Here is a 56,665-nt window from a genome sequence, read left to right as displayed (position 1 = left end):
CGGCGGGAACGAGATGCCCGGACTGAGCGCCGCGACGATCGTGGCCGTCGCGAGCACTCCGAACCAGTACGCCGGGAACAGCCGCACCACGCGGGACACCGCGAACCCGCTGAGACTGCGGCCCCAGGCGCTCATGCAGATCACGAAGCCGCTGATGATGAAAAACAGCTGTACGCCGAGCCAGCCGTACGCGGTGACGGGAGCGACGTCCGAGAACACAGCCGCGGTGTGCGCACCCCACGGCCCGGGAGCTCGGTAGGTGTAGTGATAGACGACGACCATCAGAGCGGCGATCAGCCGAAGCCCGTCCAGCACAGGCAACCGGCTGATCGGAGGTCGCCCCAGCTCGGGACCGCTGAGCTCGCGAAGCTGCTCCTCGTTGTTCCGGCGGAGCCGATCTGCGCTCGTCATGCCGCCCGCCCCTCCGCCCGGCGGCGCCACCGCCGAAGTCGCGCCCGCGGACCCCAGAAGATGTCCGAGCTCATCTCGGGCTCGAAGATGTCGCGGATGAGGGCGTAGCACTGCTGCCGGCGTCGCTCCGGCAGGCCGGGCATGGTGCTGATGACCGGAAACATCGCCTTGACACCCCACGACGAGGGGGACTGCCGCCAATTCGACCTTCGCGCGGCGAACAGCCGGTGCCGCCGGCTGCGCAACTGATCGCGCAACACCTTGGCGCGATCGAGACTCTCGCGGTACATCCGGGGTGCCGAGTGCTGGCGGTAGTGCAGGTTGACCGCGGGGACGTAGACGCCCTGGGCCCCGGCCTCGGCCAGCTTCATCCAGAGGTCCCAGTCCTCGAACCCGGAGCCCATGTCCCAGCCACCCACGGCCTCCAGTGCGCTGCGCCGCACCATGGTGGTGCCGACGATCTCGCTGATGTACGTGATCCGCCACGGGTCCAGGCTTCGCGCGCCAGGCACCCGGCAGCTGAACGCGCCGAAGCACGCGTAATCGCCCCAGGCCGCGCTGGCCTCGGGGTTCGCGTCCAAGGCGTTCGCGAGGCGCGCCAGGGCCCCCGGCGCGAGCCGGTCGTCGGCGTCGAGCGGGTGTACGTATCTCGCGCTCGTGTGCCGTACGCCGGTCATCCGCGCGGCGGACAGTCCCTGGTTCGGCTGGGTGACGACGCGGACCCCGGCTTCACGCAGACCGGCCAGGACGTCGAGCGTTCGCTCGTCGGTCGAGCCGTCGTCCACGACCACGGTCTCGCACGGTTCCTGTTCCCGTACCGACTCGAGGGTCTCGAGCAGGAAACGGCCGTCGTTGTAGCACGGGATGACGACCGCCACCCGAGGCGCGGTGGCCGCGCTCATGCCTCGACCCCCTGCCGGATGCCGGTCGCGAGGAAGGTGGCCGCCGCGGCGGAGGTCTCTTCCAGGGTTCGCATCTCCGCCAGTTCCCGCCCGCGCCGCACCATTGCGAACCGCCGTTCCTCGTCGGCAACGAGCCCGTCGATCGCCTCGGCCAGCGCCACCGTGTCGCCGGACGGCACCAGGACGCCGGCCCGGCCGTGGTCGAGCACCACGCCGACCCCGCCGACGTCGGTCGCCACGATCGGGACGGCGTTCGCTTGCGCCTCGATGAGAACCTGCGGCAGGCCCTCGGTGATCGACGAGAGAACGAACAGGTCGGCGCGACGGTAGAACCCCATCAGCTCCTCGCCGATCGGGACGAAGCCCGGAAGAGAGACGACATCTTCCAGCCCAAGTTCGGCTACCCGCTCGCGGACAGCCGACCGCAGTTCGCCGTCACCCACCCAGGTGAGCCGGAACCGGCCCGGCCGCCGTGAGTGCAGCATCGCGAGCGCGTCGAGCATCAGCATCGGATTCTTCTCCGGCGCGATCCGCCCGACGGTCAGCAGCTCGACCGGCCCGGTCAGCGCCCGCCGGGGGCCGACCGGCCGCAGATCGCGCTGCCGGATCAGCGAGATGCTCATCGGGTGCAGACCGGCCCTGGGCCCCCCGTACGCCTCCTCGTTGCTCGCGCCGACGACCGCTGTCGGCAATCTCCGCGCCAGCAGCCGCCAGGCCGCGTCCATCAGCCGCACCGCGAGCAGAACCGCGGTACGGCGGACGCCCGGCCGGGTCCGGCTCGCGAAATAGGCGAGAGTCTCCTGCCGGACGCCGAGCGTCACCCGCCGGCGCCGGGCCGCCGCCAGGCCGACGAGCAGAAGTCCGAAGGGGTGCGGCCCGAAAACCCAGACGTGATCGACGTCGTCGAGGTGCCGCCACATCGCGCGGGCGGTCCCGACGGCATTGCCCGCCAGGGCGCCGGGCGACAGCACCGGGTAGTAGGGCAGACCGGCGACGGCGGGACTGCCGGGCAACGGGAAATCGGCCCCGGCGTCCCCCGATTGCCGGGCGAATACCGTCAGGCCGGAAAAACTCGATCCGACCTCGCAGACGAAAGTCAAGAACGCCAGGCTGGCCGCGTTGGTCCGTGCCGTGTGAATCTCGTCCCCGTGATTGCCGTCGACCACCGTGTCGACGTAAACGCCGAGTCGTCCGCGGCCTGTCCCTGCCCGAATGACGGTGTCACTCACGGTCGATTCGCTGTTCACATTGCCCTCACGATTTAAATCATGATCATTGAGTTTTGGCTGAGCCGCTCAGTGCGCGGAACGTTTCAATGTCGGTGACCTGTCGAGGAAGACGACATGGAACTTGTTCGGCCCGCCCGACCGGGGTGCGGGTTGGCCTCGCCTGCGGGCGATCCACGACACCGCCGTCCAACGAGGCTCGGAGGGCGGGGTGACGGAGTTTTCCGCGCTCGTCAGGTCTCGACGGACCCGTCCCGTGAATTCACCGGTGCAGGCTAAGCCGATCGGCCGATGGCGGCCGGGCCGGCTCGTCGCAGACGCGCGACCCGTTCATCTCTCCGGCGCGCCGCAAAAGGATTCGGGTGTGCCTGTCTTTTCGCTCGATCGCGGGAAACGGAGAATGTCGCCGCGCACGTCCCGGACTCGTCCCTCCGGGATCGGCATAGTGAGAAACCGCCGGAAATGCGCATCATCGGCGCGCATTCAAATACGTTTCAGATGAAGGACTCTTTGTGAAGAAATCGCTAAGGCTGGCAGTCCCGGCCGGCGCCATGATCGCCGCCCTCGGCTTTGTCGCAGCACCTGCCGAGGCGTCACCGGCGTCGAATGCCACGGAGCCCAGCAGGGCAGCGGGAGCGCAAAACAGCCCCGACAAACCCGATCGCAACGTCACCAAGAATGTGACGAACAACCGGCACACGAGCCGCGACAAGAACCTGAGCGTCTTCAACGACCGGCACAAGAGTCGCGACACCAACCGGGTCGTGCGGAACGACGTGCGCACGAGTCACGACACCAACCGGAACGTGACGAACGACCATCACACCAGCCAGGACACGAACTTCACGACCACCCACGACAGGAACTACACGACCAACTACACCACGAACTACAACACCACGAACGACTACGGCACGCACGTCCTGCCGGACCTGAGTTCACTGCCGGTGGCAGGCGCCCTACTACGCTGACGCACCCATCGCACCCCAGGGCTGACCCCACGGGTCAGCCCTGCGCGTTGAAACCGAGCCCGCACCATGCGGATGCTGAGACCGCGCACTCGCGGAAAGACGCAACGACCGCCCACGAAGATTTGAGCGAGTGCGCACCCAGCCACGCACCCAGCACGTCCGGGCATAACACGGGTTTGTGCGGTCAGTGCCCGCGCAGCGCGGCAATCAGCGCGTCCGGCCATCACGTGGGGTTTGGTGAGGCGCAACGCTGCAATCAGCGCGTCCGGCCATTACGTGGGGTTTGGTGAGGCGCAACCATGCAATCAGCGCGACCGGCCGTAACGTGGGTTTTCAGGGAGCTCGGCCCCCTGAGCAGACATGACGAGGGGCCGCGGTCCACGCCTTCCGTGGACACACGACCCCGCCGCTCGTGGAGCTGAGGGGACTCGAACCCCTGACCCCCACACTGCCAGTGTGGTGCGCTACCAGCTGCGCCACAGCCCCTTGCCGTCCCCGGTTCACCCGGGCACGGAGGAAATACTACACACCTCCGGACGCGCCCCGAAGGGACCCCCTCAGTTCGGAGCGGCGAGGGCCGCCCGCGAGCGGAAGGGCCACCGGTTGGCTTTCAGTTCAGGGCCGGGTCCGGGGGGAAGTGGGCCACCGCGGCCAGGATGTCGCCTTGGCGGCGCAGGACCATGGCCCACAGGTCGTCGGGGCGGCTCATGAACGGGTCGCCCGGGAGGGCGTCGAGCAGGAACCACGAGCCGGAGGCGATTTCGTCTTCCAGCTGGCCCGCCGACCAGCCCGAGTAGCCCGCGAAGACCCGGATGCCGGCCACGCTTTCGCGCAAGCGTTCGGGGTCGGCGGACAGGTCGACCGTGCCGACCGCGCCCGACACCTGGTGGAAGCCGGACACCCGCTTCTTCACCTCGGGCCGCGTGCGGGCCAGGCAGATGGCCGATTCGGGCTGCACGGGACCGCCCTCGAAGAGCACGGCGGGATCGCCGGCCAGTTCGCCCCAGCCACCCAGCACGTCGGCCACCGGGACCTCGGTCGCGCGGTTCAGCACCACGCCGAGGGCGCCGCCCGTCTCGTGGGCGACGAGCAACACGACCGTACGGTCGAAGTTCGGATCTTTGAGGGTCGGTGTCGCCACCAGGAGCCGACCGGTCATCGACTCCATCGACCGGCCTCCGATCCGCTGACCCTCGCTATACATACGCCGTCCCCAGCAACGCCATGCTTGGCACATTAGCCCGAGATTCCGGCCCCCGATAAGGTCTGCCCATGAACCCAGCGGCCGAGATCGGTGTCATCGGCGGATCGGGGCTCTACGCCCTCCTGGACGGCGCCTCCGAGCACGTGGTGTCCACGCCCTACGGTGCGCCCTCAGATCCGATCACTGTCGCCCGGGTGGGTGACCGCCGGGTGGCGTTCCTGCCGCGGCACGGGCGAGATCATCGCTTCCCGCCGCACAAGATTCCGTACCGGGCCAATCTCTGGGCGCTGCGCTCGCTGGGTGTTCGGCAGATCGTCGCCCCCTGCGCGGTCGGTGGTCTGCGCCCTGAGCTCGGGCCGGGCACGTTCGTGGTGCCCGACCAGCTGATCGACCGGACGAGCGGGCGGCCGCAGACGTTCTACGACTCCGGCGCCGTGCACGTGAATTTCGCCGACCCGTACTGCCCGGACGGCCGGCGTGTCGTGCTGGCCGCGGCCGAGCCGGTGGCCCCGGTCGACGGCGGCACGATGGTGGTGGTCGAGGGTCCGCGTTTCTCGACCCGGGCCGAGTCGCGCTGGTTCACGGCGATCGGCGGCACGATCGTCAACATGACCGGTCATCCCGAGGCGGTGCTGGCCCGCGAGCTGGGCCTTTGTTACACCTCGATCGCCCTGGTCACCGACCTCGACGCGGGGGTGGAGGGCGAGCACGGGGTCACCCACGAGGAGGTCTTCCGGGTGTTCGGCGAGAACACGGACCGGCTGCGCGGCGTGCTGCTGGAGGCGGTGACCCGGCTGCCGCGTGAGCGCACGTGTCCGTGCGGATCGGCCCTGGACGGCCTCAAGCTGCCGATCGAGCTGCCCTGAGCGGGCTCGCCGGGAAAAGCGCTCGAAAGTGTCGGGGGGTCCCGATAGCGTCCGGGCCATGGACGATCCCGACGGTTACTTCGGCGAAGCAGTAGCCCGGACGTATGACGACGCGGCCGGTGCCGAGTTCGACCCGGTGGTGATCGCCCGCACCGCCGACGTCCTGGCTGATCTGGTCGAAGGGGGCAGCGCGCTCGAGTTCGCCGTCGGGACCGGGCGTGTCGCGGTCCCGCTGGCCGAGCGGGGCGTCACCGTGCGGGGCATCGACCTGTCCCGGGCGATGGTGGCCCGCCTGCAGGCGAAGAGTCCCGCCGTCGAGGCCACGATCGGCGACTTCACGACGACGCGGGTCGAGGGCGAGTTCGGCCTGGTCTACCTCGTCTTCAACACGATCATGAACGTGACTACGCAGGACGCGCAGGTCGAGTGTTTCGCCAACGCCGCCGCGCATCTGCGCCCGGGCGGCCGGTTCCTGGTCGAGGTCATGATCCCCGAGCTGCGCAAGCTTCCGGCGGGCCAGACGGTGGTGCCGTTCACCGTCACGCCGGGGCACTGGGGCTTCGACAGTTACGAGGTGGCCACGCAGCGCATGGCCTCCAACTATGTGACGTTGCACGAGGACGGCCGCGGCGATTTCGCGTCGGTGCCGTTCCGCTATCTGTGGCCGGCCGAGATGGATCTGATGGCGCGGATGGCCGGGTTGCGTCCGGAGCACCGCTGGGATTCGTGGGAGCGCACCCCGTTCACGAATGAGAGCGGCAAGATCATCGCTACGTGGGTCAAGCCATGACCTCGTCGAGGTAGTCGCCGAGCCGCCGCTGCATTTCCTCCGCCGTGAGGTGACCGGCCAACACGTGCACAGTCAGCCCGTCGACCACCGCGTGCAGCCGGCGCGCGGTCGCCTCGGCGTCCCCGTCGGGTGTCAGATAGTGGGCCAGCTGCCGGCACAGGTCGTACATCTGGGCGAAGTGCCTTTTCTGCACCGCGGCCAGCGCCGGATCGCCGAGCCCGAGCGCGAGGAACGAAAACGCGATCTCCGCCTCGGCCTTGCGCGCCTCGTCCACGGGGATGGTCTCCAGCAGGACAGCCATGACCGCTTCCCATACGTCGTCGGGCAGTTGTTTCCGCTCGACGCGCTCGGTGACCTGGTCGATGACCTGTTCGCAGGCGAAGGCCAGGAGTTCACCGCGGGTCTTGAAGTAGTGCCGCAGCGCGCCCGAGGACCAGCCCGATTCGGCGGCGACCGAGCGGATCGACACGTCGGCCACCCCGTCGCGCGCGATGACCCGTCCGACCGCGGCGGCCAGCTCCTGGCGACGTGCGGTGTGATCGACGATTTTTGGCACACCTGATTCTCGCACACTCGTGTTACAAAGGTTATGACACGGATGTGTTAAAACGGGGAGGCAGTCATGATCGTCGCGATCGTCGCGTGCGAGATCGGGTTCTGGGTTCTGCTCGTCGGCGGGCTGGCCGCGCGCTACCTGCTCAAGGCGCGCCGGCTGAGCGCGGTCCTGCTGGTGTCGGTGCCGCTGGTCGACCTGGCGCTGCTGGCGTTCGCAGTGATCGACCTGCGGCGCGGCGGCGAGGCCGCGTTGGCCCACGGGCTCGCCGCCGCCTACCTGGGCGTGTCGGTCGCGTTCGGTCATCGCATGCTGAGCTGGGCCGATCGGCGTTTCGCGCACCGGTTCGCGGGCGGGCCGGCCCCGGTCAAGCTCCCGAAGGCGGGCCGTGAGCGGGCCGCTCATGAGCGCCGCATGTGGCTGCGCCACCTTCTCGCGTACGGGACCGCGGGTTTGATCCTGGGTCTTTTCGCTCTGCTCGTCGGCGACCTGAGCCGGACCGCGGGACTGTGGGGCGTCATGTGGGTGTGGACGATCGTGCTGGTCGTCGACGGGTTCGTCGCGTTCAGCTACACGTTCGCGCGCCGGTCCATCTCGTCGGCGAAGGAGCGCTGAGCCTCCTGCATGATCCGCAGCTCCTCGGGATCCTCGAAGGCGCCGAGGTCGGGCTGCGCGAGGTGGGTCTGCACCCACCAGAGATTGCCGAGCGGGTCACGCAGGCGGCCGGCGCGATCCCCGACGATGCGCGAGGTGAAGATCGGGGTCACCACCTCGGCGCCGGCCGCGATCGCCCGCGCGAACGTCGCGTCGGCATCATCCACATAGACGCACAGCAATGCCGGCATGTCCGGCCAGTGCGGTGCCGCATCGAACGCCATCACCACCGAATTGCCGATAGTGATCTCGGAGTGACCGATTGTGCCGTCCGGATTGAAGACTCTCTGCGCGGGCGCGGTCGCGAAGGTCGTCTCCACGAAAGCGAGAAACCGCTCGGCGCCCTTGGCCGCCACGTAAGGAGTGACCGAGTGCTTACCCTCAGGAATATTCATGGGTCGATCATCGCCGCTCCTGCGGTCATTTTCTGACCGCTGTTGCCTTCCCGCTCGTCGTACGCCAGGGTATTGCTCGCGCTCGACGAAAGGGGCACTCGTGAATCGGCTCTGGAGCCGGATGTCGGTACGCGCTGTGTCGGTCGGACTGCTGGTGGCGGGCCTCATCGGCGGCGTCTACCTGGGCCGGGACTGGCAGGCCGAGCCCACCCGGACGGCCTTTGTGGACGCAACCCAGGCCGACCTCGACTTGCGGCTGCTCAAGCAGCACCAGAGCCAGGCCGCAGCCGCGCGCGCGTGGCAGCGTGAGGCCGAGGGCGCCGCCGCCGCCAAGGCCGCGACCGCCGCCAAGGCCGCCGCCGGCCGGGCCCACAAACTCGAGCAGAAGGTGGCGGCCGACAAGAAGGCCGAGGAGGAGCGGAAGAAGGAAGAGGCGAAGGGCCCCGTCCCGTACGACGGCCCGATTCCCTCCTCGTGCAACGAATACTCCGGAAGCCGCGAGATCGGCTGCGCGCTGATGCTGGAGAAGGGCTTCCCCATCGCCGAGTTCCCCTGCCTCGACAAACTGTGGAAACACGAGAGCGGCTGGAACTACAAAGCCGAGAACAAGAGCTCCGGCGCCTACGGCATTCCGCAGGCCCTGCCCGGCCGCAAGATGGCCTCGGCCGGCGCCGACTGGAAGACCAACCCGGCCACCCAGATCAAGTGGGGCCTGGGCTACGTGAAGGGCCGCTACGACACCCCGTGCGGCGCCTGGCAGTACTTCCAGAACAACGGCCACTACTGAGCCGATTCGTCGCGTCGTCGTGACGCGGTGACGTGAAACCCCGCCTGCGGGCCACGTCGAACGCGTCCACGACACCGCCGGCCGCCGCCACGCGCGGTGTCGACCGGGCCTGCCGCGAACTCCCTGAGCCCGACGGGGGGACGGTCCGCCGCTTCCTGACCGCGGAAAGCGCCGACGCGGCGCGCGTTGACGCAACCATCGGGTTGCTTTAACTTGAGTGGCAACCCGATGGTTGCTACTTGAGGAGGCTGCCCTGTGCGTACCCGGGCCGACCTGACTCTGGCCACGCTGTTCGGCGGCATGTTCGTGATGGGCAGCACCGAGTTGCTCGTCGTCGGGGTGCTCGACCTGATGGCCGCCGACCTGCGTGTCTCCGTTCAGGCGGCCGGCGCGCTGGTGACGGCGTACGCGTTGGGCCTGGCCATCGGGGGGCCGGTGCTCACCGCGCTGACCGTGCGGCTGGACCGGCGCCTGATACTGGCGGCCGCGCTCGCGTTGTTCGCCCTGACCACCCTGCTCGCGATCGTGACCACGAGCACTGCACTGATGCTGGTGGCGCGGACGGTCACCGGCACCCTCCAAGGTGCCTACATCGCCGCGGCGTTCGCCGTGGGTGGTGCGGTGGTTCCGGCCGCCCGCGCGGGGCGGGCGATGGCCGTGGTCATCTCGGGCACGACGGTGTCGGGGGCGCTGGGGGTGCCGCTGGGCACGCTCGCCGGGCAGACGCTGGGCTGGCGGGGCTCGTTCGCCGCCGCGGCCGTCCTCGCGGTCGCCGCTCTGGTCGCCACGCTGCTGCTGGTGCCGTCCGTGCCGGGCGCCGGCGGGGCCGAGGCGCAGGTCAGGCACGCGTTCGCGCCGCCGGTGCTGGCCGTGCTGGCGCTGACCGTACTCGCGTTCGCGTCGGTCTACGCGGCACTGACCTACATCGTTCCGTTCCTGGCCACCGTCACCGGTGTGTCGGGTGGCGCGGTCAGCGTGTTCCTGCTGGCGTACGGGGTGGCCACCGCGGCCGGCTCGTTCGGCGGCGGTCGCTTCGCCGACACGAACGCCGGTCGTGCCCTCGTCGTGGGGACAGTGGGTCTCGCGATCTCGCTGCTGACGTTGTTCGTGTTCGGCGCGGTCGCGTTCGTGGCCGGGGCCGCCGTGCTGGCGTCGGGCCTGTTCGCCATGGGCATGGCGCCGTCCCTGCAGTATCGGGTGGTCAGCCTGGCCGGTCCGGGCGGCTCGTTCGCCCAGTCGCTGCCCGCTTCGGCGGCCAATGTGGGCATCGCGCTCGGGTCGTTGGCCGGTGGGGTGGCGGTCGGTGCCGTCGGCGTCTCCGCGGCCGTGGCGGCCGGTGTGGCCCTCGCCGTGCTGGCCATCCCAGTCGCCGCCGTGTGCAGCCGGCTGCGGCCACCGGCCTCGCCCGCCGCGGATGCGGACTGCAAGACAGGGTCGGGCGGATCGGCTCCTCAGAGTTGGGGGTAGGGGGTCCGCTGAACGGCCCACTGCGTGGCGTCGAAAAGTGTCGTTGAGTGTCCGTGCGGCCGAATTCCGGCGCTTTGGGCGGTAGGGGCAACGATGAACGACGGTGGCGCGCCGCCGCCCGGCGCAGCAGACAAAGCCAACACGTACGGCAATGGCGCGCCGCACGGCAACGACGGGCCGCCCGGTAAAGGCGCGCCGCGTTGGCCGTACGCGGTGCTCGGGCTGGCCGTGCTCGTGCTGGGCGGGGGCGTCTGGACCGCGTACGACCGGGGAATGCTCCTCAAAGACCCGGGCGTGGAAGCCTGCGAGGCGATGCGGGGCGGGTCCACGACCTTCCGGCCCGACCCGGCCCAGGCCAAGACGATGACCGAGGACGAATATCGCCGCGCCCGGCAGGTGTTCGCCGATTCGCGGCACGACGACATCCGCGACCACGGCACCAAAGTGATGGACATCGCCTGGCGCATGTCGCAGCTCGAGGACGACAAGGCCACGCTGCTCTACGTGCAGCCGTTGACCACGCAGGTGCTCGGGCTCGAGTCCGCCTGCGCCGACCAGGGCGTGTTCCTGCCGGTCAAGGCCGCGGAGCCGGCGCCGGCCGAGCAGGCGGCCGCACCCGAGCGGTGCGCCCAGGTCTTCCGCAACGGGCAGCCGATCGCGAAAGCGTTCAACGGCACCTGTGGCGGCGCCACCGGGCAGGTGCAGGTGGTGCCCGCGCTGGGCTGCGTCGACGGCCGGACCCTCTACCGTGTGGCAGCCTCGACGGGGGCCCGCGGCGGCTGGGGTTTCGCGGGCGCGAGATTCCAGGCGGTCGGCGAGGCCACCAATGATCCCGCGTACGCGGCGGCGGTCCGAAGGTGCCTGGGCTGAAGATCCAGTAGCGTCGTCGGTGTGATCATCGTCTTTGATCTGGAGTTCACCACCTGGGACGGTGCGCAGGATCGCGGCTGGTCGGGCCCCGGCGAGTTCCGCGAAATCGTGCAGATCGGTGCGTTGCGGCTCGACGCGTCGACGCTGGCCGTCGAGGGTGAGTTCGACCGGCTGGTCCGCCCGGCCCGCAATCCGCGGCTGTCACCGTTCTTCCAGCAGCTCACCGGCATCAGCCAGGCCGACGTCGACACCCACGGCGTCCCGTTCCTCACGGCCCTCGACGAGTTCATCGATTTTTGCGACAACAACTACGTTCTCTCGTACGGCAACGACATGGTCGTGGTCGGCGAAAACCTCGTGCTGCAGATCCCCGACGATCAGACCCCCCAGCGCGGCCTGCCCCCGTTCCTCAACATCCGCCCGTACGTGAACCGGCTGCTCCCGGCCACCCGCGGCGAATCGGCGGGCCGGCTGTCCCACGCCGCCGGCCTGACCACCACAGTGGACCGCGAGCACAACGCTCTGGCCGACTGCCACTCGATCGCCGAGACACTCCGCCACCTGCGCGAACTCGGCCACCCGCTAATCGACGTCTAGCCGCGTCCGCAGCGCCCGATGCAGGTGGTCGAAGTCCTTGCCACGGTGCATGTCGGGCGTCAGCGTGTTCATGTCACCGAGCACGTCGAGGATTCCGGCAATCGTGTTCCGGATGTTCTCGTACAGATCCAGTGCTTCCCGAATCCCGTGCAGGTTCTCCTGGCCGACGCCGCGCATGGCCTCTTCCAGCTCAGCCTTACGACGTTCCCAATAGGCGACGTACTTGAGCCGGGACAGCGGCTGGAAGATCTCGGCGTCGGCCATGACGATCGGAAACACCCGGTCCGCGAACTCGGGCCGGGCGGCGATCGTCGTCAGCTCGAACATGCAGTTCTCGGACTCCAGGTACGCCTTGTCGAGCACGACGACGACCGCCTTGCCGGCTCCGATCCGCCGCATGAAATCGCGGATCGAGTCGCGGTAGGACATCTCCGTCTTGTCGCGGACGACGGTGACGTCGAGCTCGGTGAGCCGGGCCTGCACGTCGTCGACGATCGCCTCGGCCTCGCCGCCCCACTTGTAGGAGACGAAAACTTCAGGCGTTTCCCGTACGGGCGGCGGCGCGGGGCGGCCGACGGTGAGCGCGGCGGTACGTCGTACGGGATCGGTCGACAACTCGGCCAGCATCGGAACGGGATCGAGCAGCGCGCGGCTGACCCGGCACTGAATGCGATCCCCGGTGTGCGCGAAATCCTCCAGCTCGCCGATCGTGAACATTGCGGGCTCGGCGGACGCCCGGCACACGTCGCAGTGGCAGGGGCGCAGCTTGGCGAAGCGGATCTCCGGAAAGGAACGGTGGATCAGCCCCAGCTCCCGGTTGATCATCGCCAGCAGCACGCGCGGGTCGTCGCCCATGAGCCGGATCCGCAACCGCCGGCGGTGATACTCCTCGATGATCTCGGCCCGGCCCGACTCGTGCGTCAGCACCACTCCGGTCCGCCACACCAGCGAGCCGTCGATCAGGTCGTGCAGCGCGACGATGAGCCGGCGCACGATCCCCTTGGGCATGACGTCGTACTCGTAACGCAGCACCAGGTTGCCCGTGTCGTCCCAGTCGTGTTCCGGCTGCTCGGGGGAGAGCAGCTGCGGGGCAACGTACCTGTGCTCGACCGGGAAGCAGAGCGCGAACTTCACCATCAGCTGGACCAGCTCGGCGTGCATCCCCGCGAAGGTCCGTTCGTGCCAGATGCGCGGCAGGTCGCCGGGACCGAAAACGCCGAGGTTGTCGATCACCCGGTCGTCGTCGAGCACCCGATAGACGGCGCTCGTGCCCCACTCCGGCTTGAGGATGACCGTCTTGCGCAGCAGCGGGTCGTCCTGGAAGAACAGGCAGATGCCGAGGTCGTGCAGGAAGCCGCCGAGCTGCCGGATGTCGTCGTCCCTGGTGAATCCGTTCGCCCGGCAGATCCGAAAGAACTCCTCGTCGCTGATGTAGTCGCGTTCGTCCGCTTCGAGCGCCACCCGCACGTCCCGCCAGGTCTTGGGCAGGCTCGTGCCGATGTGCGGCAGCGACTCCACTTCCTTGCGGATGCGGCCGACCGCCTCCTCGAGGCCGTCGTTGTCGGCGAGGTTGAGACTGACGGTTCCGCAGAGATTCCCGTAGGCCTGGCGCAGGCTCGCCACGTTCAACGCCTGCGCGCGGCCCTGCTTGCGGTTCTGCACGATGATCAATGGACTGCCCCCGCTGAGCAGGTTGACCACGTCGAGCCAGTACTGGAAGTCGGTGTCCTCCTTGCGCTCGTCGCAGACGAGGACGTAGACCGATCGCTTGGTGAGGAAGAACTGGTGGGTGGCGTGGTAGATCTCCTGCCCGCCGAAGTCCCACACGTTGACCCGGAAGTCACGCTGCAGCAGCCGCTCACCGTCGTGGTCGCGCACCCTGATGGCGCTCGGGAACTGCCACGCGCGCACGTCGATGCCTTCGGTCGAGTCCTCCGCGGCATCGAGGCGATACGTGGGATCAAGGATTTTCTTGGTCAGCGATGTCTTGCCCGCGCCGGCCTCGCCGATGATCAGTAACTTGGCCTCCGCCAAGTAGTCGACTCCGGCTTGCTTCTCCTGCAGCCAGTAACTCTTGATGGCTTCAAGGCCCTGTCGCGCCACCTCGGGCGGGGGAACAACAAGCGTGTCGGGAATCGAATCGTGATGCTGCTGGTCGTCATATGCGAAGACGAGCCGGGCGAGGTTGTCGAGCCGAAGGATTTGCGAGGAGATCTCCTCGAGCGGACAGCGACGCACGATCAACTCGATAAGCGACGAGAGGTCCCAAACCACGTCCGGGATGCGCGTGAAGTCGTTGCCCTGGATATTGAGGGACGTCAAGCTTCGGGCCTGACTCAGGGCGGTGGGGAGGTCAGTCATTCGGTTGAACGAAAGATCGAGGCTACGTAACGACCTGAGATCAAAGATCCAGTCAGGCCACGACTCGGGCCACAGACCACCCAGCGTCAGATCGGTGAGGCCAGACATCGCCCGGACGGGCTCGGGCACACGCCTGAGGGGACAGCCGAAGAAGGAGAGCTTCCGGAGACCCGGAAGTGCCGCCAACAAGCGGTCGATGTTGGCTTCCAGCCAGGGGACGTGCTCCCAGTGCGAGAGTTGCTGTTCGTGATCTGGCCGATCTCCCCAGACGACCTGCCCCACCTCGAGGGAGGACAGCGCCAGCTCTCCGCCCTCAGCGAAGGCCAGTAGATGGTGAAGCGCCGCCGCGCTTGTGTCCTCACTGATGTCAACGGCTTCCAGTGAGGCGGCGTCGATTCCCCGAGCGAAACGCAGCACCGAATCGGCGTCGAGGCCCCAGCGGACAGGCAACTCGACCGGAAGCGACGTCGGGCTGTATCCGCGAGCATCCACCTGTGTGAGATGAGGAAGCTCGCCAAGCCAATCGGGTATCGCGATCGGCTGTCGATCCGGCATGGCGATTTCGTCGCTGGTCAGCACGCGAACCTGACTCAGATGACTGACGGTCTTGGGCACACCGTGGATTTCGGCGAGCGCGAGCAGCAACCCGAGTGCCAGCGAATCGGAGCGCCCCTCATCGACCGCCTGAAGGTCGGCCTCCGACCAGAAGCCGAAGATCCCGTCCGAGGCGTTGGGGGAATGCCACCAAGGTGTCACGGAGAGACCCTAACTGCGGGGTCTGACACGTGGCAGGTCCTGATCGGACGATGCTTCAGCTGACCAGGGGGAGCGTGAAGACCATGCGGGCGCCGCCTTCGTCGCCGTTCGTGGCTTCGATCGTGCCGCCGTGGCGTTCGACGATGCGTTTGCAGATGGCCAGGCCCAGGCCTGTTCCGGCGTAGCCCTGGGCGACGTGCGCGCGGTGGAAGTTCTGGAAGATGGCCTCGTGCTGGCCCATCGGGATGCCGATCCCGTTGTCCGTCACCGAGATGCGGACGAAGCCGTCGCCGGCGACTTTGGCTCGGATGACGATCTGCGGCACCACCCCGGGGGCCGTGTATTTGATCGCGTTGCCGATCAGGTTCTCCAGCAGTTGGCGGGTCAGCACCGGGTCGGCCCGCACCAGCGTCAGGTCTTCCAGGTCGAAGCGGGGCATGGGCGCGCCGATGCTGGCCGCGTGGTCGAGCCGGCCGGTGGCGATGTCGCGGACCACCGCGTCCAGGTCGACGGGGGCCGGGTCGAGGCCGGCGTCGCGCGCGGTCGTGTAGGCCAGCAGGCCGTCGATCAGGCTGCGCATGCGTCCGGCGGCGCGGCGGATGCGGGTCACGCTGTCCACGGCGAAGTCGTTGTCCTCGTCGACCTCGCCGGCCAGCACCTCCGACCAGCCTTCGATGGTGGCCAGCGGGTTCATCAGGTCGTGGGCGACCACGCCGGCGAACGAGGTGAGTTCGTCGCGGTGCCGCCGGTCGGCTGTCACGTCGTGGAAGACGACGAGCGCCTCCCGGCTGTTGGGCAGCACGCTCCCGCTGACATGGATCATCCGGCCGCCGGGGTTGGCCGCGTTGCGGACCATCAGGTCGGTCGGCTCGTACGAACCGGCCAGGATGCGGCGGTGGGGCCTGTCCTGCTCGGGCAGCGGCGAGCCGTCGGCCCGGTACAGGCCGTAGAAGCTCGCCTCCTGCAGGCGCGCGGTGCCGCCGGTCACGCCGATGAGCCGGCGCGCGGCCGCGTTGGCCAGGCGGTAGTGGCCCTGCTCGTCGATGACGACCAGGCCCTCCTGCATCGAGTCGATGATCGTGGCCATGGTGGTGGCCTGTTCGACCGCCGCTTCTTCGGAGGCGCGCAGCCGGGCCACCAGCGCGTTGCGCTCGTCGCGGCCCAAAGCCAGCACCAGGCCGACGACGGCCAGGGTGGCCACGAAGAACTGCGCCACGAGGGCCCGCAACGGGTGCGACTCGATGGCCGCGAACGGGCCGGTGCCGTTGAGCGTGAAGATGATGGTGGCCCCGCCGAAGGCCAGCGAGTGCAGCATCACGTACGAGGTGCGCAGCCGGACGCCGGCCCACACGGTGAGCGTGATCAGGCTGAACGCCACCGGCAGCCCGTGGGTGATGCCGAAGACCAGCAGATAGGCCAGGGCCGAGGCCGCGGCCACGCCGATGTGCTCGATGCGGCAGGGCGCGCCCAGGCCGGTCCAGCGCTGCCACAGGCGGCGGGGCCGCAGCAGCAGGTGCAGGGCCATCCCGACGACCACGACGCTGACGGTGTTGCGGGCCAGCCACACGACCGCGGACTCGGGTGAGAACGCGCCGTGCACCGTCCACAGGCCCACCGCGCCCAGGCCCGCCCCGGCCGCGCTGCTCAGCACCGCGGCCAGCAGGAGACGCCACAGCTCGGGGATGCGCGTGAGGCCGTCGGGCCGCCACAGCGTGGGCAGCCAGCGCCGCAGCAGCCAGACCAGGGCGTACGCCTGGAGCAGGTTGGCCGCCGCGAAGAAGCCCGCCATCGCCGGGCCGGAGCCGGTCGCCAGGTTGACGCCGATGGTGATGGCGACCAGGGCCACCGGGTCGGCCCAGCGCCACGGGGTGCGCGGCCGGGCGGCGAACCAGACCGCCAGCACCCCCGCCGCCGGCCAGACCAGGCTCAGGTTGGTCTGGTCGAGCACGGTCAGCCGGCCCGCGTACGTGGCGATCACGTACAGCGCGGCGAAACCGAGCGTGCGCAGCAGGGGAGACACAAAGTGACGTTCGGCATTCGCCGTCCCCGCCTGAGAATCCGAGGTCACCGACCTGCGGAAAGCAGCAGCCAGCTGACCCGGCGCATCATTTCGCGCGTGCTGAAGGGCTTGGGCAGGTAGTCGTCGGCGCCCGCGGAGAAGCCGAGTTCGAGGTCGGTGGGGCGGCCGTTGCCGCTGATCATCAGTACGGGGATCTCGGCCGTGGCCGGGCTCGCGTGCAGCCGGTTGCAGACGGTCAGACCGTCGATCTGCGGCATCGTGACGTCCAGGATGATCACGCGGGGCCGGCGTTCGATGGCCAGGTTGAGCGCGGACCGGCCGTTGTCGGCGGTCATCGTGCGGTAGCCGGCCACCTGCAGGCGGTATTCGATGACGTCGCGCACGTCGTCATCGTCGTCGGCGATGAGCACGCTGGGCGACAGGGGAGCCGTGATCGGTCCGGAGGACATCGCGCGGGTGAAGGCATCGGATTCCGTCGGCGGGGCGAGAAGCGCGGTCATTTCTGTCTACCTCCTGGTTCGGGAAACGGCTCGTGGGTCTCGGCGGTTCAGTCGCGGGTCAGCCCGCGGGCGGCGATCAGCTCGCGCAGCTCGGCTACCAGCCGCCTGGGGGACAACGGTTTGGGCAGGTAGCGGTCGGCGCCGGAGCTCAGGCCGGCGTCGATGTCGAACATGTGGGTGTGCGACGAGATCATGAGGATCGCGGTGTCGCGGGAGGCCGGGTCGCGCCGGGCCAGCTGGCACAGTTCCATGCCGTTGAGGGCGGGCATCCGGACGTCGGTGATGAGGGCGATCGGGCGGGCGACGGTGAGAATGCGGGCCGCGGTGTGTCCGTCCTTGGCCGCCACGGCCCGGAACCCGGCGGATTCCAGGGTGACGGTCAGCAGGTCGCGGATGTCGGGGTCGTCCTCGGCGACGAGGACCAGATCGGGGGTCACGATCCGCCCATCGGCGCGGCCGGTGTCCGCGCGAGGAAGATCACGGTTGCGGGCGGGTTGCGAATTCGCCGGGCGCGAAAAGGTCTGGGCAATGCGGACAGGTCCGGGTGAGGATCGGGCGCATGGTCACCTTCGCGCTGCAAGCCCTGCCCGACACCGCCGCCGGTTGGCTGGACACCGCCCGCCGGGCCGAGGAGGCCGGTTTCGAGTCGCTCTACGTGGCGGACCACCCGGGTTCGTGTGCCGCCCCGTTCGTCGCGCTGGCCGCGGCGGCCGCGGTGACCTCACGCATCCGTCTGGGCTCGTACGTCACGAACGCCGGCGTGCGGGAGCCGATGCTGATCGCCGTGGACGTGGCCACGCTCGACGTCGTCTCGGACGGCCGGGCCGTGCTGGGGCTGGGCGCCGGGCACACGCCGGCCGAGTGGGCCGCGGTGGGCCGGGTGCGGCCCGCCGTACGGGGGCGGATCGACCACTGCATCGCGGTGGCCGAGGCGGCCACCCGCATGCTCGCCGGGGAGGGCCTGGAGCGGCCCCGGCCCGTACAGGAAAAGGTGCCTCTGCTCATCGGGGGCGGCAACACGCGGCTGCTGCGCTGGGCGGCCTCGCACGCCGACCTGATCGGGTTGTCGGGGCTGGGCCGCACGTTGGACGACGGGCACTCGCACGAGACGAGGTGGCGCCGCGAGCAAGTGGACGCGCAGGTCGAGCTGTGCGGCGGGATCCCGGTGGAGGCGCTGGTGCAGCGGTTCGAGGTGACCGACGACGCCGGTGCCGCCTACTCCGCGTACGCGAAAGAGGTCGACGCCGACGAGGACGATCTGATCGCCTGCCCGTACGTGCTGGCCGGGACGCTCGACGAGATCGCGGCCAAGCTGCGTGACCTGGAAAGCCGGTGGGGAATCACCCGCTTCGCCGTGCGCCGGCCGGCCCTCGACGGAGTGGCCGAGCTGCTACGCACTCACTGATCGACGAAGAGTTCGCGCTCGACCTGCGTGCGGTAGTCGACGTATATCTGCCGGTAGCGTGCCAGCGCGCCCTTGCGGTCGCCCTCCTCGAGCAGTTGCAGGATCGCGTCGTGGCCGGAGATCCAGCTGTTCCAGAGGTCGCTCTCGGCGGTCATGGCGAGGATTCGCATCGTGCGCGCGACCACCAGGTCCACCATGGACTGCAGCTCACGGTTGCCGCTGGCCAGGATGATGATCGTGCTGAAGTCGGCCCCGGCCGCACCGGCCGCGAGCACGTTGCCCGCGGCCAGGGCGTCGATGAACTCCTTCTGCCGCTGGCGCAGCAGCCCGATGTGGGTGTCGGTCAGGTTGTCGACCCCCCACTCGAAACCGGCGCAGGCCAGCACGCTCATCACGTCTATCAGCTCGAGCGCGTTCTTCTGGGTGACCTTGGTGACGTGCCGGGTGCGGTTGGGCGCGATGTCGATCAGGCCCTCGACGCTGAGCTGGGCAATAGCCTCGCGTACGGGGGTGATGCTGACTCCCAGCCGCGCAGCGAGCTCGGCGTCCTTGATGAGCGTGCCCGGGGGCAGCTCGCCGGTGACGATCTCGTTGCGCAGCTGGCGGACGACCGCTGCGGTACGGGTCGGTGGGACCGCGTAAGACATACGGGCAGCGTACTCAGGGTGACAATGGAGTGTCGTCCCACCCGCCGGTGTTCACCCGCGCGCCGGTGGGCCCGAGGTCAGCCCGCGATCCGGCAGCGGTCGGTGCGGTCCGACTTGGCGCTGTCGGCCAACTCCGAGGTGGTGCAGAAGGCGGTCAGCGTCAGGCTCGCGGAGACCTGCGCCTCGTCCTCGCCGGCACCGAGGTTGATGGTGCTGACGAGCACCGCCCGCGGCTGGATCTGCTGCATCTGGGTCAGGAACCGGCTCATGTTGGCGGCCGTGCCGCTCGCGGTCACCGCCAGGGGCATCTCGGCCGCCGTGGCCACGGTCCCCGACTGGAGGGTGGTGCCGGCCGACAGGACGGTCACCTCGACGCCGCTGCGGGTGCCCGCGTCCTTGAGGGAGCGGATGAAGGCCGGCTGACCGTACGTCTCGGGCAGGTTCTTCACAAGCGTGTCGAGCTGCGCCTGGTAGGTGGTCTTCTTCGCGTCCTGCTCCTTGAGCGCGGCCACGTCCTTCTTCAGCTTGGTGAGCTGGATGACGGTGTCGTCGGCCTCGGTCTGCACGGTGTCGGCCTCGGCGAACTTGGGCGAGATGGCGAGCAGCCAGGCCGCCGCCACGATGATCACGATGGCTACGATCCCGCCGATGAGCCAGATCCGGTCGGTGCGACGGGCGTCCATCAGTTCCCTCCGGTGGCGGCGCAGGCCGTGGTGAAGCGGCCGCACAGCGCGGCCGACGTGACCTTGACGGAGAGGGCGTAGTCCCACTTCTCCTCGCCGTTCTTGGACACGCTGGTCACGTACGGGTCGGCGAAGCCCTTGAGGCCGGCCAGCTTGTCGACGAACACGGCGACGTCGGTCTTGTCGGGCGCCTGGCCGGTCAGATTGATCATGGCTACCGTCCGCTCGGTGGCCGCGGCCGCTTTGCCGTCGGCGGCCGGGGCGGCGGCGTCCAGGACGACGTTGGCCCCCATGTCCTTGACCGTGACGTTGGCGGCCGCGGCGGTGCTGCGCAGGGTGTCGGTGGTCTTGGCCCAGGGCAGGTCGTTGGCCATCAGCGTCTTGAGGTCGGCCTTGACCTGATCCCGGTCGGAGATGATGCCGGTGACGCCCGCGTACTTCTTCTTGTCGTTCTGCGCCTTGGCGACAGAGTCGGTGGCCGACGTCAGGTTCTCGGTCGCGCTGTCGAGGTTCTGTACGGCGTAGACGTACCAGCCGCCGAGGCCCGCGATCACCGCGAGCACGGTGGCGATCAGCAGGCTGCGGGTACGCCGCGCGTTGCGGCCCGCGGTGATCTCGTCGGGCAGCAGGTTGGCCCGGATCGCCAGGACGCGTGACGCCTGGGCCGGTGAGACGGCCGGGTCGACCGGCATCAGGGAGGTTTGCGTCGTGGTCATCAGGCTGCCGCTCCCAGGGTCAGGCCGATCGACACCGCGGCCGAGGGCACGAAGCTGTCGAAGCCGCGTTCGCGGCCCTTGCGCGTGTCCCGCAGCCGGCTGGCGCCGTCGGCGTACATGACGGTGATCCGCAGTTCGTTCTGGAGGTGCTCGGCCAGGCCGGGCATCAGCGCGCTGCCGCCGCAGAGCGCGAGCCGGGTCACCTGCTTCTGCCGCTCACCCGAGGCGAGGTAGGTGAAGGAGCTGCGCAGCTCGCTGACCAGCGGGCGGACCGCCTCCTCGGCGGCCTGCACACCGTCCTCGCGGCCGTCGCCGTGCAGGCCGTACCGGCACTTGAGCTCCTCGGCCTCGGGCAGCGGGATGCCCAGGCGGGACGCGATGCTGTCGGTGATCTCCTGGCCGCCGCGGGGCACGGTCCGTACGATCAGCGGTTCGCCGTCGGCGTGCACGACCACGCTGGTCACGTCGAGCCCGATGTCGACGATCGCCTCGACCTGGGCGTCCAGCCGGGAGGCGGCGCGCAGCAGGGCGAACGAGGCCAGGTCGACCGCCTTGACGTGCAGGCCGGCCTTCTCGACCGCGTGCACCGAGCTCATCACCGCCTCCTTGGGCATGGCGATGAGCAGACCCCGTACGGTCGGGTTGTCGCCCGGGTCCTCCAGCGGGTAGAAGTCCAGCAGCGAGCGCTCGACGGCCAGCGGCAGCGCGTCCTTGACCTGGAACGGCAGGGCCTGGCGCATCTCCTTGGCGGGCAGGTTGGAGACCGACATCTCGCGCACCACCAGCTGCGGGTTGGTCACGCCGATGCTGACGTTCTTGGTGCCGAACTTGCAGGCCGCCCAGAGCTGCTTGAGGGCCGAGGTGACCATCACCTGGTCCTGCACGACGCCGCCGTGCACCGCGCCGGGCGGCAGCGGCACCTGGCCGAAGTTGGACAGCGAGTAGTCGTCCTTGCCGCGGCGGACCTCGACGGCACGGATGGAGGACGTGCCGATGTCCAGGCCGATCGGGGTGACGCCAGCCATCGGTTTCCTTCCTTGCAGGGGAGTGGGGGTGGTCAGACGGTGGGCACGAGCAGCGACGAGTACCACTGCGCGATGGGGGCGCCGGCGAAGACCGCGAGGAAGGCGCCGGCGAGCATGTAGGGACCGAACGGGATACGGGTCTTGCGGTTGGCCCGGCGCAGCAGCATCAGCGCGGCGCCGACGACCCCGCCGAACAGGAACGCCGAGAACGCGCCGATCGCCACCGAGCTCCAGCCCAGCCAGCCCAGGTAGAAGCCGATCAGCGGGCTGAGCTTGAGGTCGCCGCCGCCCATCCCGCGCGGCAACGCGGCCAGGATGAAGTAGCCGACGTAGAGCACGGCCGCCGCCAGCAGGGCCCGGCCGGCCGCCGACCAGGTGCCCGCCGCGATCACCGCGGGGGCCATGAGAGCCAGGGCCACCGCGTACGAGGGCAGGACGATCTTGTCGGGGAGACGCATGACGTCGAGGTCGATCGCGGCCAAGGCCACCGAGATCGCCGCCAGGTAGAGGTAGGCCGGCAGCTCCCAGGAGAGGCCGAACCGGGCCGCCACCGCGACGAACAGGACGGCGGTGCCGGCCTCGACGAGCGGGTAGCGGGCGCTGATCGGGGCCCGGCAGTCGGCGCACCGGCCGCGCAGCAGCAGCCAGCCCAGCACCGGGATGTTGTGCCGGTTGCGGATCTCGACCCCGCAGGCCGGGCAGTGCGAGCGCGGATGGACCAGCGACTCGTCCCGCGGCACGCGATAGATGACCACGTTGAGGAACGAGCCCACGGCGAGGCCGAGCAGGGCGACGGCGACGAGCATCACCGGCATCGCGTTCCTCCTCGGCCTCGACGGGACGGACCGGGCGGCGCCGCGATGGGCGCCACCCGGGTCGGATTGCTTACGTGCAGGTCGTCACGCTGGGGCTGGCGCTGGTGAGCGCCTTGACCGAACCGCCGACCGAGCTGTCGTAGACGTAGACCTTGCCGCTGCCGCCGCCGTTCGTGGCACAGACCAGGTAGCTGGACGCGGTCTGGTTGGGGGCGGTGCCGGTCACGGTCGGGATGTAGGTCAGCTCCGACTTGTCCGACAGCGTGATCCAGCCGGGGGAGCCGGCGGTCTGGGCGCCGGTGGTGTTCAGGCTGAAGCTGGCCTTCTGGTTCTTCAGCGTGGTCGCCGTCGGGTACGAGTTGCCGTTGTCGGTGTACCACTGCTCGATCGTGCTCACCGCGCCGCGCAGGTCGGACTGCGCCGACTTGTCGGCTGCACCCTTGCGGTAGTTCAGGTAGACCGGCACGGCGATCGCGACCAGCACACCGATGATGACCACGACCACGAGGAGCTCGATGAGCGTGAAGCCCTCATCGTCCTTCTTGTTTCGCAGCCGGTTGATTGCTTCCTGCATTGGGGGTGCCTCCATGGGGCGTCAAGGTGGGGCGGGCGGGTGGTGCCGGGCGGGGGGCCCGTTCGGCCGGCGGGAGTCCGGCCTGGTCGTGCCAGGTCAGTTGCTTTGCAGGTTCTGACCGATGGTGAACATCGGCATGTAAAGACAGATCACCATTCCACCCACGATGGCGCCCATGACGAGCACCATGATCGGTTCGATCGAGGCGGTGAGGGATTCGGCAGCGCTGTCGACTTCCCTGTCATAGAAATCGGCAACCTTGTCCAGCATCTGACTGATTTGGCCGCTTTCTTCGCCGACTTCGATCATCTGCGTGACCATGGTCGGGAAGATCGTGTGGTGCCGGAGGGCCGAGGACATGGGCTGGCCGTCGCGCACGGCGGCCTGCACGTCCTTCATGGCCACGTTGATGACTTCGTTGCCGGTGGTCTCACCGACCACGGTCAGCGCCTGCATCACCGGCACGCCGACGTTGAGCAGCAGGCCCAGATTGCGGGAGAAGCGGCTCATGGCGAGCTTGCGGAAGAGCGAGCCGAAGACCGGCAGGCGCACCTTGATCTTGTCGACCTTGAGCCGGAAGTCCGCGCTGGAGCGATGCTGGCGCCGGTAGAGGATCGCCGTCGTGATGCCCACGGCCAGGACGGACGGCCCGATCCAGTACATGTTGTTACTTGCGTCGACCAGGAACTGGGTGACCGCCGGCAGCTCGCCGCCGAGGTTCTTGAACATGTCCTCGAAGATCGGCACGATGAAGATGAGCACCGCGGCGATGAGGACGAAGGTGAACGACAGCACGATCGCCGGATAGGTCATCGCGCTCTTGATCTTGCCGCGGAGCGCGGTGTCCTTCTCCAGGGTCTCCGCGACCTGCTCGAGGGCGCGGTCGATCATGCCGCCGGTCTCACCGGCCCGGACCATCGCGATCACGAGGCGCGGGAAGATGCGGTCGTGCTTGGCCATCGAGCCGGACAGCGAGGCGCCCCCGGCCACGTCGGTGCGCACCTCGCCCAGCGCGCGCTTGAGCGGTGGCGAGGCGCACTGCTCCTCGAGGATCGCCAGCGATCGCAGCAGGGACATGCCGGACGCGGTCATGGTGGCGAACTGGCGCGAGAAGACGGCGAGATCCTTGAGCTTGACCCGGTTGCCGAGGCCCGGGAGCTTGATCTCCATGGACAGGCCCTTGCCGGTCTCGACCAGCTCCAGCGGGGTCTCGCCCCGCTGTTTCAGCAGATGGCCGGCCGCGGTCTCGTTCGGCGCCTCGACGGTGCCCTTGGCGCGATGACCGGCGCTGTCGATGCTGCTGTAGCGATAGACCTTGGTGGCCGGCATCGGATCACATCCGTCCCACGAGTCGCTTGAGCTCTTCCTGCGAGTGACAGATCTCGAGGGCGGCCTGCAGCGTCACGACCTGCTCGCGGACCTTCTCGGCCAGGTGCTGGTCGAACGCGAGCATGCCGTCGCCCGCACCCGCCTGCATGAACGAGGGGATCTGGTGCGACTTGCCCTCGCGGATCAGGCTGCGGATGGCCGGCGTGGCCGTGAGGATCTCGCAGATCACGGCCCGGCCCTTGTTGTCCGCGCGCGGCGCCAGCGCCTGGGTGACCACACCCTGCAGCGAGGCGGCCAGCTGGGCCCGGATCTGCAGCTGCTGGTGCGGCGGGAAGATGTCGATGACGCGGTCGATCGTCTGGGTGGCGCTCTGCGTGTGCAGCGTCGCCAGCACCAGGTGACCGGTCTCGGCGGCGGTCAGCGCGGTCGCCGTGGTCTCCAGGTCACGCAGCTCACCGACCAGGATGATGTCGGGGTCCTGGCGCAGCGCGTGCTTGAGCGCGCTGGCGAAGTCCTCGGTGTCCGAGCCGACCTCGCGCTGGTTGACCACGCTGCGCTTGTGCGGGTGGAGGAACTCGATCGGGTCCTCGATGGTGATGATGTGGTCGGCCCGGCTGCGGTTGGCCAGGTCGAGAATCGAGGCCAGGGTCGTGGTCTTGCCGGAACCGGTCGGGCCGGTCACCAGCACCAGGCCGCGCGGCAGGTGGGCGAACCGCGCCACCGAGTCGGGCATGCCCAGCTCGTCCAGCGGCTTGATCTCGTGGGGGATGGCCCGGAAGACCGCGCCGCACGAGTTGCGCTGGATATAGAGGTTGCCGCGGAACCGGGAGACGCCCACGATGCTGTGCGCGAAGTCGAGCTCGGAGGTGTCCTGGAACGTCTGCCACTGCTCGGCCGAGACGGCGGCCCGGGCCAGCAGCGCGGTGTCGGCCGAGTTCAAGTTGCCGTAGCCGGGGATGGGCCGCAACCCGCCGTTGACCCGGATCATGGGCGGCGTGCCGACGGTCAGATGCAGGTCGGAGCCCTTCGACTCGACCAGGGTGACGAGCATCTGGTTGAGCACGGCCAGGTCACCCGGCGCGGGAGCGGCCGGCTGGGGCGCCGCCACCTGCTGCTGAGGGACCATCTGGTCGGTCTGATACATCGTCACCGGCTATCCGATCGTCGGTTTTTGGACGCCACTTAAATTCGGCACCGGCGCGGGCCTGTTTAGGGGCTCTTCCCGCGTTTTCGAGCGGTCTTTTCCCGTACGCAGTAACGTCCTTAGATCGCGACGCGAGAGACCTCACGCACCGAGGTCAGCCCACCCGTCGCCTTGGCCAGCCCGTCCGCGCGCAGGTCGTACATGCCCTGGTAGAGCGCCACCTCGCGGATCTCACCGGCCGAGGCCCGCCGGATGGTCAGCGCCTCGATCTCGGGCGAGATCGGCATCACCTCGTGCAGCGCGATCCGGCCCCGATAGCCCGTGTTGGCGCAGTTGCGGCAGCCCACCGGGCGGTACAGCGCCTCCGGCACGGCCAGGTCCTCGAAGGGCCAGCGCGCGCCGACCAGTTCCTCCTCGGTCGGGGCGTACGCCTCCTTGCACCAGTCGCACAGCCGCCGGGAGAGCCGCTGGGCCAGCACGCAGTCGAGCGACGAACCGACCAGGAACGGCTCGATGCCCATCTCGGTGAGACGGGTGACCGCGCCCGGGGCGTCGTTCGTGTGCAGCGTGGAGAGCACGAGGTGGCCGGTCAGCGACGCCTCGACGGCGATCTGCGCGGTGTGGCCGTCCCGGATCTCACCGATCAGCACGACGTCGGGGTCGGAGCGCAGGATGGCCGGCAGCACCGCCGCGAACGTCAGGCCGGCCTTGGCGTTGACCTGCACCTGGTTGACGCCGCGGAGCCGGTACTCGACCGGGTCCTCCACGGTGATCACGTTGACCTCGGGCTTGCTGATCCGGCCCAGGGTGGCGTAGAGCGTGGTCGACTTGCCGGAACCGGTCGGGCCGGTCACCAGCACCATGCCGTGCGGCTTGGTGAACGACCCCGAGAAGCGGTCGAGGTTGTGCTGGGTGAACCCGAGCTTCTCCATGTCGAGGTCGATGCCGCCGGTGTCGAGCACGCGCAGCACGAGCTTCTCGCCCCACACCGTGGGCAGCGTGGCCGTACGCAGGTCGACCGTGCGGTCGCGGATGAGCGCGGTGATGCGGCCGTTCTGCGGCACCCGCTTCTCGGTGATGTCGACACCCGACATGATCTTGATGCGGGACGTGAGGGCCGCCATCACGCCGCGCGGCACCAGGTCGACCTCGTGCAGCACGCCGTCGATGCGGTAACGGACCCGCATGTCGTCCTCGGTGGGCTCGAGGTGCAGGTCGGAGGCGCGGTTCATGACGGCCTGCTCGATCAGGCTGTTGACGTAGCGCACGATCGGCGCGTCGTCGGTGCTCGTGGCCTGCGCGGCCATGTCGTTCTGGGCGTCGGCCTCCGCGTCACCCAGGTCGCCCAGGTCGCTCGACTCACGCTGCAGCTTCTCGATGATCCGGCGGACCTCGCTGCGGGCCACCACCACCGGGCGCACGGTCATGCCGGTGGCGGCCCGTACGTCGTCCAGCGCGACGACGTCGCCGGGATCGGTGACGCCGACGACGAGCTCGCCGTCGGCCATCGAGATGCCGAGCACCCGGTGGCGCAGCACGACCGACAGCGGGATCTTCTTGAGCGCGGCCGGGTCGGGCGTGAAGCTGACCAGGTCGACCGTGTTGATGCCGAACGCGAGGGCTGCCGCCTGGGTCAGCTGCTCCTCGGTGACGACCTGATCGTTGATCAGGACCGCGCGCACGGACCGGCCGCTGCGCTGCGCTTCCCCCGCGGCCGCGTCGACGGCTTGCGGATCGATCCCGATCTGCTTGAGAGCGTCGAGCAGCGGGCGGAAGGTCTGGTCCATGACGTCCTTGGTCTAGGCAAAGCAGTGCTTGCCTATCCTTATCGGGCGTCTGGGACGAAACCTGAGATTCGCCGGGGTTATGACGTGGCCGACACCGGCTGCCGGAAGGTGCGGCGATAGGCCGTGGGCGCCACGCCGATGGCCGCCTGCAGGTGCTGCCGCAGCGCCGTCGCGCTGCCCAGGCCCGAGCGCCGGGCCACCGTCTCGACCCCCAGATCGGTCGACTCCAGCAGAACCTGAGCGTGGGCGATGCGCTGCCGCAGAATCCACTGCCGCGGGCTGGTGCCGGTCTCCTCGCGAAAACGCCTGGTGAAGGTGCGCACGCTCATCCGGGCGTGCTCGGCCATCTCCTCCAGGCCGACCGGCTCGGCCAGCCGGTCGAGCGCCCAGGCCCGGGTCGGCGCGGTGCCGGCGCCGTCCGGGTGCGGGACCGGGCGCTCGATGAACTGGGCCTGCCCGCCGTCACGCCAGGGCGGCAGCACGCAGCGCCGGGCCGCGCGGTTGGCCACCTCGGCGCCGTGATCACTGCGCACGATGTGCAGGCAGAGGTCGGCCCCGGCGCCCACCCCGGCCGAGGTGAGCACGTCACCGTCGTCCACGAAGAGCACGTCCAGATTCCACCTGACCTGCGGATAGAGCCGGCCGATGCGCTCACCCCAGAGCCAGTGGGTGGCGGCCGGGCGACCGTCGAGCAGGCCCGCCGCGGCCAGCACGGAGGCGCCCGTGCAGATCGAGACGATGCGCGCGCCACGGGTGGCCGCCTTGCGCAAAGCCTCCCGTACGTCGGCCCGCAGCGTGCCGTCGGTCACGGTGCTTCCGGCGTCCACTCCCGGCACGATCACCGTGTCGGCGATCTCGAGGGCGCTCAAGTCGTGATCGGGGACGACCGTGAACCCGGCCGTGCTGCGGACCGGGCCGGTGCCGCAGACCAGGATGGTGTAGAGCTTCTGCTTGTCGGCGCCGCGGGCCGCGTTGAACACCTGCGTGGCGGTGCCGAGGTCGAAAGCGACCACGCCATCGAGGGGCAGAACGGCGATCGTGTGGCCAGGCATGGCCCGATTCTTGCGCATGATGGCCTCCCGGCCACTCGTCCTGACGGCCGGAAGTTCGCAGAATCTGTACGTGACCAAGTACCGCATCCATCCCGCCTGGCTCGTGGCCGTCGTGGCGTTCGTCGCGCTCGTCGGGGCGGCCGGCTTCCGGGCCACCCCGTCCGTCATGATCCGGCCGCTGCACGACGAGTTCGGCTGGTCGCTCGGCACGATCTCGGCCGCCGTCTCGGTCAACCTGATGCTCTACGGCCTGACCGCGCCGTTCGCCGCGGCCCTGATGGAACGGTTCGGCATCCGCCGGGTCGTCATGGTCGCCCTGGTGCTGGTGGCCGCGGGTTCCGGCCTGACCGTGCTCATGCAGTCCAGCTGGCAGCTGATCCTGCTCTGGGGCGTGCTCGTCGGCCTCGGCACCGGCTCGATGGCGCTCGGCTTCGTCGCCACGATCACCGGCCGCTGGTTCGTCAAACACCGTGGCCTGGTCACCGGCGTGCTCACCGCGGGCGGCGCGGCCGGCAACCTGGTCTTCCTGCCGGTGCTGGCCACCCTCACGCAGAACACGGGCTGGCGGACCGCCGCCCTGACCGTCACCGCGGCCGCCCTGCTGGTCGTGCCGCTGGTCTGGTGGCGGCTGCGCGACCACCCGGCCGAACTGGGCATCGGCGCGCTGGGCGGCGAATACTCCGAACCCCAGCCGATCGCACCGGCCGGGGCGGCCCGCACCGCCCTGCGCGCCCTGCGGGAAGCCGCCCGGACCCGGCCGTTCTGGCTGCTGGCGGGCGGCTTCGCGATCTGCGGGGCCACCACCAACGGCCTGGTCGGCACCCACTTCATCCCGGCCGCGCACGACCACGGCATGACCGAGACGACCGCCGCCTCGCTGCTGGCCCTGGTCGGCGTCTTCGACATCGCAGGCACCATCGCCTCGGGCTGGCTGACCGACCGGGTCGACAGCCGCATCCTGCTCGGCGCCTACTACTTCCTGCGCGGGCTGTCGCTGCTGATCCTGCCGTCGCTGTTCGCCGCTACCGCGCACCCCAGCATGCTGGTCTTCATCCTGTTCTACGGGCTGGACTGGGTGGCCACCGTGCCGCCCACGGTCACGCTGTGCCGCGAATACTTCGGCTCGCAAGGTGCGGTGGTCTTCGGCTGGGTCTTCGCCGCCCACCAGATCGGCGCGGCCGGGGCGGCCACCGCGGCCGGGCTGGTGCGCGATCAGCTGGGGGCGTACACATGGGCCTGGTATGGGGCCGGGGCCCTGGCTGTGCTGGCCAGCCTGCTGAGTCTGATGCTTTTCGCGGGCAAGCGGCTCAAGCCGGTCGCGCCGGGCATCGGGCTGGTTCCGGCCAAAGCTTAGGGCTCTGACCGTACGGCGTCCTCGGGCACGAACTGGCCGACTGTCTGTGGTCGGTGCTCGTGCTGGCCCACCGCTACGACGTCGACCTGCCCGCGGAGTTCGCCCGCATGACGGCCGAGATCGAGCGGCACCTCAGTCTGCGGGAGCAGCAGTAGCAGGCGGGCCCCCGTGCGTCCACGGGGTGTCGGCCGGGTCGGGGAAGGCGGCTCCGGGGCGGTACGCCTCGCTCAGCGTGGTCAGCAGCAACTGTTCGCCGACGGCGGGCACGCTGCCGGGTTCGGCTACGAGCTTGCGGCCCATCCCGCCCGAGAGTTCCAGCAGCACGTCGGAGCCACCGGCGGTCGGTGTCACCGAGATGACCTTGGCCTTCTGCGACGGGCGGGCCGGTGAGGTGAGGGTGGCCCCTGCTTCCACCCGTACGGGCTCGGTCGTCGCCACCATGATGCGCGGGCGCAGCACCGGTCGTTTACCCGTGTCGTCGATCCGGTCGGCCTTGGCCAGCGTGACCACCCCGCCGAAGGCCGCCCCGGTCAGCCGGTGCTCGGCCATCACCAGCGGGTCGTCGAAGGCCCGCTGCACCGCGTACCGGGCGGCCGCGTTCTCCAGCCGCTGCAGCCGGGCGGCCGCGGCCACCGCGCCGTCCCGCCGGGGCTGGGGCGTGCCGTCCTCCTCCAGGTGGGTGACGAAAGCCGAATACACGTCCCGGTCGCTGTCCCAGCGCGAAGCGACTCGCGCGCCCTCCGGCAGGGTCCGCAGCAGGGCGATCGACTCCCACATGCGGGACCAGGTCGGCATGAGCAGTTCGCGCAGCGCGTCGCCGAGCCGCGGCGACGATTCGGCGATCAGCGGCGCCAGCACCTTGTTGTCGAACTCGGGATCGGTCGCCGGCCCCGCCACCGGCCCCTGCTCGGCGGCCCGCGCGGCGTCGGCCCCGGCGGTGATCCAGGCGAAGAGCGATCCGAAGTGTGCGTCCTCGGCCGAGCTCTGCCCGGTGGCCCAGTGCAACCCCAGAGCCTGTACGGCGTTGGGCAGCAGCGCCGAGCCGGGCACCTCCGCGGAGGCCGCGAGGAACGTGAGCCACTGCCCGAGCAGCGGCACGATCGGCGGCACCGGGTGGTCGCCGTCCGTACGGCGGAACCGGGTGGACCGCCCGAGCAGCCGCAGGAAATCGACGCCGCCCGGGTTGGGCACCCAGACCTGCGGCGCGTCGACATACCGGTAGCGCACGTCGCGGCCCCGGTCGACGGGCACGGCCTCGGTGCCACCCGCGCCGAACGACGCCAGGTAGGGCACTATCGCGTCGGCCAGCTCGGCGGTGAACCGGAACCGCTCGTCCCGGTTGCGAGGCTGGTGCACCACCAGCAGCCGGGGCGCCGCCACGTCGGTGCCGAGCAGCGCGGCCAGCGGCGCGTTGGCCTCGCCCGCCATGGCCAGCGGGATCAGCACCAGCGGGCGGTCGTGAATGTGCAGGTGACGGACGGTGGCTACGGGCTGGGCGCGCCCGGCCGCGAACGCCTCGGCCCGGGCCAGCGCGACGAGCGTGCTCAAAGAGCCTCGTCCCGCAAGCGCCGGGCCGCGCGCAGCAGGGCCGCGGCCTCAGCCTGCTCGGGCGTGGGCGACCCCGAACCGGCGGCCAGCGCGAGCACCTCCTCGATCGTCTCGATCCCGCCCAGCGCGTCCCGCACCGGCCGGCCCAGCACGGCAGTGGTCCCCGCCGACTCGTGGCGGCAGTACACGGAGAGTTCACAGGCGGACAGGCACTCGGGGGCGTAGCGCGCCTCGACGGCGGTCAGCGCGTCGACGAGGACGGCGGCGGGCTGGGCCAGGTCGAAGGACAGTTCGGCCGGGAGGGAATCCACCAGGTCGGTCACGGAGGCGAGCCGCGACAACTGCCGCCGCAAGGTCGACAACTGCTTGCGCACGTCGAGCACGACAGCCACCGGCTGCAGCGAGAAGTTCTCGGGGCAGACCAGCACGACCTCGTGGCTGACGGCGTCGTCCCCGAGCAGCCGGCGCAGGGCCAGCACGTAGACGGCGGCCTGCACGGCGGCGGCCGACACCGCGGTGCCGTCGGCCTGCCCGTCGATGATCGCAAACGACTTGATCTCGACGACCTGCAGCTGCGTCCCGGTGCGGTGGGCGATCAGGTCAGGTTCGAGGAACACCGTCTGCCCCGCCACGTCGAGCGTCAGCAGCGGGTGGTCGATCAGCCCCGCCGACGCGCCCTGCAGCAGCGCGCGGGTGCGGGCGTGCCGCGCCGACAGCGTGCCGTCCTCATCGGCGCCCAGGTCCTCGTAACTTCCCACGTACGCCCCGAGGGTCGACCGCAGCAGCGCGCAGTCGTCCGCCTTGAGCATCGCCTCGAACGCGTTGCCGCGGGCCAGCGCGAACCGGGACTGCCCGAAACTGCCCGGGAACCCGATCCGTTCGGCCAGGCCCACCTTGTCGACGCCCGCCGCGTCCAGCACGGCCCGCCGGGTGCACCCGGGGTTGCCGGTCAGAGCGGCCACCGTACGGGCGTTGTGCCGTTTGCCCGGCGCCGGGCCGCGCAGCCGGTCGATCCGGTTCATGCGGGCCCGCGCTGGTGCGGCACCTGGGGCAGGCCGAACAGCTGCTGTGAGCGGGGCAGCGCCGCGGCCCGCGCGACGGCGGCGGCCCGCACGGGCTCCTCCGCGGCGAGCGCGCTCACCAGTTCCGGTGCGGCCAGGGCGGTCGCGGCGGCGTCGGTCAGGTCGGCCGCCTCGGGGCCGTGCGGCACCGTTTCGGCCAGCGAGCGCAGCAGGCGGTGGGCCGCGAGGCCGGGGCGCATCGCCACGAACCCGGCGACCCGGATGACCATGGCCAACGCGTCGGCGCGGCGGGCGGCAGGCGTGACGATCCGGCGGTCGAGCTCCCAGTCACCGAGTGCGATCAACCCCCGTACGGGGGAAAGGTCTTGATCGAGAGCCGCGCACAGGCCACTCGACCGGTCGCGCAGCAGGGCCGCCAGCGCCGGGACCGTGAGATCGCCGTCGAACAGGGCGGCGTGCACGTCGGCCACGAGCCGGGGCGAGGCGGGCGCGCCGAGCAGCAGCAAAGCGTGCCGTGCCTGCTCAGCAGTGCTGGGTAGCGTGCTCAGACCGTTCACCGGGCCGCTCTCCCTGGGGGGTCGGAGGGTTGCGGTTGACTCTAGATCTTCTTACATCACGTCGGCAATGTGTGGACGAGTCGCAACTTTCACTCCCGATAGCGATTAACCCTCGCATATCGGACGATCGGCGTCCTGCGCGCTACGTTCGGACTATGCCGAAGGCCATCTGGAACGACGAAGTGATCGCCGAGAGCGACGACACCGTGGTTGTCGAGGGAAGGCTCTACTTCCCGCGCGAGTCGCTGCGCGAGGACGTGCTGGCCCCCTCCGACACCCACACGGTCTGCCCCTGGAAGGGCAAGGCGTCGTATTACACGCTGACCTCGAACGGGCACACCACCCCCGACGCCGTCTGGTTCTATCCCGAGCCCAAGCCGGACGCCGGTGTGGTGCGCGACCGGGTCGCCTTCTGGAAGGACGTCCGGACCGAGGACTGAGTGGTGGCGGAGGCCCGTCACGCGATCCGCGGATGGGCCTCCTCGATCGTCTCCACCTCGAGATAGTCCAGCATGTCGCGCTGCTCCTCGACGTCGAGCGCCCCGAACGCCTCGTAGGCGACCGCGCGCGAGTGCTCCGTCTCGGCCGCCAGCAGCGCGATGATCCCCGACCAGGCCAGCGAGACCCGGTCGAACAGGCGGGCCCGCCGCAGCGAGGTCAGCCGGGTCAACATGGCCACCTTGGTCGCCGCGTCGTTGTCGAGGGCTATCCGGTCGGAGAGCTCGAAGAGTGCCTTCCCCCGGTACGGGTGCTCGGCCTCGACCATGCGGGCCAGCTCGGCGTTCGACATGCGGTCGACCGCCGGCGCCGGGCCGCGGCGCGGGAGCGAAGGCTTGTCAGCGGGCACGGCTGTCACGACCGCTCTCGAACCCGTTGCCCGGCGTCTGGTGCGGCAGGGTCGGCGTGTTCTGGAACGTGGGGAACGGCGGCGCGGCCGGCATGATCGGCGACGGCGGCTCCTCCTCGGCCTCGGTGGTCTGCTCGGCCAGGGCAGCCTGGGCTCGGCGCATGGTCCGCAGGATCTCGGCCGAAAGGGCCTCCCCGCTCAGCAGTTGCACCCGGTCGTCCAGGCGCAGATCGGTCACGACGCCGGTGCCGCCGACGGTCACGGTGACCACGCCGGCGTCGTCGGTCGCGGACGCGCTCAACGACGCGAGTCGATCCTCGAGATTTCCACTCGGCACTACTTCGTCCTCCGTTGCCGGCTTTTGGGCTCTTGGCGTCCTATGAGATCACGGTCGGGCCGGGGCCTGCCGGACACCCCGTCGGCCCCCACCGGCCGGTCACCCGACTTGACGACCACCGTAACCGTGACGCAACACATACCCAGTCGTGCAGAAGACTTAAGTGCACCGAAGCCTGACCGATCAAACGCGTCGGAGGTGCTTCATGGGGCATTTCGGCAAGACCCTGAACCGTGTGCGACGCGGCGTCGACATCGCCATGATCTTCGCGTCGCTGCTGGTGCTCGCCTGGCCCGTGCTGATCGAGCCGCTCGATCGGCAGAACGCCGGCCTGTGGGCCTGGGCGCTCGGGATCGCCGTCGTCGTGGCGATCGGCGCGGCCGTGGCCAAGGCGACCGAGCGCTGGCCCCTCGCGCAGTACGCCCCGGTCTCCGCGGCCCTGGTGATGGCGGCCGTTCACACCTGGCTGGGCGACTCCGGACCCCAGCTGATCTGGCTGATCCTGATCGTCACGGGCGTCATCCTGATCCGCCAGTTCCTCGGCTCGCACACCAACCAGGGTCTGATGCGCGATCTCACCCGGCAGCGCGCGATCCTGGCCCGGCAGGCCTTCCGCGACCCGCTGACCGGGCTCGGCAACCGCGCGATGTTCATGGACCACGCCAAGGACGCCCTGGACGACGCCGACAACACCTCGACCGCGGTGATCCTGTTCGACCTCGACGGCTTCAAAGGCATCAACGACACGTACGGCCACGCGGCCGGCGACGAGCTGCTGAAGATCACGGCTGACCGGCTGAACGCGAACGTGCGCGCCAACGACACGGTCTCCCGGCTCGGCGGCGACGAGTTCGTCGTGCTGCTGCCCCGCCTGGCCGACGACGAGATCGCCGACACGGTGGCCAGCCGGATCCTGCGCGACCTGCAGCAGCCGGTCGCCGTGGACGACCTCGTGCTGAGCGCGCGGGCCAGCGCGGGCATCTCGATCGCGCGCGGCGCCGAACACGACGTGGACTCGCTGCTGCGCGAGGCCGACGAGGCGCTGTACCACGCCAAGGACGACGGCAAAGGTGTCGTGCGCCGGTTCGACCCGGCCCGGTTCGCCGAGGTCGCGCAGCGCCGCCGGGACGAGAGCGATCTGCGCCGCGCGCTCGCCGAATGCCAGTTCGAGGTGCACTACCAGCCGATCGTCGACCTCGACGGCGAGCACACGGTGGGCGTCGAGGCGCTGGTGCGCTGGCGGCACCCGATCCGCGGCCTGCTGGCCCCGGGCGACTTCATCGACCTGACCGAGTCGCTCGGCCTCATGGACAACCTGGGCCTGTGGGTGCTGCGCGAGGCGTGCGTGCAGGCCGTCCAATGGCAGCGCGCGCACCCGGGCTTCAAGCTCAACGTCAACCTGTCGGCCACCCAGCTGGCCAGTCCCGAGCTGACCGAGGAGATCCGTACGGTGCTCACGGACACCGGCATGCCGGCCGATCTGCTCGTGCTCGAACTGACCGAGTCGGCCGCGCTGACCGACCTCACGGAGTCGGCCCGCGTGCTCGACTCGCTCAAGAGCCTCGGCGTCCGCATCGCGCTCGACGACTTCGGCACCGGCTTCTCGTCACTGAGCCACCTGGGCGCGCTGCCGGTCGACGTGGTGAAGATCGACAAGTCGTTCGTGCAGGCCATGCAGGAGACCACCGCGAACGGTTCGGTGGCCGAGGCGGTGCTGCACATCGCCCGCACGTTCAACCTGTCCCCGGTGGCCGAAGGGGTCGAGGACGAGGCCCAGGCGGCCATGCTGCGCGACCTGGCCTGCACCCAGGCCCAGGGCTACCACTTCGCCAAGCCGATGCCCGCGGCCGAACTGACCGGTCTGCTCAACCAGCAGGCGGCGGTCGTCCTACAACGGCGGTAGGTCGATGTCGGTCTCGAGCCGATCGCCCAGGGCCACCCGGGCCAGCACGGGATGCCCTTCCCCGTACGCCTTGGTGAGCGCCGCCGCCACCTGATGCCGGGCCTCGTCGTCCCCACCGGCCAGCACCGCGTTCCAGGCGCAGGCCAGCGTGTCGGGGTGCTCAGGCCCGCGGATCATGCGCGACCGCTGCCAGGTGTCACCCGCCAGCTGCTGCCCCTCCTGCCGCTCGCCCAGCCCGAACAGGTCGCCCGCGTAACCGTTGGCGCAGCTCATCGTGAACGGGTGATCGGGGCCGACGCTGCGCCGCAAACCGCTCAGCGCCTCCTCGTCGATGTTCCGGGCCTCCGCGAACCGGCCGGTCGCCCGGACCACCCCGGCCAGGGCGGCCGCCGCGGCCAGCGTGAACGGATGGTCGTCGCCGAGCACCGAGTGGTAGCGGGTCACCGCCCGTTCGAGCAGCTCGTGCGCGCGTTCGAAGTCCTCGGCCTCCCGTACGGCGTTGGCCAGCGAGACGACCGCGGCCAGAGTCTCGACGTGCAGGTCGCCGAAGCGCCGCCGGGTCAGCTCGACCACCGACTCGGCCCGCGGCACCGCCGACGGCAGTCCCCGGCGCCGGGTCGCCATCGCCCCGAACCGCGCCGCCCACAGAGCGAACGGGTGATCCTCGCCGACCGTGCCCGGCCGCACCCCGGCCAGCTCGGCCGCGGTCGCGTAGTCACCCAGCCCGAAAAGGTCGAAAGCCAGCTCGGCACGCGACGACAGGATCTCCGGATGCCCGTCGGCGAAGATCGCCTGGCGGTGCCGCAGCGTCTGCTCGTCGAGGGTGCGGGCGCCCCGGAAGTCGCCGAGCAGCCGCAGGTCGGCGGCGAGGTTGTTGGCGCAGCGGAGCGCGGTCGGGAAGCTCTCGCCGAACAGCCGGCGATAGCGCACCAGGTTGTCCGCGTCGAGCTGCCGGGCCTGCCCGAAGTGGCCGCGGATGCGCAGGTCCGCCCCCACGCTGTTGGCCGTGGCCAGGGTCGACTCGTCGTCGCCGCCGAGCGCCTCGCGCTGGGCCCGCAAGGTCTGCGCGTTGAGCGTCCGGGCCTCGTCGGTGCGCCCGACCGCCCGCAGCGCGTTACCCAGGTGGAACGAGGCCAGCAAGGTCTGCGGGTCGGTCTCACCCAGCAGCTCACGCCAGCGGGTCACGGCCGCCGCGGCCAGGTCACGGCTGGAGTCGTAGTCGCCGCGGGCGAAGTGGTAGCGCACGCAGTTGATGACCAGCTGGCGGATCTCCTCGGCGCCCGCCCCGAGCACATCGGAGTGAACCAGATGCGGGGTCAGCTCGGCGTAGCGCGAACGGGTCGAAGGGTCGTCCGGGTCGCCCGGGTCGGCCGCGGCCAGCGTGGCCCGCACCGTGCCGAGCAGCGCGGCGTGCCGCTCCGAACTGAGTTCCTGGCCCAGCATGCCGCGCACCAGCGGATGCACGAGCAGGTGTTCGCCCGGCGGGTCGAGCTCGGCCAGCCCGTACCGCCCGATCAGGCGCAGCGCCGCCTTGAGCCGCCGCTCGATCCGTACGGTGGGAGCCAGCTCGGGCGGCAGCGACAGCGTGCGGGCACCCCACAGCAGACGCCACGAGACCGGCGCACTGCTCAGGAAGGCGCACAGCTCCAGCAGCTCGAACGCGGCCGGCGAGACCGCTTTGAGCTCGTCGGCGGCCAGACCCCAAGCCACCCGTACGGGTGTGGGGAAGGCCAGCTCGGCGGTGCGCGCGTCGAAGCGCGCCAGATAATCGTCGACCGAACGCCCGGTGGCGGCCCGGACGGCAGCGGCCAGCTCCAGGGCCATCGGCACGTCACCCAGCCGCTCGGCCAGACGACCGGCGTCGGCCACGGTCAGCTCGGGAGCGCGGCGACGCAGCAGATCGACGCTGTCGGCCCGGTCGAAGACACCGACCGGCACGGCCTGGGCCACCTCGGCCGACCAGCGCGGGTTGCGGCTGGTCACCAGCACATGACCGGCGCCGCTGGGCAGATAAGGCTTGATGTCCTCGGGGCGGTTGGCGTCCTCGAAGACCACCAGCCAGTTGCGGAACGGCTCGCCCCGGCTCAACGTGTCGCGCACCGCGGCCAGCGTGCGGTTGATGTCGCCCGACTCCGGCAGCCCCAGCCGGTGGGCCAGCCCGATCAGCGCGGCCCGGGTGCCCGCGGCCTGCTCGGCCGGGATCCACCAGACCAGGTCGTAGGTTTCCGCGTAGCGGTAGGCGTATTCGGCGGCCAGCTGGGTACGGCCCGTACCGCCGAGCGGATGCTCCTCGCCCGGCAACAGCACCACCGGTCCGGTGCTCAGCCTCGTGCGGAGCTGGGCGAGCAGGTCCTCCCGCCCGACGAAACTCAAGTTGCGCGGCGGCAGACCGCCCAGAACCGGCACGCCACGCTCCTCACGTGTTTGATGATGCCGATTACCGTACGTGGAACCATCGCCACAGTGGAAGAAGGACGGCCTTGCCCGACGAGTTCGTGACGAGCCTGGACAACAACGGCGAGACCGCGACCGTCGCGCTGCGGGGCGAGGTCGACGTGCTCACCGTCGACCAGGTGCGGGCCGCGCTGTCCGACGCGCTGGCCACCCGGCCCCGCGAGATCGTGGTCGACCTGTCCGGCCTGGTCTTCATCGACTCCACCGGCCTGGGCGCGCTGGTCTTCGGCTTCCAACGCGCCCGCGACGCCGGCGTCCGCTTCCGACTGACCCGGGCGACGCCTTCGGTCCGCCAGATCCTGGTGCTCAGCGGCCTGCTCGAGGTCGTCGAACTGACCTAGGTGGGCTACCCGCCGGCCGCGTTCCCCACCCGGCTGGGCCATCCGTCACCCGGGCGTCAGCGGAGCCCGACGATCAGCAGGGCGATGTCGTCGGCGCGGCGCGGGGCCGAGGTGATCAGCCGGTCGCACAGCTCGTCGGCCGGGAGGGCGGCGTTGCCCCGCAGGACGGCCCGGATGCGGGCGATGCCGTCGTCGATCAGATGAGCCGGGTGTTCGACCAGGCCGTCGGTGTAGAGCAGCAGCGTGCTGCCGGGCGCCACCCGGCGCCGGTGAGTGGTGCGGTGATCGCGGGGGAGCAGGCCGAGCAGCGGTTCGGGCGATTCCCACCACACCTCGACCTCGCCGTCGGGGCGCAGCAGCACGGGCGGGGGATGGCCGGCGTTGGCGAACGCGATCACGTAGTCGTCGCCTTCGCGAGTCAGGCGGGCCAGGACGGCGGTGGCCGCGGCCGGGACGTGCAGGCCGTGCAGCGCGCGGTCGAGCTGGGCCAGCAGCGGGCCGGGATCGTCGGCGCGGCCGTAGGCGTCGCCGCGCACCAGGTTGCGGACCTGGCCCATGGTGGCGGCGGCCTCGATGTCGTGGCCGGAGACGTCGCCCACGGCGAGGATCAGGCTGCCGTCGGGCTGGGCGAACGCGTCGTACCAGTCGCCGCCGACCGACGCGCCGGCCTGGGCCGGCAGGTAACGCCCGTGCAGGTCGACCCCCTCCACCCGGGGCAGCTCGGGCAGCATGCTGTGCTGCAGGACCTCGGCCACGTGGCGCTGGCGGTCGTACACCCTCGTGTTGTCGACGGCCATGCCGGCGCGGCGGCCCACCTCGGCCGCGGTGCTCTCCTCGGCCTCGCTGAACCCGGGCCGGCCGGGACCGTTGACCAGCAGCACCGCACCCAGCACGCGATAAGTGACGGGCGAGGTGATCGGCACGACCAGGGCGGACGAGCAGCCCAGCCGGTCGGCCACCTCGGCGCTCAGGCGGGCACGCAGCTGGTCCACGTCGCCCCGGCTCGTCCGCTGCGCCGACCGGAGCAGCGGTGCCGCGTCGAACGTGGCGGTGAGCCGGTCGAGGGCCTCCGCGTGGGCCCCGTCGTGGTGGACGGCCGAGACGTGCCGGATCGTGCCGCCCTGATCGGCCAGCGCGATCAGGCACCAGTCGGCCAGGCGGCCCGCCACCATGCCGCCCAGCCGGTGCAGCGCCTCGTCGATGTCCATCGTGGTGGTCAGCACGTCGGTCAGCTCGCCGAGCAGCGTGAGCTGGTCGTGCGCGGACTCGGCGGCCCGCCGGGCCTCGTCGGCGATCTCCCGCGCGATGCGCAGCCGCAGCTCGGAACTGCAGACCTCGCCGAGCTCGCGCAGCAGGACGATCTCGCTGCTGGTCCAGACCCGGGGTTCGCGGTCCATGACGGCCAGCGTGCCGAGGACCAGCCCGTCGGAGTCGGTCAGCGGCACCCCGGCGAACGCGATCGCGCCCAGTTCGCGGATCGCCAGGTTGTCGCGCATCCGCGGGTCCTCGCGCACGTCGGGCACGACCAGCGTCGCGCCGGCCTCGACCACGTGGCGGCTGAACGAGTGGCTGAGCGCCATCTCACGCCCGGACGCGAGCGGCTCGGGCAGACCGACCTGACCGGGCAGATGCTGGCAGTCGGCGGAGACCACCGTGACCAGCGCAACCGGCGTGTCCACCAGCCGCTCGACGATGCCGGCGATGCGGTCGAAGGCGGGGTCGGCCCGTGACCCGAGCCGGAGCCGGGCCACCGAACGCAGGCGTGCGGGATCGGCGAGAACGCTCCTAGGCGCCTCCGAAGCCAAGTCACCCCGCAGCAAAGTCGCCCCCCGGCCGGTCAGAGCAGCCAGGCTACCGGGCCGGGGCCGCCGTCATCGACCTTCGGGTGACCGCACACGCATCCCCTGCCAAACCCTGCCCACGTCACCACCCAGCCCACCTCGGAGCACCAGCCACCCTGAAGCACCAGCCACCCTGAAGCGCCGGCCCGCCCCGAAGGCGTCGCCACTCCCGCTCGAAGCGCCGCCCGGCCCACCCCGGGCGGCAAGGAGGTCAGGAGCCGGGGGCCGGGTCGGTGGCCGTGGTGATCTCGGCCCCGGCCGCCATCGGGGCCCACCGCTTGGCCCACGTCTCGCGCGCCGCCTCGAAGGTGGCGTCGTCGGCGCCGAACATCGAGACGGTCACCTCGAAATGCGTCGCTGTCGGCTCGTCGAGCGGGACCCGGCCCGCGGCGACGATCAGGTGCCCGTCACCGTCGACCGTCCAGGCCACCCGCGGCCCGAACCGCTCCCACTCGCCGGACGCGAGCGTCAGTGCCTGCCGGCCGGTCGTCTCGCCGGTCAGGTAGAGCGTGCGCCGTCGTCCCTCCGGGCGCTGGTCGAGCAGGAAGCGCAGCTGGATCAGGAACGCCCGCCACCCCTCCTCGATCGCGTCGTAGCGCTCGGACCCGCCCGGGCTGTTGCCTTCACGGGTCACCCGCACCCGTGCCGAGTCGTCGTCGCCGGTCACCTCCAAATAGGACCCGTCGGCCCAGCCCATCTGCTCGGGCGCCAGCAGGGTCGCCTCGTCCAGGAAGATCTGCTTGATCTCGGCCGCCAGTCCGTCGTAGTCCCACCCGAACCATTGATGGAGCAAGGCCGGCTGGGTGACGGACTCCCAGACCTCGTCCCGCCCCGCCGCCACGGAGATCTCCACGTCGTAGGGCTTCAGTTGACGCGCCTGGGTCATGTCCCGGCCCCGGCTGCGCTCATGTCACGTTTGTCGGTCCACTCGGTCATGAACCCATCTTTGGGGCAAGAGGGCTTTTACGCCACGCGCCGGGGAGCCCCGGCCGACGGATCGAACGGCGCGTGGCTGCCCGCCGTCAGCCCCGAGCGCAGTGTGGCTCGGATCTCGGCCCGGCCCAGCCCGGCGAAACGCGCCGCCTCCTCGAGTTCGCGCACCGTCTCGCTCAGGTCGAGCAGGCCGGCCCCGACGAACCGCCCCAACGAGTACGCCGCGCGGTTCAACGTGTCGTTGCGGCTGCCCACGGGGGCGCGGGCGACCCGGTCGGCCTCGGCGGCGAGGGCTGCCCGCGCATACCGCGTCGGATGCGCGATCGCGCGGTGACCGGGCAGCGGGGGCGGGCCCTCGATCAGCGCGCGCAGCGCCGCCGGCCCCTCGGGCAGCGGTTCGCTCGGCCGGTGCACCCAGCGGTAGTCGCCGCCGGAGGCATGCCGCGACGGTGGGGCCACCACGTAACCCCCGACGCCGCGCCAGTCCAGGCCGGGCAGCAGGCGCACCCGATTGCCGTAGCCCATCGGCCGGAACCAGAAATGCCAGCCGCCGCCACCGGTGCGCACACGGGGACCGGCGGGGAAGTCGCCGCCGAGCAGATGGCACAGGCCGTGCCAGCCCTCGGCCGAGTCGACGTCGGCCACATCCATCGCGACGCCGGTGCGCAGCCCCACGTTCGCTCCCGGCCAGCGTGACCACCACAGCTCGAGCAGGCGGGGGTCGGTGCTCGCCTCGTGCAGGCCGTGGCGCAGGTGCGGATGCTTGCCCGGTCGATCGCATGACGCTCCTCTGTCGCAGGTGCAGCCGCCGCGCGGGTCAGGCGCGTGCACCGGCAGGACAGGGATGCCATGCCGGGCGTAGGCCAACGCGGCTGTCAGCGACATTAGAACAAGCGTACGACAGTTTTCACTCGATCTTGAGGGTTTGCAGCACCTGCGCGATGTGATGCGAGGTGCTCCACGACATCCAGCCGGCCGGGCTGCCGGCACCGGGTGCGCTGCGGGCCCGGCGGGCGATCTCGGCGTCGCCCCACGAGAACCGGGCCCCGGCGGCCGGCCAGTGCGGCGAGGTGACCAGAGTGCGGCACAGGTCATGGCAGCGGTCGTCGCTCCGGCCGCCCCGCCGCGACCAGCGGTAGATCCGCCAGTGGTGCTCGCCCGTGTAGCGCAGGGTCGGCAACTGGCGGTGCCGCTGCACGCCCCGCCGGCGTACGGGGGAAGTGACGCCGTAATCCGCGTAGCCGATCCCGGGTTCGCCGATCCGCGCCCACACCCGCGCGTCGTGCCGGTCGATCGTGACCGGCACGTCGGTGGGCAGGTCGTCGAGGTTGGGCGGCATCGCGCCGGAGGCCACACTGATCGAGCGCCACGGCCGGGTCCGGGCCCACCGCAGGATCCGGTGCAACTGCTCCTGGAAGCGGGCGGCATGGGTCACGCACGCCGTCTCGGCCAGGTCGATCAGCAGGTCGACCTCCTCGGCCTCGAGGCCAGAGGCGTGCAGCAGGCGGTCGGCGAGCGCGTCGGCCTGAGCCGGGTTGGCCGCGTCGGCGTGAGGCTGGAGCCGCAGCACGGCTCGGCGCAGGTGCATGCGCGCGGCGAGCCCGTGGGCGGCCAGGCGCCGCCGGCTCTCCTGACCGCGCAGCACCGGCAGCATGGCCACGCCCAGATCGGCCAGTTCCTCGGCCAGGTCGAGCGAGGGCGCCACGAGAGGGTCGGCCGGGTCGGGCAGCTCGCCGAAATCAACCGCCAAGGCCCCCGTACGCGGTGGCAGCTCGCGGATCAGCGGAAGAACGCCCGGGCCGTGCTCGAGCTCGAGGATCGGCATGACCCGTACGGCCTCGGTGGCCGACAGATGCGCGAGGGCCGCCAGCTCGCCCCGGCGTGGCCGCAGGATCGGCCGATAGACGCTGTCCGGCTTGGACGCCGCCGTCGTGAAGACCGCCATTAACACAAAGTAGCGGTTACTGTCGTCTTAGTGACACTCCCTTGTGTAAATGGGCAAGGATCGCCTGATTTGCCTCCCAGCCGTCGGGGAACTTCACCGGCACGTTGAGATGCACCGGCTCGGTCGACGGATGCGCGTCGAGCAGCTCGGCGATGCCCTCGCGGGCGACCACCACACAGGCATGCCGATGGCGCGACGTCAGCACGCACAGCCGGCCCGACTCGAGGTGGAAGGCGGTCGCGTCCTGCCGGCCGGAGAGCGGGTGCAGCACGATCGTCAGGTCGTACTCCCGGCCCTGCAGCCTGTTCGCCGTGTCGACCGTGACGCCTTTGACCTCGGGCGGGAGCAGGGCTCGGATGGTCGCCGCCTGGTCGCGATGGGCGGCGCCGATGGCGATGCGGTCGGCGGTCAGCGGGCCACCGCCCGACTCCGATGCGGTCACCCCGTCGCGGGCCAGGGCCCGGGTCGCCAGCTCGGCACAGGCCGCCGCGGCCTCGGCGTCGGTGCGGATCGTGAAGCGGGCCGGGAGCTCGTGCAGGCCCCAGCCGGTCGCGGCGGCCGCGTCGAGCACGTCGTCCAGCCGGTCGGCGGCCGGGCGGTCGAAGACCAGGTGGCGATCGCCCGGGCCGGTGCCCGAGCGGAAACCGGTGAAGGGGTAGAAAGCCTCGGCCACGACCGGGGCGGCCGTGTGCGGCAGCCGCCACGAGACGGGCAGACGGTGCACGGGCAGGCCGGGGTTGTGCCGCAGCAGCACCGCGACGGCGCTCTGCATCGGATCCCACGACAGGCCCGTCCAGCGTTCGACGTCGACGGTCGAGAACGGGTCGAGCTGGCCCGGGTCGCCCACGAACAGCGCCCGGACGAACCGGGGCGCGACGCGCAGCAGGGCGTCGGAGCGCATCTGATAGGCCTCGTCGACGATCGCCCACGGCCACGAACCCTCGGACACGGTGGCCCACTTCGCGGCAGTGCCGATGGTGACCGCGGGCGTGCCGAGCTCGGCCACCTTGGCCCCGACGCGGCACTGCGGATGGTCGCGGACCCGCTCGCTGGCCTCGTAGTCGACTGCCGACAGCCGGCCCACGGCGACCTCGGGCGAGCGCGCCCCGAGGCGGGCTATCAGATCGTCGACCTGTTCGTTGGTCTGCGCCACGATCATCAACGGCTCACCCGCCGCGGCCAGCTCGCCGGCGGCCCGCACGACCAGCGTCGACTTGCCCGCGCCGGGCGGCGAGTCGACCACCACGCCCCGATGGTCGCCCTCGCGCAGATCGCCCAGGACGGCCTCGACGACGAGCCCCGCCTCGGCGGCCGGGGACAGCACCTGTTCCGCATTCACCGGGGCACCGTAGCGCGGCCCCCCGACAGTTCTGGCTGATCATCGGCCGCGCGCCGGAGTTATCCACAGGCCCCGGCGGGCCCTTGCGGCGGCGTTACGTTGAGTCCCGAGTTCGGCACGGGGAGGTGTGACTCCATGTTCGACGGTCGTGATCTCGAGGACGCGGAACGCATGATCGACGACTGGCAGACCGGCATCGAGGCGCGGGCCGCGCAGGCCCGCGAGCTGTCGGCGCGGCTGTCCGCGGTCACCGCGACCGCCCGCAGCGACGACGGGCTGGTCGAGGTGACTGTCGCGTCGGCGGGCGACATGGTGCGACTCGACCTGGGCGAGGGCATCCGTGGGCGGCCCGCGGCCGAGACAGCGCGCGTGATCCTCGCGACGGCGCGGGCGGCTCGGCGGGCGTTGGCGGCCCGGATCACCGAGGTGACGACCGAGACGGTGGGTGCCGAGTCGGAGACCGGGCGTGCGGTGATCGAGTCGTACGAGCGAAGGCTGTGTGAGCCCGATGAGTGATCATGTCGAGGTGCGGCCGGCCGGCCTGACAGCCCACGCCGCCGCGGTCACGGCGATCGGCGACCGGACCGGGCAGGCGGCGCGCGCCGGGGATGCGGTGCGAGCGGGCCCGGAGTCGTACGGGGAACTCTGCCGGATGGTGCCGACGGTGCTGGGCGCCCTTCAGGACACGCTGGTCGACGGCATCACCACGGCGGCCGCGGCGCTGCACGACACGGCGGCGCGGCTGCGCACGACGGCGGCGGAATACGAGAACACCGACCGGCGGCGGGCCCACCAGTTCGATCACCTCCGGGGCGGGCGATGACCGGCTCGCTGGTGGCGCCGGTGACCGAGACGCCGCCGAGCGCGTGGGCGGGCGTGTGGATCGCCGAGGACGTCGAGCAGATCGCCGCCGGCATCCGCGACGGCAGCTGGATCGACGGCACGCTCGGCGTGGTCGCGGGCGGGCTGGACGCGCTGGCGCTGATCACCGATCCGGCCGGGGCGCTCCTGCAATACGGCATCGCGTGGCTGATCGAGCACGTCAAGCCCCTGTCCGAGGCGCTCGACCGGTTGGCGGGCGACCCGGCGCAGATCGCCGCGCACGCCCGGACATGGCGCAACGTCTCGGTGGAGCTGGCTCACCAGGCCGACGACCTGACCCGTACGGGGTGGGAAGAGCTCGCGGACTGGTCAGGCTCGGCGGCCGGTGCCTACCGCGCGCATGCGAGCCGGCAAGAGCAGTCCGTACGCATCCTGTCCCGCGCGGCCGACGCGATGGCGCTGATGACCGAGGGTGCGGGCGCGCTGATCGGCACCGTCCGCCTGATGATCCGCGACGCGGTGGCCACGGTGGTCTCCCGGTTGCTGGTCTACGCCGCGGAACTGATCGCCACGGCCGGATTGGCCACCCCCGTCGTGGCGGGCCAGGTTTCCACCCTGTGCGCTTCGTGGGGCGCCCGGATCGCCCACTGGCTCCGCGACCTGGTGGCCGCCCTGCACCGGCTCGCGCACGCGGCGAAGTCGCTCGGCGGACGCGTCGACGAACTGGCGGTGGACGGGGCCGATCCGCGCGCCACCGGCGGGGAGATGCGGCCGCCCCTGCACGAGCTCGACTTCGAGTTCACCTGGGCCGAGCGGAGTTACGAGCGAATCCGAACGGCCACCGACGACGTCGGACAGGTGGCCACGACAGCCGCACGCTACGGCTTCAGCGAGGCCGACGTCCGCCAGGTCAAGAATCACGTCTTCCTGGAGGAGCACGTGCTCGACCTCTACGACGACGTGCCCGCGGAGGTGGCCCGCTTCGGCAGCAACCCGCGCATCGCGGAGGCGTGGGAAAGACTGCGCACCGGCAACCCCCACCCCGAGGACATCGTGTGGTTGAACCACGAGCGGTACGAGGCGCAATACATGATCGAGACCGGTGATCCCAGCTACCGGCGGGCGCACAACGCGACGCTGGAAGCCGGTCACGAATGGCATCCGGAGGCCGCCGCGGCCGACGGATTCGGTTACCAGCGTCGGTAGGAGGCTTCGATGGTCGCGGCGTTCAACCTGGGAGTGTGGCGACAGGCGCTGCTGCCACACGGTGCCCTCTACCGGTGGGAGGGCGATCAGGGGCGCAGCGGCTCCGGGTTCGTCGTCGTCGACAGCAGGGCCGGCACCGTCCGGCCGGCCGGACGGGCGGGGGAGCCGGTGGGCGAGCTCGCGGCCGACCTGCGCACGGCAGCGGTCAGCGGGGCCTCCGACGGGGTCGACCGTTCAGCCTTCCTGCAAGTCGTGGCAGCGATCCTGCGGGCCCGGGCCCGCTCGGGCGAGTGGCCGGAAACGGCGCACGCACACTACGGCTGACCGGGGGCGGTCGCACAGGCCGGCCGCACCGGCGCCCTTTCTCGGCGCCGCCGCGCTTTCCTCTCGCGGGCCGCGCCCTTCCTCACCTCGCGGGCACCGCGCTTCCGCCGCAGGCGCCGCGTTTGCCTCGGCTCGCAAGTACGGTGCTTCCTCCGGGGCGCCGCGTTTGCCCCGGCCTGCAAGTACGGTGCTTCCTCCAGGGGCGCCGCGTTTTGCCTCGGCCCGGCGTCGTGCACGCGGCCGGGGTCGGCGACAACGCGCTGCAAGTACGGTGCTTTCTCCAGGGGCGCCGCGTTTGCCTCGGCCCGCAAGTACGGCGGTCATCGGGGACGTGTGCGGGCGCGGGGTCGACGCGGGTGCTTCCTCCGGGAGCCGCCGCGTTTCCGTCGGCTCGCAGGTGCCCGCTCGTTCCAGGAGCGCCGCGCCTTCCCCGCGGGCCGTGCTTTCCCCGCGAGTACTGCGCTTTCCCCGCGAGTACCGCGCGTTCCCGCCCCGCAGTCAACGCGCTTCCTCCAAGGACACCGCGCTTTCCTCCGCAGTTTGCGCTCTTCCGGCGGGGCCTGCGCCTCGTTCGCGTTCACCGCCCCTCGTCTGCCCCCTTGTCTGCGGGCGTTGCCCCTCCGTCGGCGTTGCTCTCTACAGGCGTTGCCGTCTCTGCGGGCGCGGTCCTCCTCTGCGGCGCCGTCCTCCTCTGCGGCGCCGTCCTCCTCTGAGGCGCCGTCCTCCTCTGCGGGCGCCACCGCGTCCGATGAAAGGGCTTTTCGGGGGCGACGGTGAGTGTCGGGATTATGGGGCGGCTCCGGCGTGATCGCTTGCTGGGTGTGAAAAGTTGCGGCGTTCGGAGGGGGTGAGTGAATTTGTTCAGGCAGTAAGGGAAATGGGAGCGGTTCCACATGGCCGGAGATTGCGGGTGCGGACCGGTGTGTCATTCGTGTCGTGCGATTGCTCACAGTGGTCGATCGGTTACTTGACGTTCGTTCCGGGGGAAGGATTTTGAGCGGTGCGTTGGTGTCTCTGGGTTACCGGCCAATGCTTCGTCGGCTGTGGACGGCGATGGGGAACGGCGCGCTGAAGGGGCGAAACGGGTCTATGGCACGTATCCCCATGGGGAAGAGTGGCACTGACGGAAATCCGACAACGGTCTGGTCGGGCCCGCTCTAGCGTTGTCGGTGAGACGGGCTTGACTGCGGCTTCGCAGATCACCGGCCGGGGCCTTGTGGATCTCCGAGGCGGGCGGGGCGCGTACGTGGTCAAGGTTGTCAGGGCAGGGGAGTTGCAGGTCGGGGCGTTGTCAATCGTCACTGTGAGTGGATGTTTGCGTGCTGGTCACCACCCTGAAATATCTGAGTGATTGACTGGTTCCACGGGGTGAAATGCGAAGCCAGCATGCAACTTGCACGTGCGGTTCGCCGTGCAAGTTGCATGTTTCGCAAGGTCTCAACCTGCTGCTCCATCGTCGTAGCAAGCTTTTGATCGTTTCGCTGGATTTCATTCACGGGCGTTTTTGGGATCTAGGAAAGTCGACCCTTCCAGTCGATCACTGGAAGTGGAACTCTTCTAGCCAGCAGTAGCGCCAGCGACACGGACGGTGGTGGTAACGAATGCGCCCAGACGTTCTGGTCGGTCCGAGCGAGTGGGTGGTCGAGCAGTTCGGCGACAAGGTTGCCGGCGAACTGTGGACGCGGGTGCCGGAAGCCCTGAGCACCGCGATGGAGCGTGAGATCCACTCTCACCCCGCAATGACGCAGACCATGGAACGAGTGATCGCGAATCCGCGATGGCCCCTTCCCTACGAGGAGTTGGTGCTGTTCCTGGGCACGCTCCCCGGTGCCGAGATCATCACAGTGCCCAAGTCGGTCTACCAGCTGGTCGTGATCAATGGCCATGTGGTGGTGCCGTGGTGCTTCGGGCAGTCCGCCCGCGACTCCATGCTGGACGCCCCCGTCGGGCGCTCGTTCGGCCGGCTCGCCCGGGAGCTGCTGCGCCGGTTCGGCCCGCCGTGGCGGCGGTCGCAGGCCGAGTCGCCGCTGCCGCTCGACGCGGTCGACGAGCGCGAAGTCGCCAAGATCTGCGCCGCTATCGCCCAGATCGATCCCAAGCCCGAAGTAGTCATCGCCGGGTTCGCGGGTGCGCCCACCCTGGGCCTGCTCCGCGCCTGCCTCGGCGAGATCAAGTCGACCGACAACGGCTCGCTCAACTGGAGTCACCTCGACGACCTGCCGCTGCCCCCGCCCGTGATCCCTCGCCCGCGCCGCATGCAGTTCCCCTGACCCCGGACACCAGCCCCGACGCGCACCGGCCGGCCCTCGGCGGGTGCGCGTCGCCATGTCCTGGGCCGTGGGGTGGGCGTCGCCATGTCCGGGCTGACGAGGGTGGGTGTCGCCGTGTTTCGGGCCGTGGGTGTGGGCGTCGCCATGTTCTGGGCTGACGAGGGTGGGCGTTGCCGTGTTTCGGGCCGTGGGTGTGGGCGTCGCGGTGTGCTGGATCGCGGACGGGTGGAAAGCGCCGTGTTCCGAGCCGCGAAGGCTGGGCGTCGCCATGTCCTGGGCCGCGGAGGGGATGGGAGGGCACCCTGTTCTGGGGCAGGAAGTCGCAGGTGGGGCCGCTTGGGGAGTCGTGAGTAGAGGCGGCGCATCTCTTGAGCTGGTGAGTCGGGGGCGCCGGGTTGTTCGCTCGGAGGGTTGATGACCGTCACGGGCGGTTTAGCGGGGAGGGGCGCGGGAATCTCGCGGAGATGGACAGGGGAAGCAACAAGCACAGCGCGCGTGTTGACGACGAACTGGCCGATGAGGTCCGCGATCTCGTGCAAGGGGTCGGGGGTGGCCGCGCCGACGAGACGCGCGTGCCGGAGTCGCCCGCCGACGGTGAGCCCGTGGTGAGTCCCATCCTCGGAGACGCCGAGGCGAACGACATCAGCCGGTTCGGGCGGTACATCGGGCGCTCGGCGCTGCCGGGGGATCGGGTGAAGCTGCGGGAAAGCGCTGAGACCCTGCTGGCGCCGGACGACGTGCTGGCGGACATCGACACTCTCCCGGACGGCCGGGAATTCCGCACGGTCGCCGAAATCTGGACTGCGCTCGGTCGCTGAGCCCTCGAACAAAGATCCTCCCGCTGGCTACAGGGCGGGAGGATCTTTGTGTGTCAGGCTCCGGCCAGCCGCCGTGGCGGGGTACAGGCCGACGTGGCGGGGGTGTGGGCCGGCGTGCCGGGGCGCGGGCCCGGCTTGGTGTCGAGCCGGGCCGGTGGCGTGGCGGCGCGTCGTTCCGGGCTAGGACGCGTGACGGGGCGGGCCAGGCGGGCGGGGCGGCGGGGTGGAATGCGGCCCGGTGTGGGGGCCGGGCGCGGTGTGGCGGTGCGGTGGGGGTCAGGGCGAGATAAGACCTACTAATGACTTCTTTTGTGGTGACCGGGGGCGGCCGCGGGGTCGGGCGGGCGATCGTCGAGCGTTTGCTCGAGGAAGGCGGCCGGGTGGTGGTGGTTGAGTTCGACGAGCGGGCCCTCGACTGGGCGGCCGGTCGGGAAAGCGTGGTCCCCGTGATCGGGGACGCTTCGGACGAGACGGTGGTCGCGCGGGCGGTTGAGGCGGCCGGGGAGTTGCGGGGCTGGGTCAACAACGCGGCGACCTTCCCCGGCGGGTGGCTGCACGAGATGCCGGCCCCGGAAGCGGCTGCGCTGATCGCCCGCAATGTGGATCCGGTGCTGGCCGGGTGCGCGGCGGCGGTGCGGGCTTTCTTGGCGGCCGGGGTGCCGGGTTCCATCGTCAACGTGTCGTCGCATCAGGCTCAGCGGGCGGTGCGCGGGGCGTTCGCCTACGCGACGGCCAAGGCGGCGATCGAGGGGCTGACCCGCGCGCTTGCGGTTGATTACGGGCGTCATTCCGTACGGGTGAACGCTCTGGCTCTCGGCTCGATCGCCACGGAGCGGTCGGATGCGCACCTGGCCGGTCTGGCACCCGGGGCGCGGGACGGATTCGACCGGGAGATCCGCTTGTTGCAGCCGCTGGGCCGGATGGGTCGTACGAGCGAAGTGGCCGAGGCAGCTGCGTTCCTGCTGTCGGACCGGTCGTCGTTCGTCAACGGCGCGATCATCCCGGTCGACGGGGGCCGGTCCGCGGTGGGACGCGACCCCGAGGAGATTTAGGGCTGCTGGGCCAGGTACGCCGTGGAGAACGGCTCGCGGCGGGCGCGCATGTCGGCGTACGCGGTCAGCACCATCGGGGCCACCACCACCCCGGAGGCTACCGAGAACGCGGTCGACACGACGGCCAGGAACAGGGCCACCCCGGTGCCCGCGGTGCCGGACGGGTCGATCACCGAGGTGAAGATGCCCTCGACGAACGTGAATGCGAGGTAGAAACCGTAGACGGTGGCGATCCGGCCGAGCGCGGCGCCGAAGTTGGCGTGGAACAGCTGGAAGGCGCGGCTGATGCCTTCGCCCCGTTCGAGCAGGATGATCGGCGTCAGCACGGTGAGGACGACCGCGAAGTACAGGCCGGGCAGGATGCAGAACAGCAGGCCCACGAGGATGATCAGTCCGGCCAGGATCTGCCAGCCGAGCAGTGGGAAGAAGCGGCGCAGACCGTTCTTGAGGGCGGTGCCGACCGAGACCGGGCGGCCGGTGGCGCGCTGCACGAGGATGTCGAGCGTGGCCAGCTGGCTCACCATGCTCAGCACGACGGCGGCCAGGGTGAAGGGCAGGATGATCAGCAGCGGTTCGAGGAAGTCGTCGAACGAGACGTCCTGCGGGTCGGTGATGACACTGGCGTCCGGTGTGATCAGGGCGGCCACGACGCCGATGGCCAGCAGGGGCACGGCCCACACCAGCTGGACGAGGGTCATCGGCTGCCAGACGGCCGACAGCAGGGTGAAGCTGCGCCGGAACCAGCCCGCGAAGTCGGGGCTGACCAGGGGGTCGTCGGGACCGGCGTAGTAGCCGGAGGGCAGACCGTAGGCCGGCTGGGCGCCGTACGGGTAGGTGTTGGGGTCGTAACCGGGTGGCGGGCCGTAGCCGGGGGCGCCGTAGCCGGGAGTGCCATAACCCCCGTTCCCGTACGGGGGAGGGCCGTACCCGGGCGTGCCGGGCGGCGGCGTCCCGTACCCGGGCGTGCCGGGCGGCGGCGTCCCGTATCCGGGTGTGCCGGGTGGCGGCGTCCCGTATCCGGGCGTGCCGGGCGGCGGCGTCCCGTGCCCAGGCGTGCCGGGCGGAGGAGCGCCATATCCGGGCCCGCCGGGAGCAGCCGGACCGGATCCGGGTGCGCCGGGAGCGTCGTGACCCGGCGGCGGGGTCTGGTTCGGGTCGGTGTAGCCCTCCCACGGGTCCTGCCCCGGCGGCGGAGTAGCGGCCGTCGGCTCCGAATCGCCGGACGGCGCGTAAGGCGGGGGCGGCGGCCCAGCGGGACCGGAGGACGGCGGCGTCCCCGCCGGATCGGCAGGGGTCGGCCCGGCCGGCTCGGCAGGCGGCGGCACATAAGGATCAGCGGGTGGCCGCGCGTAAGGATCAGCGGGTGGCCGCGCGTAAGGATCAGCGGGCGGCCGCGCATAAGGATCAGCGGGCGGCTGCGACGGAGGGTCGGCGGGCGGCTGAGCCGTGGGGTCGGAGGGCGGCGGTTTGCCCGAGGAATCCGGGCGTTCGTCGTCCGGCGTGCCCGATGCGTTGTCGCTCACGTTCTCCCCGCTCCCCGACAGTGATCAGCGGACACCATAGCCGCCCAGGCCAGGCGCCCGCGATCGCGCGCCGCCCCGGTGGCACGAGACGGGGAGTTCTAGACTTCGGAGGATGGCTGAGCAGTTGGAGTCGCCCACCACGATCCGGGACAGGGCCGTTGCGGTCGCCGACTATCTGCTCTCCGTTCGGGCTCAGATGGAACGCCCCGCGCGGACGGTGCCCGCCGACACTTTGCGCCTCGACGGCCTGCCCGGCCATCCGGCGTGCGAGGTGGGTCTGCCCGCGGAGGGGTCGTCGTGGCTGCGGGTCGGTCTGCCCGATCTGCCGCCGCCGGTGCCCGTCCCGGCCGCTCTCCGCCGTGACGTGTCGACGCCGGTGGCCGAGTCGGAGCCGACGTATTCCGGTGACGACGAGCAGTTCACCACCTGGCGCGACGAGGTGTGGCGTCCGTGGGCCCACGCGACCGCCGAGGCCGAGAAGACCCGGGTCCTGCACCGCCGCCTGTTCGACCTTATGCATCAGCTCGACATGACCGCGGCCACCACCGAGCTGGTCTGGGGCCACGGCCTGCTGGCGACCGTGGTCAACGGTGAGCGTGTCCTCTATCCGCTGGTCGCGACGCCGGTGCTGATCGAGTACGAGCCCGACCGTTCGATGATCACCGTTTCCCCGGCCGGTCCGTCGCGGCTGCAGACCGACGCGCTCAACGGCCTCGACGACCGCTATCTGAGCCAGCTCGTCGCGCTGGCCGGCCCGGCCGGCACGCTCGAGGTCGACCTGTGGAACGACCTCGAGCGCCGCGAGTTGTTCGAGCGTGCCCTGGGCCGGCTCGGGTACGACCGGCTGATCACCGACGAGGACACCCGGCCGCACATCAAGGACGTCGGTGTCCTGTTCGCCCGCCCGAAGCAGCGCCTGCTCCGCGGTTTCCTGGAGAATCTGCGCGACCGTCTGCTGACCGGTGACACCGAGGCGGTCGGCGCGCTGGCCGCGATCGTCGCGCACGAGCCCAGCAAGCTGCGCATGCCCGGCGACGAGCCCGAGCAGTGGCAGCGAGTGGGTGAGCGGCTGCTCATGCCGTTGCCCACCAACGAGGCGCAGGAGTCGATCGCCCGGCGCCTGGCCCAGCATCGCAACGTGGCGGTGCAGGGCCCGCCCGGCACCGGCAAGACCCACACGATCCGCAACCTGATCTGTCATCTCATGGCGAACGGCAAGCGGGTGCTGGTCGTCGCGCAGAAGGAGGATCCGCTGCGGGTCCTCCGGGACGGGTTGCCGGAGGAGATCCGCTCGCTCTGCCTGGCTGTGCTCGGCCGCACCACCGACCAGCTCGTGCAGCTGCAGCTGGCTGCGCGGGAGTTGTCCGACCGGGCCGCCACTCTCGACAAGGCGGCCGAGGCGCGGCGGGTCGAGCGGCTCACCGGCCTGCTGGAGGAGGCCGAGCGCGAGCTGGCGACAGCGTTGGGCGGGTTGCGCGCGATCGCCGAGAACGAGGCGGTCACCTACGTGATCGACGGCGCTCCGCTCAGCCCGGTCGAGGTGGGGGTCTGGCTGCGCGAGCGGGCGGCGACCCGGGGCGGCATCCCGGATCCGGTGTCGGGGCCGCCTCCGTTTGACGGCAGCGAGTTCGCCCGGCTGCTCGAGCTCGCCAACAGCCTCAAGAATGCCGATAAATCGGCCGCGTTGAGTCCATTGCCGGTGGCCGACGACCTTCCGGGCGCCGCCGAGGAGGCTCAGGCCCGCGCCGAAACTGACGAATTGCGGCAGCAGGTGAACGCCCTCGCTGCCCGGGGTCTGGACCCGACCGCCGTACGGGATACGAACGTGGCCGCCGTCCGCGACGACCTGCACGACGCCCTGGCCTGGTTGCGTCGCCGTGAGGGCGCGTGGACCGACCGCCTGGGCCGCCTGCTCACCGACCCGCACTGGCGCACGATCTGGTCCGATCACGTGGCCGCCACCGAGGCGCTGCTGGCCGAGCTGGCCACGCTCACGAGGTCGCTCGCCGGTCATCAGGTCAAGGTTCCCGACCCGTACGCCGCCGAGCCCAAGCGCCTGCTGGCCCAGCTGGGTGAGATCCGGCAGCGGTTCGCGACCGGCCGCGGGCTGAGCCGGCTGCTCCAGTCGGCGCTGTTCCGCCTGGCCGACGAGGTGCGGGTGGACGGTGAGCCGCTACGCACCGTCGAGGACGTCGACGTCGTCACCGCGTGGGTGCGCCGCGCGCAGGCCCGGCAGCGGCTGGGCGGTCACTGGTCGGAGTGGCGGCAGCGGCTGGCCATCGCCGACCCGCCCGGCGGCTGGGGCGATCCCGAGGTCTGGGCGGGTGCGCTGCTGGCCGAGGCGGGGCAGTCCCTCGATTGGGACGTCCGGCACTGGCCGGCGCTGGCCGCCCGGCTGGCTCACCTCGTACCGCAAACCGAACTTGACCTTGACCCGGCACGGCTGGCGGCAGTGGCCGAACTGCTCGACGCGGCACCCGCGGTCTACGACCTCGACGCCCGAATTGAGCGTCAGCAGCGAATAAGGACGGAGCTGGCCACCTGGCCGCACCTTGCCAAGGCCTGGGCCACGCTGGACGGCTGGGACGAGGAACTGGCCGAGGTGAGGCGTTTGTCGGAACTGCGGCCCGCCGCGCTGGACCTTCGCAACAAATTGGACAGGCTGCGAAGTCAGGCCCCCGAATGGGCGGCCCAGATCGAGGCCGGCCTAGTCCCGCCGGTGAGTGGCCAGGCCTGCCTGGAGGCGTGGCAGTGGCGCCGCGCCCAGACCTGGTTCGACGAGGTGATCGGCAGCGTCGACCCCGCGGTGCTGGCCAAGCGCGTCGAGAGTGCCCGTGACAAGATCCGCCGCCGTACGGCCGAGCTGGTCGTGGCGTCGGCCTGGCTCGAGGTGTCGCGCAGCCTGGACGACCGGCGGCGGGCCGCGCTGGCCGACTGGACCACCGCGCTGCGCAAGATCGGCAAGGGCACCGGGCGGACGGCCGCGGCCTGGCAGGCACATGCCCAGCGCGCGATGGAGTCGGCGGTCGAGGCGGTGCCGGTCTGGGTCATGTCGGTCGACCGGGCGATCGAGCAGTTCGCCGGGGGCGCGCGCTTCGACGTCGTGATCGTGGACGAGGCGTCGCAGGCCGACCTGTTCGCGCTGCCGGTGCTGTCGCTGGCCGAGCGGGCCGTCGTGGTCGGCGACGACCAGCAGATCGGTCCCCAGCTGGGCTTCGTCGGCCCGGTGGCGGGGCTGATCCACAGTCATCTCGACGACGTGCCGTCGGCCGAACATTTCGACCCCGAGTCGTCGCTCTACGACCACGCCGTCCGCCGGTCGCCGGAGCGGATCCTGCTGACCGAGCACTTCCGGTGCGTGCCGCAGATCATCGAGTTCTCGTCGCGGCACTACTACGACGGCAAGATCATGCCGTTGCGCGCGGACCGGCCGGCCTTCGCCCCGATCCGTACGGTCTTCCTCCCGGCCGGGGTGCGCCAGCAGCTCAGCGGTTTCGGCGACGTCAACGTGGCCGAGGCCGAGGCGCTGGTCCAGCAGGTGGCCGCGATCGTGCGCGACCCGCGGTACGACGGCCGCACGCTCGGCGTGATCTCGCTGCTCAGCACGAGCGGGCAGGCGAACTACCTGCTGCACCAGCTGCGCGAGGAGATCGGCGAGGACGAGATCCAGGCGCGCCGGCTGCGGGTGGGTGACGCGTACACGTTCCAGGGCGACGAGCGCG

53 protein-coding genes and 1 tRNA gene (2 of these 54 cut by a window edge) are annotated in these 56,665 nt (G+C 70.6%); 21 read left to right on the top strand and 33 right to left on the bottom strand.

From position 1 onward, the window contains the following. The 3 genes in view from BKA14_RS26110 to BKA14_RS26100 are tightly spaced (each overlapping or abutting the next) and all read right to left on the bottom strand, a layout consistent with a single transcriptional unit that may run on beyond the window. Positions 1-411: the 5' end (the start) of an acyltransferase family protein gene (locus BKA14_RS26110; RefSeq protein WP_184953487.1), read on the bottom strand. The gene continues 741 nt to the left of window position 1, outside the view; the window shows 411 of its 1,152 coding nt (coding positions 1-411); it begins with the start codon at positions 409-411; the stop codon falls past the left edge of the window. After that, entirely contained in the window at positions 408-1,313 is a 906-nt protein-coding gene (locus BKA14_RS26105) for a glycosyltransferase family 2 protein (protein ID WP_184953486.1), read from the bottom strand. The genes BKA14_RS26110 and BKA14_RS26105 overlap by 4 nt, the downstream gene beginning before the upstream one ends. Then, complete coding sequence (locus tag BKA14_RS26100; protein ID WP_184953485.1) at positions 1,310-2,413, bottom strand: glycosyltransferase; 1,104 nt, start codon at positions 2,411-2,413, stop codon at positions 1,310-1,312. The genes BKA14_RS26105 and BKA14_RS26100 overlap by 4 nt, the downstream gene beginning before the upstream one ends. An 806-nt stretch (positions 2,414-3,219) precedes the next feature. Here BKA14_RS26100 and BKA14_RS26095 point away from each other — a divergent pair. Beyond that, positions 3,220-3,510 (top strand): hypothetical protein, encoded by a 291-nt coding sequence (locus BKA14_RS26095; RefSeq protein ID WP_184953484.1) that lies wholly within the window; start codon positions 3,220-3,222, stop codon positions 3,508-3,510. Between the two features lie 413 nt (positions 3,511-3,923). Here BKA14_RS26095 and BKA14_RS26090 read toward each other — a convergent pair. Further along, a tRNA-Ala gene (locus BKA14_RS26090) sits at positions 3,924-3,996 on the bottom strand. A 124-nt stretch (positions 3,997-4,120) separates the two neighbouring features. Next, positions 4,121-4,714: a YqgE/AlgH family protein gene (locus BKA14_RS26085; RefSeq protein WP_184953483.1), complete on the bottom strand. Its 594-nt coding sequence runs from the start codon at positions 4,712-4,714 to the stop codon at positions 4,121-4,123. A 68-nt stretch (positions 4,715-4,782) separates the two neighbouring features. Between BKA14_RS26085 and BKA14_RS26080 the strand changes: the two genes are divergently transcribed. Next, the gene (locus BKA14_RS26080; RefSeq protein WP_184953482.1) at positions 4,783-5,580 is read left to right on the top strand and encodes an S-methyl-5'-thioadenosine phosphorylase; all 798 of its coding nucleotides are present in this window, start codon (positions 4,783-4,785) and stop codon (positions 5,578-5,580) included. A 58-nt stretch (positions 5,581-5,638) separates the two neighbouring features. Further along, positions 5,639-6,370, top strand: coding sequence for a class I SAM-dependent methyltransferase (locus BKA14_RS26075; RefSeq protein ID WP_184953481.1), 732 nt, complete (start codon positions 5,639-5,641; stop codon positions 6,368-6,370). Here BKA14_RS26075 and BKA14_RS26070 read toward each other — a convergent pair. Continuing rightward, positions 6,360-6,926 carry a TetR/AcrR family transcriptional regulator gene (locus tag BKA14_RS26070; protein WP_184953480.1) on the bottom strand — a complete coding sequence of 189 codons (567 nt, stop codon included), beginning with the start codon at positions 6,924-6,926 and terminating at the stop codon, positions 6,360-6,362. The two genes, BKA14_RS26075 and BKA14_RS26070, sit on opposite strands and share 11 nt — an antisense overlap. Before the next feature lie 66 nt (positions 6,927-6,992). Here BKA14_RS26070 and BKA14_RS26065 point away from each other — a divergent pair, with 66 nt between their 5' ends. Then, the gene (locus BKA14_RS26065; RefSeq protein ID WP_184953479.1) at positions 6,993-7,538 is read left to right on the top strand and encodes a hypothetical protein; all 546 of its coding nucleotides are present in this window, start codon (positions 6,993-6,995) and stop codon (positions 7,536-7,538) included. Here BKA14_RS26065 and BKA14_RS26060 read toward each other — a convergent pair. Beyond that, positions 7,493-7,933 carry a VOC family protein gene (locus tag BKA14_RS26060; RefSeq protein ID WP_184953478.1) on the bottom strand — a complete coding sequence of 147 codons (441 nt, stop codon included), beginning with the start codon at positions 7,931-7,933 and terminating at the stop codon, positions 7,493-7,495. The genes BKA14_RS26065 and BKA14_RS26060 overlap by 46 nt on opposite strands. A gap of 139 nt (positions 7,934-8,072) precedes the next feature. On the opposite strand from BKA14_RS26060, the gene BKA14_RS26055 reads away from it, so the two are divergent. From BKA14_RS26055 to BKA14_RS26040, 4 genes are all read left to right on the top strand, one after another. After that, positions 8,073-8,759: an aggregation-promoting factor C-terminal-like domain-containing protein gene (locus BKA14_RS26055; protein ID WP_184953477.1), complete on the top strand. Its 687-nt coding sequence runs from the start codon at positions 8,073-8,075 to the stop codon at positions 8,757-8,759. A 255-nt stretch (positions 8,760-9,014) separates the two neighbouring features. Next, positions 9,015-10,226, top strand: coding sequence for an MFS transporter (locus tag BKA14_RS26050; RefSeq protein WP_203722732.1), 1,212 nt, complete (start codon positions 9,015-9,017; stop codon positions 10,224-10,226). Between the two features lie 93 nt (positions 10,227-10,319). Continuing rightward, on the top strand, positions 10,320-11,096 hold the full coding sequence (locus tag BKA14_RS26045; RefSeq protein ID WP_184953476.1) for a hypothetical protein: 777 nt from the start codon (positions 10,320-10,322) through the stop codon (positions 11,094-11,096). A 21-nt stretch (positions 11,097-11,117) separates the two neighbouring features. Beyond that, the gene (locus tag BKA14_RS26040) at positions 11,118-11,693 is read left to right on the top strand and encodes a 3'-5' exonuclease (protein ID WP_184953475.1); all 576 of its coding nucleotides are present in this window, start codon (positions 11,118-11,120) and stop codon (positions 11,691-11,693) included. Here the strand turns inward: BKA14_RS26040 and BKA14_RS26035 are convergent. Genes BKA14_RS26035 through BKA14_RS26020 form a run of 4 tightly spaced genes read right to left on the bottom strand, consistent with a single transcriptional unit; the run spans position 11,679 to position 17,767 of the window. Beyond that, complete coding sequence (locus tag BKA14_RS26035) at positions 11,679-14,810, bottom strand: COR domain-containing protein (RefSeq protein ID WP_184953474.1); 3,132 nt, start codon at positions 14,808-14,810, stop codon at positions 11,679-11,681. The genes BKA14_RS26040 and BKA14_RS26035 overlap by 15 nt on opposite strands. Before the next feature lie 55 nt (positions 14,811-14,865). Next, on the bottom strand, positions 14,866-16,830 hold the full coding sequence (locus BKA14_RS26030) for a sensor histidine kinase (RefSeq protein ID WP_203722730.1): 1,965 nt from the start codon (positions 16,828-16,830) through the stop codon (positions 14,866-14,868). A gap of 44 nt (positions 16,831-16,874) precedes the next feature. After that, the gene (locus tag BKA14_RS26025; RefSeq protein WP_184953473.1) at positions 16,875-17,330 is read right to left on the bottom strand and encodes a response regulator; all 456 of its coding nucleotides are present in this window, start codon (positions 17,328-17,330) and stop codon (positions 16,875-16,877) included. A 47-nt stretch (positions 17,331-17,377) separates the two neighbouring features. Then, positions 17,378-17,767, bottom strand: coding sequence for a response regulator transcription factor (locus tag BKA14_RS26020; protein WP_184953472.1), 390 nt, complete (start codon positions 17,765-17,767; stop codon positions 17,378-17,380). A gap of 122 nt (positions 17,768-17,889) precedes the next feature. Here BKA14_RS26020 and BKA14_RS26015 point away from each other — a divergent pair, with 122 nt between their 5' ends. Next, positions 17,890-18,735 (top strand): LLM class flavin-dependent oxidoreductase, encoded by an 846-nt coding sequence (locus BKA14_RS26015; RefSeq protein ID WP_184953471.1) that lies wholly within the window; start codon positions 17,890-17,892, stop codon positions 18,733-18,735. Here the strand turns inward: BKA14_RS26015 and BKA14_RS26010 are convergent. The 10 genes from BKA14_RS26010 to BKA14_RS25965 form a co-directional block, all read right to left on the bottom strand. Further along, positions 18,729-19,382: a GntR family transcriptional regulator gene (locus tag BKA14_RS26010; RefSeq protein ID WP_184953470.1), complete on the bottom strand. Its 654-nt coding sequence runs from the start codon at positions 19,380-19,382 to the stop codon at positions 18,729-18,731. The genes BKA14_RS26015 and BKA14_RS26010 overlap by 7 nt on opposite strands. A 77-nt stretch (positions 19,383-19,459) precedes the next feature. After that, positions 19,460-20,065: a type IV pilus inner membrane component PilO gene (locus BKA14_RS26005; protein WP_184953469.1), complete on the bottom strand. Its 606-nt coding sequence runs from the start codon at positions 20,063-20,065 to the stop codon at positions 19,460-19,462. Continuing rightward, entirely contained in the window at positions 20,065-20,781 is a 717-nt protein-coding gene (locus BKA14_RS26000) for a PilN domain-containing protein (RefSeq protein ID WP_184953468.1), read from the bottom strand. Before BKA14_RS26000 ends, BKA14_RS26005 begins: the two co-directional genes overlap by 1 nt. Beyond that, the gene (gene pilM / locus BKA14_RS25995; RefSeq protein ID WP_184953467.1) at positions 20,781-21,806 is read right to left on the bottom strand and encodes a type IV pilus assembly protein PilM; all 1,026 of its coding nucleotides are present in this window, start codon (positions 21,804-21,806) and stop codon (positions 20,781-20,783) included. The genes BKA14_RS26000 and pilM overlap by 1 nt, the downstream gene beginning before the upstream one ends. A gap of 32 nt (positions 21,807-21,838) precedes the next feature. Then, positions 21,839-22,621, bottom strand: a complete 783-nt coding sequence (locus BKA14_RS25990) for a prepilin peptidase (protein WP_184953466.1) — start codon at positions 22,619-22,621, stop codon at positions 21,839-21,841. Positions 22,622-22,691: 70 nt separating this feature from the next. Then, positions 22,692-23,210, bottom strand: coding sequence for a prepilin-type N-terminal cleavage/methylation domain-containing protein (locus BKA14_RS25985; RefSeq protein ID WP_275412403.1), 519 nt, complete (start codon positions 23,208-23,210; stop codon positions 22,692-22,694). Positions 23,211-23,291: 81 nt separating this feature from the next. Beyond that, complete coding sequence (locus BKA14_RS25980) at positions 23,292-24,524, bottom strand: type II secretion system F family protein (protein ID WP_184953465.1); 1,233 nt, start codon at positions 24,522-24,524, stop codon at positions 23,292-23,294. Positions 24,525-24,528: 4 nt separating this feature from the next. Further along, positions 24,529-25,668, bottom strand: a complete 1,140-nt coding sequence (locus tag BKA14_RS25975; protein ID WP_239093512.1) for a type IV pilus twitching motility protein PilT — start codon at positions 25,666-25,668, stop codon at positions 24,529-24,531. A gap of 119 nt (positions 25,669-25,787) precedes the next feature. Beyond that, positions 25,788-27,455 carry a GspE/PulE family protein gene (locus tag BKA14_RS25970; RefSeq protein ID WP_184953464.1) on the bottom strand — a complete coding sequence of 556 codons (1,668 nt, stop codon included), beginning with the start codon at positions 27,453-27,455 and terminating at the stop codon, positions 25,788-25,790. A 77-nt stretch (positions 27,456-27,532) separates the two neighbouring features. Then, positions 27,533-28,507: a GlxA family transcriptional regulator gene (locus BKA14_RS25965; RefSeq protein WP_239093509.1), complete on the bottom strand. Its 975-nt coding sequence runs from the start codon at positions 28,505-28,507 to the stop codon at positions 27,533-27,535. Between the two features lie 70 nt (positions 28,508-28,577). On the opposite strand from BKA14_RS25965, the gene BKA14_RS25960 reads away from it, so the two are divergent. Beyond that, a complete protein-coding gene (locus BKA14_RS25960) occupies positions 28,578-29,861 on the top strand; it encodes an MFS transporter (protein ID WP_239093507.1) in 1,284 nt (427 codons plus the stop codon). Positions 29,862-29,993: 132 nt separating this feature from the next. Here BKA14_RS25960 and BKA14_RS25950 read toward each other — a convergent pair whose 3' ends face one another. The 3 genes from BKA14_RS25950 to BKA14_RS25940 are packed head-to-tail and all read right to left on the bottom strand — an operon-like array spanning position 29,994 to position 32,988. Continuing rightward, positions 29,994-31,409 (bottom strand): hypothetical protein, encoded by a 1,416-nt coding sequence (locus BKA14_RS25950; RefSeq protein ID WP_184953462.1) that lies wholly within the window; start codon positions 31,407-31,409, stop codon positions 29,994-29,996. Continuing rightward, positions 31,406-32,431 carry a hypothetical protein gene (locus BKA14_RS25945; protein ID WP_184953461.1) on the bottom strand — a complete coding sequence of 342 codons (1,026 nt, stop codon included), beginning with the start codon at positions 32,429-32,431 and terminating at the stop codon, positions 31,406-31,408. Before BKA14_RS25945 ends, BKA14_RS25950 begins: the two co-directional genes overlap by 4 nt. Next, positions 32,428-32,988 carry a hypothetical protein gene (locus tag BKA14_RS25940; protein WP_184953460.1) on the bottom strand — a complete coding sequence of 187 codons (561 nt, stop codon included), beginning with the start codon at positions 32,986-32,988 and terminating at the stop codon, positions 32,428-32,430. The genes BKA14_RS25945 and BKA14_RS25940 overlap by 4 nt, the downstream gene beginning before the upstream one ends. Positions 32,989-33,143: 155 nt before the next feature. Here BKA14_RS25940 and BKA14_RS25935 point away from each other — a divergent pair, with 155 nt between their 5' ends. After that, entirely contained in the window at positions 33,144-33,428 is a 285-nt protein-coding gene (locus BKA14_RS25935; RefSeq protein WP_184953459.1) for a DUF427 domain-containing protein, read from the top strand. A 17-nt stretch (positions 33,429-33,445) separates the two neighbouring features. On the opposite strand, the gene BKA14_RS25930 is transcribed toward BKA14_RS25935, so the two are convergent. Together BKA14_RS25930 and BKA14_RS25925 are read right to left on the bottom strand one after the other, a co-directional pair. Next, on the bottom strand, positions 33,446-33,778 hold the full coding sequence (locus BKA14_RS25930) for a hypothetical protein (protein WP_184953458.1): 333 nt from the start codon (positions 33,776-33,778) through the stop codon (positions 33,446-33,448). Positions 33,779-33,824: 46 nt separating this feature from the next. Then, positions 33,825-34,172 (bottom strand): YbaB/EbfC family nucleoid-associated protein, encoded by a 348-nt coding sequence (locus tag BKA14_RS25925; RefSeq protein WP_275412402.1) that lies wholly within the window; start codon positions 34,170-34,172, stop codon positions 33,825-33,827. Between the two features lie 235 nt (positions 34,173-34,407). Between BKA14_RS25925 and BKA14_RS25920 the strand changes: the two genes are divergently transcribed. Next, positions 34,408-36,075 carry a putative bifunctional diguanylate cyclase/phosphodiesterase gene (locus BKA14_RS25920; protein WP_239093505.1) on the top strand — a complete coding sequence of 556 codons (1,668 nt, stop codon included), beginning with the start codon at positions 34,408-34,410 and terminating at the stop codon, positions 36,073-36,075. Here BKA14_RS25920 and fxsT read toward each other — a convergent pair. Beyond that, a complete protein-coding gene (gene fxsT, locus BKA14_RS25915) occupies positions 36,061-38,481 on the bottom strand; it encodes an FxSxx-COOH system tetratricopeptide repeat protein (RefSeq protein ID WP_184953455.1) in 2,421 nt (806 codons plus the stop codon). The two genes, BKA14_RS25920 and fxsT, sit on opposite strands and share 15 nt — an antisense overlap. Before the next feature lie 74 nt (positions 38,482-38,555). Between fxsT and BKA14_RS25910 the strand changes: the two genes are divergently transcribed. Beyond that, positions 38,556-38,870: an STAS domain-containing protein gene (locus tag BKA14_RS25910; protein ID WP_184953454.1), complete on the top strand. Its 315-nt coding sequence runs from the start codon at positions 38,556-38,558 to the stop codon at positions 38,868-38,870. A gap of 56 nt (positions 38,871-38,926) precedes the next feature. Here the strand turns inward: BKA14_RS25910 and BKA14_RS25905 are convergent, their stop codons facing one another. From BKA14_RS25905 to BKA14_RS25885, 5 genes are all read right to left on the bottom strand, one after another. Then, positions 38,927-40,621, bottom strand: a complete 1,695-nt coding sequence (locus BKA14_RS25905) for a GAF domain-containing SpoIIE family protein phosphatase (RefSeq protein WP_239093503.1) — start codon at positions 40,619-40,621, stop codon at positions 38,927-38,929. Positions 40,622-40,922: 301 nt separating this feature from the next. After that, positions 40,923-41,597 (bottom strand): activator of HSP90 ATPase, encoded by a 675-nt coding sequence (locus BKA14_RS25900; RefSeq protein WP_184953452.1) that lies wholly within the window; start codon positions 41,595-41,597, stop codon positions 40,923-40,925. 77 nt (positions 41,598-41,674) lie between these two features. After that, positions 41,675-42,529 (bottom strand): bifunctional DNA primase/polymerase, encoded by an 855-nt coding sequence (locus BKA14_RS25895; protein WP_184953451.1) that lies wholly within the window; start codon positions 42,527-42,529, stop codon positions 41,675-41,677. Positions 42,530-42,551: 22 nt separating this feature from the next. After that, complete coding sequence (locus tag BKA14_RS25890) at positions 42,552-43,589, bottom strand: beta family protein (RefSeq protein ID WP_184953450.1); 1,038 nt, start codon at positions 43,587-43,589, stop codon at positions 42,552-42,554. A gap of 16 nt (positions 43,590-43,605) precedes the next feature. Beyond that, positions 43,606-44,928, bottom strand: coding sequence for an AAA family ATPase (locus tag BKA14_RS25885; RefSeq protein ID WP_184953449.1), 1,323 nt, complete (start codon positions 44,926-44,928; stop codon positions 43,606-43,608). 135 nt (positions 44,929-45,063) lie between these two features. On the opposite strand from BKA14_RS25885, the gene BKA14_RS25880 reads away from it, so the two are divergent. The 7 genes from BKA14_RS25880 to BKA14_RS25850 all read left to right on the top strand — a co-directional run bounded on the left by BKA14_RS25880 (position 45,064) and on the right by BKA14_RS25850 (position 51,420). Then, a complete protein-coding gene (locus BKA14_RS25880; protein WP_184953448.1) occupies positions 45,064-45,444 on the top strand; it encodes a YbaB/EbfC family nucleoid-associated protein in 381 nt (126 codons plus the stop codon). Beyond that, positions 45,437-45,751: a type VII secretion target gene (locus BKA14_RS25875; RefSeq protein WP_184953447.1), complete on the top strand. Its 315-nt coding sequence runs from the start codon at positions 45,437-45,439 to the stop codon at positions 45,749-45,751. The genes BKA14_RS25880 and BKA14_RS25875 overlap by 8 nt, the downstream gene beginning before the upstream one ends. After that, positions 45,748-46,956 carry a WXG100 family type VII secretion target gene (locus tag BKA14_RS25870; RefSeq protein ID WP_184953446.1) on the top strand — a complete coding sequence of 403 codons (1,209 nt, stop codon included), beginning with the start codon at positions 45,748-45,750 and terminating at the stop codon, positions 46,954-46,956. Before BKA14_RS25875 ends, BKA14_RS25870 begins: the two co-directional genes overlap by 4 nt. Positions 46,957-46,965: 9 nt before the next feature. After that, complete coding sequence (locus tag BKA14_RS25865) at positions 46,966-47,280, top strand: hypothetical protein (RefSeq protein WP_184953445.1); 315 nt, start codon at positions 46,966-46,968, stop codon at positions 47,278-47,280. A gap of 1,601 nt (positions 47,281-48,881) precedes the next feature. Next, entirely contained in the window at positions 48,882-49,550 is a 669-nt protein-coding gene (locus BKA14_RS25860) for a hypothetical protein (RefSeq protein ID WP_184953444.1), read from the top strand. 464 nt (positions 49,551-50,014) lie between these two features. Beyond that, positions 50,015-50,368, top strand: a complete 354-nt coding sequence (locus tag BKA14_RS25855) for a DUF2795 domain-containing protein (RefSeq protein WP_184953443.1) — start codon at positions 50,015-50,017, stop codon at positions 50,366-50,368. A gap of 299 nt (positions 50,369-50,667) precedes the next feature. Continuing rightward, positions 50,668-51,420, top strand: a complete 753-nt coding sequence (locus BKA14_RS25850; RefSeq protein ID WP_184953442.1) for an SDR family NAD(P)-dependent oxidoreductase — start codon at positions 50,668-50,670, stop codon at positions 51,418-51,420. On the opposite strand, the gene BKA14_RS25845 is transcribed toward BKA14_RS25850, so the two are convergent. Next, the gene (locus tag BKA14_RS25845) at positions 51,417-52,745 is read right to left on the bottom strand and encodes a hypothetical protein (protein WP_184953441.1); all 1,329 of its coding nucleotides are present in this window, start codon (positions 52,743-52,745) and stop codon (positions 51,417-51,419) included. The genes BKA14_RS25850 and BKA14_RS25845 overlap by 4 nt on opposite strands. 310 nt (positions 52,746-53,055) lie before the next feature. Here BKA14_RS25845 and BKA14_RS25840 point away from each other — a divergent pair, with 310 nt between their 5' ends. Then, on the top strand, positions 53,056-56,665 hold the 5' portion of the coding sequence (locus BKA14_RS25840; protein WP_184953440.1) for an arginase family protein. Its footprint extends 1,301 nt past the window's final position; 3,610 of the gene's 4,911 nt are visible here — the first part of the coding sequence; its start codon is at positions 53,056-53,058; its stop codon lies beyond the right edge, outside the window.

Origin of the sequence: Paractinoplanes abujensis (assembly GCF_014204895.1) — a bacterium.
GTDB classification, from domain to species: domain Bacteria; phylum Actinomycetota; class Actinomycetes; order Mycobacteriales; family Micromonosporaceae; genus Actinoplanes; species Actinoplanes abujensis.
Note: the sequence above shows the minus strand (reverse complement) of the source record. Positions and strands in the feature narration are given on the sequence as shown.

Excerpts from the sequence above, each read along its gene's own strand:
- BKA14_RS26105 (WP_184953486.1), bottom strand. The coding sequence starts at position 1,313 with ATGAGCGCGGCCACCGCGCCTCGGGTGGCGGTCGTCATCCCGTGCTAC.
- BKA14_RS26085 (WP_184953483.1), bottom strand. The coding sequence starts at position 4,714 with ATGTATAGCGAGGGTCAGCGGATCGGAGGCCGGTCGATGGAGTCGATG.
- BKA14_RS26080 (WP_184953482.1), top strand. The coding sequence starts at position 4,783 with ATGAACCCAGCGGCCGAGATCGGTGTCATCGGCGGATCGGGGCTCTAC.
- BKA14_RS26075 (WP_184953481.1), top strand. The coding sequence starts at position 5,639 with ATGGACGATCCCGACGGTTACTTCGGCGAAGCAGTAGCCCGGACGTAT.
- BKA14_RS26065 (WP_184953479.1), top strand. The coding sequence starts at position 6,993 with ATGATCGTCGCGATCGTCGCGTGCGAGATCGGGTTCTGGGTTCTGCTC.
- BKA14_RS26045 (WP_184953476.1), top strand. The coding sequence starts at position 10,320 with ATGAACGACGGTGGCGCGCCGCCGCCCGGCGCAGCAGACAAAGCCAAC.
- BKA14_RS26025 (WP_184953473.1), bottom strand. The coding sequence starts at position 17,330 with ATGACCGCGCTTCTCGCCCCGCCGACGGAATCCGATGCCTTCACCCGC.
- BKA14_RS26015 (WP_184953471.1), top strand. The coding sequence starts at position 17,890 with ATGGTCACCTTCGCGCTGCAAGCCCTGCCCGACACCGCCGCCGGTTGG.
- BKA14_RS26010 (WP_184953470.1), bottom strand. The coding sequence starts at position 19,382 with ATGTCTTACGCGGTCCCACCGACCCGTACCGCAGCGGTCGTCCGCCAG.
- BKA14_RS26005 (WP_184953469.1), bottom strand. The coding sequence starts at position 20,065 with ATGGACGCCCGTCGCACCGACCGGATCTGGCTCATCGGCGGGATCGTA.
- BKA14_RS26000 (WP_184953468.1), bottom strand. The coding sequence starts at position 20,781 with ATGACCACGACGCAAACCTCCCTGATGCCGGTCGACCCGGCCGTCTCA.
- pilM (WP_184953467.1), bottom strand. The coding sequence starts at position 21,806 with ATGGCTGGCGTCACCCCGATCGGCCTGGACATCGGCACGTCCTCCATC.
- BKA14_RS25990 (WP_184953466.1), bottom strand. The coding sequence starts at position 22,621 with ATGCCGGTGATGCTCGTCGCCGTCGCCCTGCTCGGCCTCGCCGTGGGC.
- BKA14_RS25985 (WP_275412403.1), bottom strand. The coding sequence starts at position 23,210 with ATGGAGGCACCCCCAATGCAGGAAGCAATCAACCGGCTGCGAAACAAG.
- BKA14_RS25980 (WP_184953465.1), bottom strand. The coding sequence starts at position 24,524 with ATGCCGGCCACCAAGGTCTATCGCTACAGCAGCATCGACAGCGCCGGT.
- BKA14_RS25975 (WP_239093512.1), bottom strand. The coding sequence starts at position 25,668 with ATGTATCAGACCGACCAGATGGTCCCTCAGCAGCAGGTGGCGGCGCCC.
- BKA14_RS25970 (WP_184953464.1), bottom strand. The coding sequence starts at position 27,455 with ATGGACCAGACCTTCCGCCCGCTGCTCGACGCTCTCAAGCAGATCGGG.
- BKA14_RS25965 (WP_239093509.1), bottom strand. The coding sequence starts at position 28,507 with ATGCCTGGCCACACGATCGCCGTTCTGCCCCTCGATGGCGTGGTCGCT.
- BKA14_RS25945 (WP_184953461.1), bottom strand. The coding sequence starts at position 32,431 with ATGAACCGGATCGACCGGCTGCGCGGCCCGGCGCCGGGCAAACGGCAC.
- BKA14_RS25935 (WP_184953459.1), top strand. The coding sequence starts at position 33,144 with ATGCCGAAGGCCATCTGGAACGACGAAGTGATCGCCGAGAGCGACGAC.
- BKA14_RS25930 (WP_184953458.1), bottom strand. The coding sequence starts at position 33,778 with ATGTCGAACGCCGAGCTGGCCCGCATGGTCGAGGCCGAGCACCCGTAC.
- BKA14_RS25900 (WP_184953452.1), bottom strand. The coding sequence starts at position 41,597 with ATGACCCAGGCGCGTCAACTGAAGCCCTACGACGTGGAGATCTCCGTG.
- BKA14_RS25895 (WP_184953451.1), bottom strand. The coding sequence starts at position 42,529 with ATGTCGCTGACAGCCGCGTTGGCCTACGCCCGGCATGGCATCCCTGTC.
- BKA14_RS25890 (WP_184953450.1), bottom strand. The coding sequence starts at position 43,589 with ATGGCGGTCTTCACGACGGCGGCGTCCAAGCCGGACAGCGTCTATCGG.
- BKA14_RS25880 (WP_184953448.1), top strand. The coding sequence starts at position 45,064 with ATGTTCGACGGTCGTGATCTCGAGGACGCGGAACGCATGATCGACGAC.
- BKA14_RS25875 (WP_184953447.1), top strand. The coding sequence starts at position 45,437 with ATGAGTGATCATGTCGAGGTGCGGCCGGCCGGCCTGACAGCCCACGCC.
- BKA14_RS25870 (WP_184953446.1), top strand. The coding sequence starts at position 45,748 with ATGACCGGCTCGCTGGTGGCGCCGGTGACCGAGACGCCGCCGAGCGCG.
- BKA14_RS25865 (WP_184953445.1), top strand. The coding sequence starts at position 46,966 with ATGGTCGCGGCGTTCAACCTGGGAGTGTGGCGACAGGCGCTGCTGCCA.
- BKA14_RS25860 (WP_184953444.1), top strand. The coding sequence starts at position 48,882 with ATGCGCCCAGACGTTCTGGTCGGTCCGAGCGAGTGGGTGGTCGAGCAG.
- BKA14_RS25855 (WP_184953443.1), top strand. The coding sequence starts at position 50,015 with ATGGACAGGGGAAGCAACAAGCACAGCGCGCGTGTTGACGACGAACTG.
- BKA14_RS25850 (WP_184953442.1), top strand. The coding sequence starts at position 50,668 with ATGACTTCTTTTGTGGTGACCGGGGGCGGCCGCGGGGTCGGGCGGGCG.